This is a genomic window from Streptomyces sp. NPDC001604, from assembly GCF_042893475.1.
GTDB lineage: Bacteria > Actinomycetota > Actinomycetes > Streptomycetales > Streptomycetaceae > Streptomyces.
On record NZ_JBIAUY010000026.1, the window covers coordinates 102,042 to 145,314 of the forward strand.

A 43,273-nucleotide genomic window follows, 5' to 3' on the forward strand; every position below is an offset into this window, starting at 1 on the left:
CGTACGCACCGTACGCACCGTATCGCCCGTTCCGCCGCCCTGGCCGCCGTCACCGGCGCGCTGGCGCTTGGCCTGACCGCCTGCGGTGGCTCCGGCGGCGGCTCGAAGGCGGTGGGCGGTGACCACGCCGCCGGTGCCGCGCAGAACCTGTCCGTGTCCAAGGGGGACGGCAAGGGCGGCGCGGGGCAGGCGGCCGGCAGCACCGGCAGCACCGGCAGCACCAAGAAGGGGGTCCGCGCGGCAACCGGTTCGGGCGGCGCGGGCAAGGGCACGACGGTCGGCGCCCAGCAGTGCCGAGGGGACGAGATGCTGGTCACCGCAGCGCACCGGTTCGCCGGTCAGCAGGGCGACCACCTGCTGATCACCGCAGTGAACGAGGGCGCCAAGCCCTGCTGGGTCACCTCGTACCCGGCCGTGGTGCTCGACTGGAACGGCCACGACGTGGCACTGCCGCACTCCAAGAAGGACAACCTGGGCGGCGGCAAGCACATCACGCTCCAGCCCGGAGGCAAGGCGTACAGCGCGGTGAACCTGTTCGACTACGGCTCGAAGAACCACACGGCGCAGTCGCTCGCCGTCGCGCTGCGGGGCGCGGACGGCCACGACGGCCCCTTCTACTCCGTCGTCATGAAGGGCCAGAAGCCGCAGTTCAGCTGGACCGAGGCGGACGTGCTGAACTGGAGCACCAAGAAGCCGTACGACTTCTGAGGGCCGCCGGCGCCGTCAGGGGAGCTTCTTCATCACCCGCAACCCGATCCAGTACGCCAGGACGGCAACCGCGAAGCTGACGAAAGAAACGGCAGTGTGCGGATAGTCCCGGGTCAGTCGCTCGGCCGGGTCGCGGGCCAGTCCGAAAGTCAGGAAGTAGCCGGTCGTGGCCGCCAGGGCGGCTCCGGCCCGGTCCTTGGTCCACCGCGCCTTCGGCCCGGAGTTGCTTGTCATCGGACGGTTGTACCGGGGACAGGGGCGGTGCACAAGATCCCGCCGTTCGGACGCGTCCCGGTCGTGGCCCGGCGACCGGCTGCCTTGAGCCTGTGACCGGTGGAGGCAGACGCCTCGAAGTGGCGGCCCGGGCTGTTGCCCAGTGGATCCTGACGACGGGTCGTCATCGGCTTGGTGGGCTTGGGCATCGACGAGTTCAGGAGTTGGCCGGCGTCCGCCGCGGTGGCCGCTGCTGCCGTCGCGACCGAGAAGTCGTCGGACCGCCGGCACCGGAGTCGGCGACGGAGGAAGGCGCGCACCTCTTCCGGCTCCGTGGCGACCGGCGAGTGATCGCAGCTTCCGTCACGCCTCCGGGCCCCAGTGTTCCGGCCCCACTCCCCGCCAGTCGATCCACGGCGAGTGCGCCACGTCCGCCGGATCGATCTCCAACCCCGCCCGACGGAGGAACTCCGCGACGTCGGCCACGTTGTACGCCAGCCCGAGGATCTCGCCGTCCACGCGCACGCGTCGGCCTCCCGTGGGCGACGGGGGGTGCACGATCACGCGAATCGGTCCGGCCATGCCTTCAGGATCATCCGGGATGTCCGGGCCTGCACTCCAGCGTGTCATCGGGGAAGCCGCTCACTGGTGGTTCCGTGTGATCGTCCCAGGTCACGCAGTTCCCACCAGGCCGCGGGGCTCGGGCGCCGGTGCTGCCAGTAGGGGTGGAAGTACAGCTGGGCCGACAGCTGGTGCAGGCGCCGGCGCAGCTCGGTGCGGCCGGGGTGCTCCGCGAGCCGGCGGTAGGTGGCGCTCCAGTCCTGCTGCGCCTGGGCGAGGTCGTCGGGGAACGGTCGCATGACCGAATTCAAGCATGTGTTCGATTTTCTGGGCCAGTCCGCTCGCTGTCGGGCGGATGTAGGCGAGTCGTCGGTGGCTGTCGGGTAGATGTAGGCGGCTCGTCGGCGGGGGCTGACACCTTCCAGGGACGGGACCGGCCGGAGCTCGCCGGGTGGCCCGAATCCCTGAGGAGTCACCATGCACACACCTGCCACGATCATCGGCGCCGGACTCGGCGGACTCACGCTCGCCCGCGTTCTGCACGTCCACGGCATCCCGGCCACCGTCTACGAGGCGGAGGCCTCCCCGTCGACCCGCGCACAGGGCGGGATGCTCGACATCCACGACTACAACGGGCAGCTCGCCCTCCAGGCCGCCGGTCTGATGGACGAGTTCCGCGCCATCGTCCTGGAGGGCCGCGAGGCGATGCGGATCCTCGACCCGGACGGGACCGTCCTGCTCGACAAGGACGACGACGGCAACGGCGGACGCCCCGAGGCGATGCGCGGCGAGCTGCGGCAGATGCTGATCGACTCGCTCCCGGCGGGCACCATCCGGTGGGGTCACAAGGTCACCGGCACGCGTGCCCTCGGCGAAGGGCGCCACGAGGTGACCTTCGCGAACGGCACCACGGTCGTCACCAGCCTGCTGGTCGGTGCCGACGGCGCATGGTCACGGGTCCGGCCGTTGCTCTCCGACGCCACACCCACGTACACCGGTACGTCGTTCGTCGAGACCTATCTGTACGGGGCCGACACCCGGCATCCCGCCGCCGCGAAGGCGGTCGGCGGCGGAATGATGATCGCGCCCTCGCCGGGCAGGGAGATCTTCGCCCACCGGGAGAGCGGCGACACCCTGCACATGTACGTGGCGCTGGCCAAGCCGCTGGACTGGTTCGCCGCGATCGACTTCACCGATTCCGCCGCGGCGCTCGCACGGATCGCGGCGGAGTTCGAGGGCTGGGCACCGGAACTCACCGGGCTGATCACCGACAGCGACACCGCGCCGGTCCTGCGTTCCCTGCACGCCCTGCCGACCGGCCACCGCTGGGACCGGGTGCCGGGCGTGACCCTGCTCGGGGACGCCGCCCACCTCGCGACCCCCAACGGCGAGGGCGCCAACCTCGCCATGCTCGACGGCGCCGAACTCGGCAAGGCCATAGCGGCGCACCCGGACGACACCGAGGCCGCGCTCGCCGAGTACGAGCAGGCCATGTTCCCGCGCAGCGCCGAGGCCGCCACCTTCGAAGGCGGCGAGATGCCCGGGATCGACTCCGAGGCCAACACCGCCCGCGGCCTGATCGCCATGTTCACCCAAAAGGGCGAATGAGCCGCGGTTTCTTCCGGGGGCACCTCCTACGGTCACGGCCCCCTGCCCGCGTACTCCGCAGGCAGGGGGCCGTTCGCAGATCACGCACCGAGGTCAGACCGACAGCGGCACCGCATGCACCTCGTCCGCCTTGTGACCCGACCGCTCGTGGATGCGCTGCACCGCCTCCGCCGAGGGGGCCTCCGAGAGGCAGTAGACCGTGCCGGACTCGGGGTCCGCCCAGGCCTTTTCGAAGTGGACGCCCTCCTCTTCCTCTATGGCGAGGTCCGCCTGGTGGGCCTGTTGCAGCTGCTCGGCCGTGATGCCCTTCATCCCGTGGTGTACGTCCATGAACTGCGCCATGGCAGCGCACCTCCTTCCGATCCTGCTTCCATGCTGCGCTCGCAGGCAGTCCGGGGCGACTTACGACGAAGGGCCCCGGCACTCTCACCGGGGCCCTTCACCGTCGTACGAGTCGTGGAAATCAGCCGGAGCGGTCAGCCGCACTGGCAGGGGTTGCCCGACTGGCACCCGCAGCCGCAGCCCGAGCCGCAGCCGCACGCGCCGAAGAGCGGGAGGCTCCTGATCTCGGCGGGCTGGTCCGTCTCGCGCTCCTGCGTCGGGTCGGGCGTGGTGGGGGCTTCGGCCATGGGTCCTCCTGGAGGCCTAGAGGCTGGTGCCTGTGCCCATTGCATGCCCGCCGTGCTGGGCGCATCAACGGCGCACTGTGGCGTCCACACGCCCCGCCGCCGGGGTTCACGCCCCCGGGAACCCTCGGCGCTACGCCCCGTCGCCCCCGGCCACCGGCTGGATCTCCGGCTGGACGTCGGCCTGCAGATCGTCCGCGTGCTCACCCGTCACCAGGAACACCACGCGCTTGGCGACGGCCACCGCGTGGTCGGCGTAGCGCTCGTAGTAGCGGCCGAGGAGGGTGACGTCCACCGCCGTCTCGATGCCGTGCTTCCAGCGGTCGTCCAGCAGGTGCTGGAAGAGGGTGCGGTGCAGCAGGTCCATCTCGTCGTCGTCGGACTCCATCTGGAGCGCCAGGTCGACGTCCTTCGTGACGATCACCTCGGCCGCCTTGGCCATCAGGCGCTGCGCGAGCTGGCCCATCTCCAGGATGGTCGCGTGCAGGTCGTGCGGGATCGCACGCTCCGGGAAGCGGAGGCGGGCGAGCTTCGCGACATGCTGCGCCAGGTCGCCCGAACGCTCCAGGTCGGCCGACATACGGAGCGAGGTGACGACGATACGGAGATCCGTCGCCACCGGCTGCTGACGGGCCAGCAGGGCTATGGCCCGGGCTTCGAGGTCGTGCTGGAGCTCGTCGACCCTCTTGTCGGCCTCGATGACGCTCTCGGCCAGCTTGAGGTCGGAGTCGAGGATGGCGGTCGTGGCGCGCCCGATCGCCGACCCGACCAGCCGGGCCATCTCCACCAGACCGTCGCCGATCGAATCCAGTTCCTCGTGGTACGCGTCCCGCATCAGGGATCCCTCTCTTACGTGTCCTTCGGGGCTGCCGGGGGCAGGTGCTCGTACGTCCTACGGCCGGAAACCGACCGTTCGAAAACGGTGCTTCGCACCCCACGCTCCCACGTTCCGGCCCGCACGCGTCCGTTTCCGTCATCCCAAATGAACCATCACTGGCTCCAAGGTGAACTCTGGGCGACGAGTGTTCGAGCTCGCACCTCGACGGCTGTGGGGATGTCGTACCCCATGCCTAACCTGTTTGCATGGACGTGAACGCGGCGGTCGCCGCAGCGGCAGCGATCGCCGGGGTGCTCACCGGCGTGATCGCCATGCTGGCGTTCCGCTGGAGCGAGCGGGAGCAGAAGCGCCCCACCCGCACCTCCCTGCACACGGACCCGGTGCTTCCGCCGGGCGTGGACACCGTCCTGTCCGTGCTCCGCTCCTCGGCCGTCGTCCTCGACGAGGCCGACGCGGTCGTCAAGGCCAGCTCCGCGGCGTACGCCCTGGGCCTGGTCCGCGGCGGCAGGCTCTCCGTGGAACCGATGCTGCAGATGGCCCGGGACACCCGGCGGGACGGGGAGATACGCCAGGTCGAGCTGGACCTGCCGCGGCGGGGCACCGGGCGGGGCGGCGACGCGCTCGCCGTCTCCGCGCGCGTGGCACCGCTCGGCTCCCGGCTGGTGCTCCTGCTGGTCGAGGACCTCACCGAGGCCCGGCGTATCGAGGCGGTACGACGCGACTTCGTCGCGAACGTGAGCCACGAACTGAAGACCCCGGTCGGCGCTCTCTCCCTTCTCTCCGAGGCCGTCATGGACGCCTCGGACGACCCGGAGGCGGTGGAGCGCTTCGCCGGCCGGATGCAGATCGAGGCCACCCGGCTCACCAGCCTGGTGCAGGAACTCATCGACCTGTCCCGGGTGCAGAACGACGACCCCCTCGAGGACGCCGAACCCGTCCGGGTGGACGAACTGGTCGCCGAGGCCATCGACCGCTGCCGCCACCAGGCCGGCACCAAGCAGATCACCATGGCCGCCGGCGGCACCGCCGACCTGTATGTCTGGGGCAACAGGGGTCAGCTGGCCGCCGCCCTGGGCAACCTTGTGGAGAACGCCGTCAACTACTCACCCGCCCGCACCCGTGTGGGCATAGCCGCCCGCCGGGTGACCGCGCCCGGCGGTGACCACATCGAGGTCGCCGTGACCGATCAGGGCATCGGCATCTCCGACAAGGACAAGGAGCGCATCTTCGAGCGCTTCTACCGCGTGGACCCCGCCCGCTCCCGTGCGACCGGCGGCACGGGCCTGGGACTCGCGATCGTCAAGCACGTGGCCGCCTCGCACGGCGGGGAGGTCACCGTGTGGAGCTCCGAGGGTCAGGGCTCCACGTTCACCCTGAGGCTGCCGGAGGCGGGGGCTGCCCGCGACCGTGCCCAGCCCCACCCCGACCCGGACGATCTCGACGACGAGGCCGACCGAGACACCCCCCAGTCATCCCCGTACGAACCGCTTCCCGCCCCGGAGGTCCTTCCGTGACCCGAGTGCTCGTCGTCGAGGACGAGGAGTCCTTCTCCGACGCCCTGTCGTACATGCTCCGCAAGGAGGGCTTCGAGGTCGCGGTCGCGACCACGGGCCCCGACGGACTCGACGAGTTCGAGCGCAACGGCGCCGACCTCGTCCTCCTCGACCTGATGCTGCCCGGGCTGCCGGGCACCGAGGTGTGCCGTCAGCTGCGCGGCCGCTCCAACGTCCCCGTCATCATGGTGACCGCCAAGGACAGCGAGATCGACAAGGTGGTCGGCCTGGAGATAGGAGCCGACGACTATGTCACCAAGCCGTTCTCCTCGCGTGAGCTGGTCGCCCGCATCCGGGCCGTCCTGCGCCGCCGCGGCGAGCCCGAGGAGGTCACCCCGGCCGCCCTGGAGGCCGGCCCGGTCCGCATGGACGTGGACCGCCATGTGGTCACGGTCTCCGGCTCCAAGGTCGACCTCCCCCTCAAGGAGTTCGACCTCCTGGAAATGCTCCTGCGCAACGCAGGCCGCGTCCTGACCCGCATGCAGCTCATCGACCGCGTCTGGGGCGCCGACTACGTCGGCGACACCAAGACCCTCGACGTCCACGTCAAGCGCCTGCGCGCCAAGATCGAGCCGGACCCGGGCGCGCCGCGGTACCTGGTGACGGTCCGTGGGCTCGGGTACAAGTTCGAGCCGTAGGCCGCCCATCAGGCCGTACGACGAAGGGCGGGACCTCCTGGAGAGGTCCCGCCCTTCGTCGTACCCGTACGCGTGCTCAGTGCCCGGCGGCCGACTTCGACGGCGAGACGCTTGCGGAGGCCGCGTCGGTCGGGGTGGCCGAGGTGGCCGGCTTCGAGGCCGAGGTGGACGGGTTCGGGGACGCCGTCGTGCTCGTGCCCGGCTTGGGGGTGGGGGAGGCGGGGGCCGACGGGATCTCGCTCGGGCCCCACCCCTCGAAGTAGCTCTGGGCCGGGACCACGAAGGCGCGCAGGCTCACGTCGCCGGTCTTGCTGAAGGTGAAGGTGACCTTGCGGACACTGCCGTCCTGGACCGCCTCGCGTCCGTTGGGCAGCACGGCGCTGGCGTTGCCCTTGCCGCCGATCACCAAGGAGCCGTGCGCCGGCACGACGAGCTTGCCGTTGCCCTTGGCCGGCTTGATCTGGGCGGTCGCGTTGACGTTCGGGAGGGTGATCGAGTCCACCGTCTGCGCGGTGTCCCCGTTGTTGAAGAGGGTCGCCGAGATCACGGCCGGACCGGGCGCCCGGACGTCGGGCTGGGTGATGATCAGGGCGTTCTGCACCTTGAGGTCGCCGACCTTGGTCGCCGCGTTGTCCGGCTTGATTTCCAGCGTCTGAGCGTCGCCGCCCGCGCCGCACGCGGCGAGCGAGGCGATCGAGAACGCGATGGCGGCGGCGGCGAGGGCGCCGCGTCGAAGGCTGCTGCTCACGGCGGCGGCAACTCCTTGACTCGAGCGTGGCGACCCGTAAAGCCGCCCTAAGTGTCTGTCAGCGGCCTTAGGTTACCGAGCCACCCCCGAGTCGCCGCACCCGACCCTCCCTCTGGCCCCGGCATGGCTCACCAGGGAGTAGTCCACAGGGGGTGGCCCACGCCCGTCCGGCATTCACATAAGTCGCCCGGCATACCCCGTCCGGCGGGGCGCAAAATTTCCGTGAAGGAATGCGCGGCCACCCCCGGAATTGATCACACACGGAACAAGCCACAGAACAACACGCCACGTAGATGGGTGCCCGTGATCAATTCCGGAATCGACGCGGAAGCGACTCCCGCCACCGAACGGAGTAGCGGAAGTCGCACACTTGGAAGCGGACATATGCGGACGTTCGTCCCCTCGGAGGGGCCTCCGGATGCGTGTAACGTACGCGTTTCACTTCCCCCGGAGAGCCGCTCCGACCTGCGAATACCTTCTTCCGTCGGGCCCGCGCAGCACGTTCCTGTTGCTGTTGTCAAGCCCCGAGATATGCCCTGACCTGCGAAAACGCCATTCAGAACCCGCGGTTTCCGTGTTACCCTGGATAGCCACGGAAGGGGTACCTGTCACATGACGTTCAAGGTTGGCGACACCGTGGTCTATCCCCATCACGGGGCCGCGCTGATCGAGGCCATCGAAACTCGCCAGATCAAAGGCGTGGACAAGACCTACTTGGTGCTGAAGGTCGCCCAGGGTGACCTGACGGTGCGTGTGCCAGCGGACAATGCGGAGTTCGTCGGCGTACGTGATGTGGTCGGTCAGGACGGGCTGGACCGGGTCTTCGAGGTGCTGCGCGCGCCGTATGCCGAGGAGCCCACGAACTGGTCTCGTCGTTACAAGGCAAACCTGGAGAAGCTCGCCTCCGGCGATGTCATCAAGGTCGCGGAAGTAGTGCGTGACCTGTGGCGTCGTGAGCGCGAGCGCGGACTGTCCGCGGGTGAGAAGCGGATGCTCGCCAAGGCACGCCAGATCCTGGTGAGCGAGCTCGCCCTCGCGGAGAACACGAACGAGGACAAGGCCGAGGCCCTGCTCGACGAGGTTCTCGCGTCCTGAACCTGACAGCAGGCGCAAGCCCGCTTCAGCACTCAGTACATTGAAATGCCGCGGTGCCCGATGACGTATTTCCTGTCGCCGGGCGCTGCGGCATGTTCATAGCCAGGCGCCTTGCGTACATCGTCACTGCCGGGGAGGTTCCCCCGCGATACTTGGCGTGCCGGGCCCGGGCAGCTGGCTCGACCGGTGTCACGGAAGGGTCCGGTCAAGGCGTCGCGCCCGGCACTTCCCAGGCCATACCCACGCAAGGCCAGCACACAAACCTGACAGGAACCGATGTCTGACGATTCGCGCCCCTCGCCCGCCGGAACCCGTACGGCTGCGGTGATTCCGGCCGCCGGACGGGGCGTACGCCTTGGTCCGGGCGCCCCCAAGGCGCTCCGCGCGCTGGGCGGCACCCCCATGCTGATCCATGCCGTGCGGGCCATGGCCGCATCCCGCGCGGTCTCCCTGGTCGTCGTTGTGGCGCCGCCCGACGGCGCGCCCGAGGTCAAGTCGCTTCTCGACGCCCATGCGCTGCCCGAGCGGACCGACTTCCTCGTCGTCCCGGGCGGCGACTCGCGCCAGGAGTCCGTGAAACTCGGCCTCGACGCCCTGCCGCCCGGCTACGACATCGTGCTGGTGCACGACGCGGCAAGGCCGCTGGTCCCGGTGGACACGGTGGACGCCGTGATCGAGGCCGTACGGGAAGGTGCGCCGGCCGTCGTGCCCGCGCTGCCCCTCGCCGACACCGTCAAAGAGGTCGAACCGGCGGCGGCACCCGGCGAGCCGGAGCCGGTGGTGGCCACCCCGGAGCGCTCCCGCCTGCGCGCCGTGCAGACCCCCCAGGGCTTCGAACGGGCCGCGCTCGTCCGCGCCCACGAGACCGTGACCGACGACGTCACCGACGACGCCGGCATGATCGAGCAGCTGGGCCTGCAGGTCGTGGCCGTACCCGGCCACGAGGAGGCCTTCAAGGTCACGCGCCCGCTGGACCTGGTCCTGGCGGAGGCGGTCCTGGCCCGCCGGAGGCTGAACGATGGCTTCTGACTCCTTCGACGGGCCGCTGCCCCAGGTCGGCATCGGCACCGACATCCACGCCTTCGAGGAGGGCCGCGAGCTGTGGTGCGCGGGCCTGAAGTGGGAGGGCGAGGGCCCCGGACTGGCCGGCCACTCCGACGCGGACGTCGTGGCACACGCCGCGTGCAACGCGCTCTTCTCCGCCGCCGGCCTCGGTGACCTGGGACAGCACTTCGGCACCGGCCGCCCCGAGTGGTCGGGTGCCTCCGGCGTCACCCTCCTCACGGAGGCCGCGCGCATCGTCCGCGAGGCGGGCTTCCGCATCGGCAACATCGCCGTACAGGTGGTCGGCCCCCGCCCGAAGATCGGCAAGCGGCGCGACGAGGCGCAGAAGCTGCTGTCGGAGGCGGCCGGTGCGCCGGTGTCGGTATCGGGCGCCACGACGGACGGGCTCGGTTTCCCGGGCCGCGAAGAGGGCCTGATGGCGATCGCGACGGCACTGGTGGTGCGGGCCGTCCGGGGGTGAACGTCACGAAACCGTCCCCCTTGAGCGGAAGGGGCGCAAGGCACTGCCCCGCGCCCACTACCCTGGAGTGGTGACCATTCGCCTGTACGACACCAACGCCCGGCAGATCCGTGACTTCGCCCCGCTCACACCGGGTTGTGTCTCGATCTACCTCTGTGGTGCCACCGTGCAGGCGGCCCCGCACATCGGGCACATCCGGTCGGGCCTCAACTTCGACATCATGCGCCGCTGGTTCGAGTACCGCGGCTATGACGTGACGTTCATCAGGAACGTCACGGACATCGACGACAAGATCATCGCGAAGGCGGCCGAGCAGAACCGCCCCTGGTGGTCGATCGGTTACGAGAACGAGCGCGCGTTCAACGACGGCTACACCGCGCTCGGCTGCCTCCCGCCGACGTACGAACCGCGCGCGACCGGCCATGTCACCGAGATGGTCGAGATGATGCAGGGCCTCATCGAGCGCGGACACGCCTACGAGGCCGACGGCAACGTCTACTTCGACGTGCGCTCCTTCCCGGGCTACCTGGAGCTGTCCCGGCAGGAACTCGACAACCTCCAGCAGCCCTCGGGCACCGGCGAGACCGGCAAGCGCGACCCGCGCGACTTCGCCATGTGGAAGTCCGCCAAGCCGGGCGAGCCGACCTGGGCGACGCCGTGGGGCCGCGGCCGTCCCGGCTGGCACCTGGAGTGCTCGGCGATGGCGCACAAGTACCTGGGCAGCGCCTTCGACATCCACGGCGGCGGCCTCGACCTGATCTTCCCGCACCACGAGAACGAGATCGCCCAGGCCAAGGCCTTCGGCGACGACTTCGCGCAGTACTGGGTGCACAACGCCTGGGTGACCATGGCGGGCGACAAGATGTCGAAGTCGCTGGGCAACAGCGTCCTCGTCTCCGAGATGGTCAAGACCTGGCGCCCGATCGTGCTGCGCTACTACCTGGGCACCCCGCACTACCGCTCGATGATCGAGTACAGCGAGGAGTCGCTGCGCGAGGCCGAGTCGGCGTTCGCGCGCATCGAGGGCTTCGTGCAGCGCGTGGTGGAGAAGGCCGGCTCCGTCGAGCCGTCCGCCGAGGTGCCGCCCGCCTTCGCCGAGGCGATGGACGACGACCTGGGCGTCCCCCAGGCCCTCGCCATCGTGCACACCACGGTCCGGCAGGGGAACTCCGCCCTCGCCGCCGACGACAAGGAAGCCGCCGTGGCCCGCCTCGCCGAGGTGCGCGCCATGCTCGGCGTCCTCGGACTCGACCCGCTCGACCCGCACTGGGCCGGCGAGGCCGACCGCGGCGAGGACCTGCACGGCGTGGTCGACAGCCTCGTACGCCTGGTCCTCGACCAGCGCGAGGCGGCCCGTGGCCGCAAGGACTGGGCCACCGCGGACGCCATCCGCGACCAGCTCAACCAGTCGGGTCTCGCCATCGAGGACGGCCCGCAGGGTCCGCGCTGGAGCCTCGGCCCGCGCTGACCCAGCAGCTGATCAGAAGATCGATTGTGCCGCCCGGCCGTCCGGGCGGCACACTTCATAGACGTACGAACGCAGGCTTCACCCATTTGAGAGCAGACAGGTAGGTCATGGCAGCCAACAACCGCCGCATGTCCGGCAAGAAGGGCGCGCAGGTCGGCAGTGGCGGCCAGCGGCGCAAGGGCCTGGAGGGCAAGGGCCCGACCCCGCCCGCCGAGATGCGCAAGGGGCACAAGAAGAACCGCATCGCGACCGCGAAGGCCAAGCAGGCGCAGCGCCGTCCGGTGGCGCGCGGCCGCGGCGGCAAGTCGTCGTCCGAACTGGTCGTGGGCCGCAACCCGGTGGTCGAGGCGCTGCGCGAGGGCGTGCCCGCCTCCACGCTCTACGTCCAGCAGTTCATCGACAACGACGAGCGTGTCCGCGAGGCCCTCCAACTGGCCGCCGAGCGCGGCGGGATCAACCTCATGGAGGCCCCCCGCCCCGAGCTCGACCGCATGACCAACGGCCTCAACCACCAGGGGCTCGTCCTCCAGGTCCCGCCGTACGAGTACGCCCACCCGGAGGACCTGGCGAGCGCCGCCTACGACGAGGGCGAGGACCCTCTGATCGTCGCCCTCGACGGCGTGACCGACCCGCGTAACCTCGGCGCCGTCGTCCGTTCCGTCTCCGCCTTCGGCGGCCACGGCGTGGTCGTCCCCGAGCGGCGCGCGGCCGGCATGACCGCCGGCGCCTGGAAGACGTCGGCCGGTACGGCGGCCCGTACGCCCGTCGCCCGGGCCACCAACCTGACGCGTGCCCTGGAGGCGTACAAGAAGCAGGGCATCGCGGTCGTCGGCCTCGCCGCCGACGGTGAGCACGAGATCGGCGAACTGGAGGCCCTGCAGGGCCCCGTCGTGATCGTGGTCGGCAGCGAGGGCAAGGGCCTGTCCCGGCTCGTCGGCGAGACCTGCGACTTCCGGGTGCGGATTCCGATGCCGGGTGGGGCCGAGTCGCTGAACGCCGGTGTGGCGGCGGGGATCGTTCTGTACGAGGCGGCTCGGCGGCGGGGCTGACGGGAGTCGGCAGCTGAGAGGGGCCGGGGCGGGCCGTCGGCGCGGCTGAACATGCGTTCGTGCCATCACTCGTACGGGTCAATCTGGGCGTCACGGACAACGTTGACGCGATCCGGACACATCCGGCGGGTCAAAGCAGTGTCCTAACGACACGTCACTCGGTTAGATGAGTGTGGACACCAGAACACCCCGCACGCCCCCGGGGGACGGCCCGTCGGGATTCGATGACGCTCCCGCGCTGAGCATGGTGAAGGTGCCGAGCGATCCGGCGCAGGTCATCGTCAATCATGCGAGCTTCCGTGTGCAGCTCGGCGCCTCGGCCCGCACCCGATCGCCGCGGATCGCACGGCACTTGACCGCCACCCAGGACGCCGCCCGCACGGCCGCCGCCGGTTCCGCCGCGGGCCGGGCGGGCTCGGTCGCCCGCCGCCGTCCGGTCGTCTGGAGCGGCAGGTCGGCCCCCGACGACACCGGCGCGCACCGCCTGCTCCAGGCCGTGCGCGGCGGCAGCGTCCGGCACGGCGACGACCAGTCCGTCGACGCGGGAGCCACCCAGGTCATCCCGCGCGTGGAGGTCGGCGGCTACGGCGAGGCCTACGACGAGCTGGAACGGACCGTGGAGACCCCGATCGTCGGCGCCCAGCGCGGCCGCCCCTCGGACGACATCGTCGGCACCCGCCTCCTTCCCGGCATGCGCACCGGCGGCAGCGGATACGACGAGGAACAGGCCTACGGCGGCCAGGAGTTCGAGGACTTCGACGAGACGGACGAGTTCGACGACCCCGAGGGGTTCGACGACTCCGACGAGTTCGGCGAATTCGACGAGGAGGACGCCGACCGGCCCGCCAGGCGGCAGGGCGTCGACCCGGCACGGCACGCCTACTACCCGGGCCGCCGGATGAACCTCGGCGTCGTCCTGCTGCCCCTGCGCATCTTCCTCGGCTTCATCTCCATCTACGCCGGCATGGGCAAGCTGTGCGACCCCGTCTACTTCGACGGCGGCAAGCGCGGCTCCATGGTCAAGTGGCTGAACACCCTGCACCCGTGGGAAGTCGCCGAGCCGCTGCGGCAGTTCGCCCTGCAGCACCCCGTCGGCTCCGGCCTGGTCATCGCCTTCGCACAGGTCGTCGTGGGCGTGCTCACGGTGCTCGGCTGCTGGCAGCGGGTCGCCGCCGTCTTCGGCGCACTGCTGTCGGCCGCGCTGATCGTCACCGTCAGCTGGAAGACCGTTCCCGCCTATGACGCCCCCGACATCATCTACCTCGCCGCCTGGTCCCCGCTGATCATCGCCGGCGCCCCCGTCTACTCCGTCGACGGCCGCCTCGCCGGCAGCGCCTGGCGGCGTCTGGGACCCTCCTCCGACATCTGGGACCTGCGCGCCTACGTCCTGCGCCGCGGCGCCCTCATCACGGCGGTCGTGACCGGCCTGACCCTGCTCGTCGGCTCGCTGCTCGGCGGTGCGGTCCGCGACGCCGACCGCGTCATCGTCCCCGGTCCCGGCGAGGCCCCGCGCAACGAACTGCCGGGATCCCCGCTCCCGCAGGAGCCGCACAAGCGGCACAGCCAGTCGCCCTCGGCCTCGCACACGCCGACCCACGGCGCCACCGCCGGTTCCAAGCCCTCCGGCGCGGCGACCACACCGGGCGCCACCGCGACCGGCGGCGCCCCCAGCCAGACCCAGGGCACCGCGGGCCACACCCCGCGCCAGCACTCCTCACCGTCCGGCGGCGCCCCCAGCACCAGCTCCGGCCCCACCTCCGGCGGCGCAGACGGCGGCACAGGCTCCACCGGCGGCTCCTCCTCGGGCGACCCGGGCCTGGTGGGCGGCCTACTGGGGTAGCCAGAGCCGCTCAGCATCGGGTCCATACGAAAGGGTCCCGCACAAAACCGTGCGGGACCTTTTCAACATGCGGTGCTGCAGCGCCCGGAAGGGGCGCGGGGAACTGCGCGACAAGCCCCCACTGGCCGGCAGCCAAAAAACAACCTCACCGCCCCAGAGCGGCCAGCTCCTTCGCTGCCTCGGTCAGATCCTTCGCCGTATCGATGGCGCGCCAGTACGCCCCCTGCGGGATCGCGAACCCGGCCAGCCGCCGCTCACGGGCCAGATGAGGGAAGGTCGTCCGCTCGTGATCCCCCCGCTCCGGAAGCAGATCAGCGAACTCGGGGGAGAAGACGTACACACCCGCGTTGATCTCGAACGTCGACGGCGGCGCCTCGATGAAGTCCGTGATGCGCCCGAAGCCGTCCGTCTCCACCGCGCCCCACGGGATGCGCGGCCGGGCCAGGGCGAGCGTCGCGACCGCGTCGCGCTCCGTGTGGAAGTCGGCCATGTCCCGCAGCGAGAAACGGGTCCAGATGTCGCCGTTGGTGGCGTACCAGGGGCGGTCCGGGTGCGGGAGATGGGCGGCGGCGTACTTCAGCCCGCCGCCGCGCCCGAGCGGCTCCGTCTCGACGACCGTCGTCACCTTCACCGGCAGGTCGGCGGACTTCAGCCAGTCCTGCAGCACCTCGGCGAGATGGCCGCAGCTGACCACCACGTCCGTCACGCCCTCCTCGGCCAGCCAGGCAAGCTGATGGCCGATGATCGGAGTCCCCGTGCCGGGGATCTCGACCATCGGCTTGGGCCGGTCGTCGGTGTACGGACGCAGTCGTGAGCCCTGGCCACCGGCCAGGACGACGGCTTGAACGGGGCGGGACGCGGCGCTCGGATGGGTCATGACCGAACTGTACGGTGCGTCCCGCCCGCGTCCGGAGCCTGCAACCGTTCCTTAATCAGCCGTTACCCTCCTCCGAACCGTCCGTGGTGTCCACGGCGGAGGAGGGGCGGTTCCGGTCTCAGCTCAGCGCGGCCGCGACGCCCGAGGCGAAGGACGTGTCGCAGACCGGGCGGGCGTAGGACTGGGCACGGGTGGGGCCGTACATGCGCACCGCGGCGCGGCCCAGGGACCGGGCGATGGACACACAGTGCTTTGCGAGCGACGGGCGCTCGTTCACGGCCTGCTGCAGGTGCGTGAGGACCGTGCCCGGGTCCTCCTCCTGGAGCTCGCCCAGGAGCTTGTCGCGCAGCACGTCCTCGGGGGCGCGGTGGGCGGCCTTGGCGGCCGAGGTGATGTCGGACGCGTCCGAGGCGGTGAGCACCGAGTCCGAGGGGTTTCCCGTCCAGTTGACTCGGGTGACCGCGAGGGTCCCGGAAAGCACCAGGACGACGGGCAGGACAAGGGCGAGCGTGCGGCCGATCCGGCGGGCGGGGCCCCGGCCGCGTCGCGTCTGTTGGTTAGTGGAGTGCTTCACGCGAGTGAGAGTAGCGCCAGGTGATGATTTGGCGACATTTAGTAATCAATTCGGGGGACGAAAAGCCGCTTCGAATCGGGCGCGAAGTTGACGCACGGTGCTCGAAATGACCGATGTGCCGGGGTAAACAGCGACAACAAGAGGGGCCCCGCAGGGGTCTGCGGGGCCCATCTTCGTCAACCTGGGTGAATTACCCGGGATGGGTGTTTCGGAAGTTGCCGGTCGGCCGAGTGGCCTCAGTCGGTGAGACGCTCACCCGTGGAGGTCGAGAACACGTGTGTCTCGCCCGGGCGGGGCACCACGTGCAGGGTCGAGCCCTTCTCCGGCACCCGGCGGCCCTCGACACGGACGACCAGGTCCTTGGTCTCGCCGCCGACCTCGGCGGTGCCGTAGACGTAGCCGTCGGCGCCGAGCTCCTCGACGACGTTCACGGAGACCGCGAGACCGGCCGGCTTGTCCTCGGTGTCCTTCGACAGCGCGGCGGCGACGCCGCCGCCCTCCTCGACGATGTCGAAGTGCTCGGGCCGGACGCCGACGGTGACGGTGCGGTCGCCCTTGTCGGAGGCGGCCTTCAGGGCGTCACGGTTGACCGGGACGACGCTGTTGCCGAACTTCACGCCGCCGTCGGTGATCGGGACCTCGACCAGGTTCATGGCGGGGGAGCCGATGAAGCCGGCGACGAAGAGGTTGGCGGGCTTGTCGTACATGTTGCGCGGCGAGTCGACCTGCTGGAGCAGACCGTCCTTGAGCACGGCCACGCGGTCGCCCATCGTCATGGCCTCGACCTGGTCGTGGGTGACGTAGACGGTGGTGATGCCGAGACGGCGCTGCAGCGACGCGATCTGCGTACGGGTGGACACACGGAGCTTGGCGTCCAGGTTGGACAGCGGCTCGTCCATGAGGAAGACCTGCGGCTCACGCACGATGGCGCGGCCCATCGCGACACGCTGGCGCTGACCACCCGAGAGGGCCTTCGGCTTGCGGTCCAGGTACTCGGTGAGGTCGAGGATCTTCGCGGCCTCTTCGACCTTCTTGCGGATCTCCGCCTTGTTGACGCCGGCGATCTTGAGCGCGAAGCCCATGTTGTCGGCCACGGTCATGTGCGGGTACAGCGCGTAGTTCTGGAACACCATGGCGATGTCCCGGTCCTTCGGCGGCAGGTGCGTGACGTCGCGGTCACCGATGCGGATGGCGCCGGCGTTCACGTCCTCGAGCCCCGCGAGCATGCGGAGCGAGGTGGACTTGCCGCAGCCGGACGGACCGACGAGGACGAGGAACTCGCCGTCCCCGACTTCGATCTCCAGACCGTCGACGGCGGGCTTCTCGGTGCCCGGGTAGATCCGGGTCGCCTTGTCGAACGTAACAGTGGCCATGGTGATGGGCCCCCTTCTACCGGCAGGAACGTGCCGGACGATCCGTTGTAGGAAGGTGGTGTAGTCCACGAGGGTGAACTGGCTCAGGACGCTACCTGGCGTTCGCCTGGTCTGTCAGTACCCCCGGGCCTGTGAACTTCGCGGAAATTTTCGACAGGGGCCGGCCGGGACCTGGGTACACTGCACGGGCACGCACGCGAAGCTTGCGTGCGAGGCCTCCTTAGCTCAGCTGGTCAGAGCGCCGCTCTTGTAAAGCGAAGGTCGTCGGTTCGAATCCGACAGGGGGCTCGGTGAACAGGGGCGGTCCCGTGCGGGACCGCCCCTGTTCGTGCGTTCACCCGGCAAGGTCGTGCGGTGCGAATTCGCTGGCGCGCTGCTCGCCGGCCACGGTGAGGATGACGTCCCGCAGCCTCTCGACGTACAGCCGCATGTTCTTGTACGCGATGTCGGTGTCGGGGTAGCGGCAGGTGAACCACAGTCCCTCGTGCAGCCGGTTCAGCCAGATGCACACCTGGTCGCCGTAGGACACCCGCACCAGTCCGTAGGCCGCCAGCTCGTCCCAGCGCTCGGCCCCGGGGATGCCTCGTGCGTCGACGAACGAGACGATCGAGTACAGGTCGGGCGAGGTCGGCCGGAAGTCCTCGCCGAGCAGCCGCAGTACGCGGGCGAGCGGCATGCGCGCCAGCGACCTGTTGGCCTGCAGTTCGGCACGCACGGCGGTCAGCGCGGTGGGGAAGTCGGGCGCCTCGTCGATGGCGACCTCGATCGGGGCGCCGCCGACGTACCAGCCCACTGAGTTGGACCACTTGGACTTCACCCGGGTGTGGAACGGCACGACGGCGCGGTAGACGGGCTGTCCGCCGATCTCGTGGACGATGAGGCTGGTGGCGGCCAGGGCGCCGACGAGGCTGCCGCCGAAGGGCCGGCAGTACGACTCGAACGCCGCGGCGGCGTCCGCGTCGACGAGCATCTCGCGCATCAGCTTCTGCCTGGGCAGGTCACCGCCGGGCTCGACACCCAGGTCGACGGGGAAGTTGGGCAGCTTGCCGTTGCACCGCCGGATGAAGTCCCGCCAGCGGCCGACGATGGCGTGGGTGCCGTCGATCCGGTCCGCGTCCGCGCGCTCGATCTCGCAGAAGTCGACGTAGCTGCCGACCGGTGACTCCTCGACGGGACGCCCCTCGGCGGCCGCCGTGTAGAGCTCGTTGATCTCGGCGGGCATCCGCTGGATGGAGTAGGAGTCGACATTGCTGTGGTCGAACGCGATGTACAGGCTCGCGCCGTCGTCCCTGACGACCGCCGTGTAGAGGAAGTTGGGCCAGCTCAGCGCGCTCGCGGAGGCGTCGAAGCGGTCCTGGAGGTACTGGACGAGCCGCGCCGGGTCGGGGAAGTCGCCGATGTCCTCCCGGTGCAGGGACACGTCCTCGGTGGCGAGCGTGAAACGGCGCATCTCGTCGCCGTCCCAGCGGAATCCGCTGCGCAGCGTCTCGTGCCGGAGCGTCCAGCTGCGCAGTGCGTCCTGCAGCGCGTCGAGGTCGATCCGGCCCGGGATGTCGAATGCCGTACCGACCCAGGTCGGCACGAACAGGCCGTCCTCGTGCACCGATCGGGCGGTCCTGATGTGCGACTCCTGGACGTACGCCGGCGGCCGGGGGTCCTCCGGGAGGCCCGCCGCCACGGTGACGGTCGCCGGACTGAGCGCCCACTCGACGAGCCGTCCGGGCCGGACTTCGCAGCGCTGGATGTCGGTGATTCGCACGGGCGTCTCCTGTCGCAGTTGGAGCCCGAATCGGGCGGACCCGATCAAGGGAATGCCGCGACCGCGAAAGGAGATACCCGGAACATGGGGTGTTCCCACTTTTGAGTGGATTGAGTGATCGGCGGATGTGCGCCAATCGGTGTGCAGGACACCGCTATTCACTCGTCCGGGCATTTCAACATACGAACAAGTCGCGCTCGAGAAGCCGGAGTTCATCCCGGCCCGGGGGCGAGCGACCCCCATTCTCGTACGGGAAGAATACGCGCTCCTTCGAACGGACTTTGCGTAAGCCGGAGTTGCCGCGCGTCGAGTGGACACGGGATATCCGGCAGTGTGGAATGCCTATCGTTACTGCTAGTGTTCGTCCAGTCACAGTAGGCAATCTGCCTCGACATCCAGGCAATGAAGGACCGAGGGTTTCATGCGCAAGCTTCAACAGGCCATGATCGCAGCAGCAGTGGCGGCTGGCGGTCTCTCCGTCATCGGTGCCGGCGCCGGCACCGCCTACGCCCACGGCCACGGCCACGGTCACGTCCGCGACACCAAGCCGAAGGTGACGGAGCACTACCGGCCGTACCAGGAGTGCAGTCCGCAGACCGTGGCCGACGGCGACCTCCCGATCGGCGTACTCGGTCTCTCCGAGACCTTCGACACCACCTGTGGTCAGTTCAACAACGCCTTCACTTCGTAATCGTGCGCGACGCTTTCCGCGAGCCCCTCGGGGTCACCCCCCGCAGGGGCCCGTTCACGTGTGGCCGCCCGGAGCGCGAGGCCGCGCCGGTGGCCCGCATGCGTTCGTGATGGCACTGGAAGTTCCTTCAGCAGGTCAGCCCTTCACTTCGTAGGCGAAACGGGCCGGTCCGCGGCGCACGGCGCCCGGGTGCCCCTCACAAAGGAAACGGATCACATGCTCAGTAGGAAGAAGATCGCGGCCGTCTCGGGGCTTCTGTACGGCCTCGCCGTGACCTGCGCCGGAGCCACTCAGGCGTATGCGGCAGCCGGCCCGGGAGCCTGCACCGTGAGCGCGTCGGGCGATGTCACGTGTGTCCAGCGGTTCGCGGGCAAGACGTCCGACGGTGAGGACTTCATCGTCCGCCGGGCCAACACCTGCACCCCGCAGAAGCCCATGGAGCTGCCCGTCATCCCCCTGCTGAACAGCGGGAGCACCAAGATCGGCCCCGCAGTGACCTGTTCCCCCAACGACACCGGGGTCGACGACAGGGACACCCCCTCGGAACTGCCTGGTGGCATTCTGGGCTGAGGTCCGCACTTCGAAGCGACGGACGGCCGGACCGGGGCGACCCGGACCGGCCGTCCGCTTTTTCCGTGCCGTTTTTCTCGGCCCGCCGCGGCAGATGGGTGACTGCCGCTTTCCGACCGTGACTTGGGCCGGGGGAATCGTCGTTTTACGGGTGAGCGCCGATTGCGCGACCGAACCGGATCATCAACTGCCCGTCCCGCAACATCCCTTTCCCTCTCCCAGCCCGCGGCCGAGCGGGCGGAAGGCTGCTTTGGCATAAGCCGACACGGTCACAGAAGGGCCCAAGATCCCAAATGACTACGTTTCGTGTGTATATGCTCACATTAAGTAGTCGAGCCAGGGCTTCCCGCCCAGCTAGGAAAGGGTCTAATCATGCGCAAGTTTCAGCGCGCCGCGGCAGTGATTGCAGCGGTCGCGGGGCTCTCCGCCCTCGGGGCCGGCGTCAGCAGCGCCACCGACGGCTGGGGCGGCGGGGCCACCGCGGTGGCTTCCTCGCAGGCCAACGCCGTGGCCTACGGCGGCGGCGGGGGATGGGCTCCGCACGACGCGCCGCAGGCGGCTCCGTACGGTGCCCCGCAGGCCGCTCCGTACTTCGCGCCGATGAACGTCAACTTCGCGCCGCCGGCCGCGCCGCAGGCCGCCCCGATGGCCGCACCCCAGCCCGCCCCCCAGTACTTCGTGCCCCAGTACGTCGCCCCCCAGTACATCGCCGCGCCGCAGTACGCCGCCCCCCAGGCAGCCCCGCAGTACGCGCCGCAGTACGCCGCCCCGTACGGCTCCAGGTAAAGAAGCCCCTGGCGCAACGACCTGAACAAAACCCTCAACGGCAAAGGCAGCCCGGACGCGCAGTAAACCCATCAGGGTGCGCGTCCGGGCTGTACCGATATATCGATCAAAGGAACACAGCGCATGTTCAGTCGGCAGAAAATCGCAACCGTCTCGGGGATCATCGGAAGTCTCGCCGTGATCTGCGTCGGGGCCGTGAACGCGCAGGCGGACGAGAACCCGCACGGCTGCAAGACCAACGCGGCAGGGGAAACCGTCTGCGTGCACAAGAGCGAGAGCGTCCACAAGGACAAGCACGGCACGTTCGTCGTCAAGCAGTCGCAGAGCTGCTCGACGACGGCGCGCCCGCGACTCGTGCTGCCCGAGGACGGCATGCTCAACAACGGGTCGACGCATGTCGGGCCGGTGGTGGACTGCACCAACAAGGCTCCGACGCCCAAGGGGTTCAAGCGGCCCCACATCAGGGCGTTCCATGTCACGGCGCCCCATGTGACGGCGCCCCGTGTCAAGACGCCGCACTTCGACTTCTGAGGTGCGATCGTCGAGTGCCGGACCGGGACAACTCCCGATCCGGCATTTCGGCATTCCGGCCCTGTGAGACGTTCCGGGCCCGTGAAAGCCCGGGTGCCCCGGCCGACCGGCCGGGGCACCGAGGACTGTTCTGACTTTCGGGCTTGTTTTCCGGCTTACTTGCCGACGCTGTTGTTGCAGCCCATGTTCGAGCCCAGGTGGGTGTCCTGGGCGCCCGGGTTGCCCTCGCCGTTCAGCAGGTTGCCCGCGACGCCGTTGAGGATGCCGACCTGGCCGAGGACGTCGACGTTGGCGTCGTGCGAACGGCAGGTGGTGCTCTGCAGAATGTTGAAGCCACCGCCGCGATGGCCGCCTTCGCCCGAGCCGAAGCCGCCCTGATCGGCGTGGGCGGCGCCGGCGCTCAGGAGTCCGACGCTGCTGAGGGCAGCGACCAGGACGGCAGCCTTGCGAAGCTTGTGCATGACATCTCCGGTGGAGTGAAGTGGATGCGATCCGTGACGGATCGACTTCGTGCAGTTACGGAGGCTAATAAGAAATACCCGTAAAAGACTGTGCGGCGCGCCGAATTCGGGATCATCCTCACTGCCCTGGTCGATGCCCGGAAATATCACTGGCGTGACAAAAAAAGGGGGCCCCGGCACCGAGTCTGGAGCTCGGTGCCGGGACCTGCTTCCCGCTCTCGGCCGTCTAAGCGACCGTCATTCGACTAGAAGGCGCTGTTGTTGCAGCCCATGCTCGAGCCGATGTGGGTGTCCTGGCCTCCGGCGTTGCCCTCGCCGTTGAGCGCGTTGCCGAGCAGGCCGTTGAGGATGCCGACCTGGCCGAGGACGTCGACGTTCAGGTCGTGCGACTTGCAGTTGGAGCTCTGCAGCACGTTGAACTTGTCGCCACCCTTGCCGCCCTTGCCCCCGTCGTCGTGAGCCTGAGCGGTGCCGGCACCGAGGAGTCCGACGGTGCTGAGGGCGGCGACCAGGACGGCAGCCTTGCGAAGCTGGTGCATGTCATCTCCGGTGGAGTGAGTGGGTGCGATCCGTAACAGATCGACTTCTTACAGTTACGGAGAATAATAGGAAATAACCGACAATCACCTAGCGACGCGCCGTGTCCTGTGATCTTGTTGCGGCAGCTCCCTGAAGTCGTCCGGCGATCCCGGTGGGCCTCTGCGGCTCCTAGTGGGCCTTGGCGAGGGCGTTCGCCTGACTGTTGGCCTGCGTGCACGCGACGCCCTTGGTCTCGGCGGCGGCGAGCACCGCGACCGGGAGGTTCGCGTTGAGCACGGACTGCGGGCTGCACTCCTGGGCGGGGCGGAAGAGGTTGAACTGGTCGGCTGCGCCACTGGACTGCGTCGGCGCCGACGGCGAGGAGATGTGCGGGTTGAGCTGCGGGTTGATCTGCGGATTGACCTGCGGGGCAACCTCGGCGGGCTGCGCCGGGGCCATCTGGCGCGGGGCGGACGGGCCGGACGGGCCGGACGCGTGGGCGGTGGCCTGGGTGGCCGTGAAGGCGCCGGCCATGGCGGGGCCCGGGGGCGGGGCACTGTTGCCGTAGGCGACAGGAGAGTCGGCGACACTGGGGCCGACGCCGATGGCGGACAGACCGCCGGCCGCTGCTACGACGAGCGCGACGTGCTGGAACTTGCGCATGGAACCTTCGGCCCTTCATTGACCTGGCATGGACGTACTGAAATAGCAGATGAGCCAGTTGAGTTGTGGCTGTTCTCGCTGCCCTGGGCGGCTGCGGTGGGTGATGGGTCTTCGCTCTGTCCCCGTGGGGAACGAAGCAAGTTCCGGGCCAGTCACGGCAGTCGGGGAGCAGTCACCCGTTCGCCCCCGGCGGACCGGTTATCCGATCAATTCCAAATGGGTGACGGAATTCTCGATCCCGTGACCGGTCAGAAGGAAATGTCGTTGCCAGCAGGGAGAGGGCAGCGACCGTGAACCGGTGAGAGGGGCAAGGGGATCCGCTGTCGGCTCCCGCGTGAACATCAGACTGAGCGCACGCAACACAGCACTGAATACAACGGATTTCCCTGCACAGGTATTGAAGGGCCGAGGGTTCCATGCGAAAGATTCACAAGGCCGCGCTCGTCGTAGCAGCGGCCGGCGGTCTGTCCGCCATCGGCGCCGGCGTCAGCCATGCCGACGCCTACCCCGGGTACCCCGGTGGCGCTCCGGCCGCCCCCTACTACCCGGCCCCGGCGCCCGCGTACTACCCGGCTCCGCAGTACGCGGCCCCGGCGCCCGCCTACTACCCGGCCCCGGCACCGCCCCCGCAGTACTACCCGGCCCCGGCTCCCCAGTACTACCCGGCACCCCCGCAGAGCGCTCCGCCGCGGGCCGTTGCCGCGTCCACCGCGGACAGCACCGCGCAGTCCGGCGGCCCGCAGTCCTACGCCCAGCCGGCCCCGCAGTACGTGCCCCAGGCGCCCGCCCCGCAGGCCGCGCCGCAGCCGAGCCAGGCCACCGCCGTCGCCTCGTCGGTGGGTGGCGCGCAGGCCGGTGCGCCGGCGTCCGCCCCGCAGGCCGCGCCGCAGCAGCAGCCGCTGGTTCAGCCGCAGGTCGCCCCGCAGTCCTCGCCCGAGGTCATGCCGAAGGTCGCCCCGCAGGTCGCCATGCCCCAGGTCTTCAACCCGGAGCCGGCTCCGCATGTCGCCCCCCAGGTGAACCCGCAGTTCAACCCCCAGGTGAACCCGCTCATCGACCCGCTGGTCTCGCCCGCCAGCGCAGCACCGCAGGTGCCCGGGCTCGGCCTCGGACAGGTTGCTGCTCCTCCCGTCGGGAACCTGGGTCTGCCCCGACTCGGCTGATGGCCGCCCGCTGGTTGTCCGTCGTCCCAACTCGATCTGCTGCAGATCACTTCCGCTCGATCAATGGAGAAGAAATGCGCAAGCTTCAGAAGGTCGCCATCGTGGGCGCCGCTGTCCTCGGCAGCATCGGCGCCTTCGGGGTCGGCCCGGCCTTCGCACACGGCGAGCCGGGGCACGACATCGACGTCATGCAGGACATCGAGTGCCGCTCGCACGACATGAACGTCGACGTCATCGGCAACCTCGGCGCCCTCAACGGCCTGCTGGGCGGCGCGCTCAACGGTGAAGGCGACCCGGGTGCCCAGCCCGCCCACCTCGGTTCGGACATGGGCTGCAACAGCAAGGCCCTCTGAGCAGCCGCGCTACCGCTTCTCGCCCAGGTCGGGAGCAATCCGGCCTGGGCTTTTGCACGTTTCGGCGTCAGCTGCTCCGGTCGGCCAGCTTCTTGAGCGCGTCGTCCGTCAGCCGGTACACCGTCCACTCGTCCTGCGGGCGGGCGCCGAGGGACTCGTAGAAGGCGATGGCCGGGGTGTTCCAGTTCAGGACGGACCATTCGAGGCGCTCGTAGCCGCGCTCCGTGCAGATGCGGGCCAGTTCGGTCAGGAGGGCTCTGCCGTGGCCGGCGCCTCTTGCGGTGGGGCGGACGTAGAGGTCCTCCAGGTAGATGCCGTGGACGCCGCGCCAGGTGGAGAAGTTGAGGAACCAGAGGGCGAAGCCGACGGGGGTGCCGGTGGCGTCGTCGGTGGCCATGTGGGCGTAGGCGGCGGGGTGCTCGCCGAAGAGGGCGTCGTGGAGCTGGGCCTCGGTGGCCCTCGCCTCCTGCGGGACCTTCTCGTAGGTGGCCAGTTCGCGGATCAGGGCGTGGATGACGGGGATGTCGGCGGGGGTTGCTTCGCGGATCACTCCGTGAGGTTACGCCCGGCCGGGGGCGCCGGGGCCCCATGTCGACCCAGCCCCGCGCCGCTCAAGGGGCGCTGGTCAGACGCCGGGCGATTTCCAGGTGGGCCGGTAGGGGCGGGCGGCCCTCCTCGATCTGCCAGACCGAGTTCTGGAGCACGCGGCCCAGGGTCCACGCGCGTGCCCGGCCCCGGTCCAGTCCGAGGGCGTCCGTCATGGCGTCGAAGCGCCACCGCACCTCGTCCGCGTCGAAGCGGTTCCACAGCGTGGGGAAGAGGTCGAAGCCGGGGTCGCCCGCGAGTGGCTTGGGGTCGATGGCGAGCCATGGGGCGCGGTCGGAGCCGAGCACGTTCTCGAAATGCAGGTCCCAGTGGAGGAGCCGGTCGCCGGGGTCGTCGGCGACCTCGCGCACCGCCGCCGCGCAGTCCTCGAGCAGTCGCCGCACGTCCGCCCGTGGGAGATGGGGCAGTGCCGCCGAGGTCCGTTCCAGCAGTGCGGTCGCGAGGTCGCCGAGGTGCCGCAGCCCGGTCGGGGCGGGAGCCGAGGTCAGCCGGGCCAGCAGACGGGCGACGACCATTGTCGCCTCGCGTGCGTCCGGCAGGTCGGCCAACCGCTGTGCCGGATCGAGCCGTTCGAGCAGCAGGGTGCCCGTCCCCGCGTCGGACTCCAGGAGCCGGACGGCCCCCTCGCCGTCCCAGGCCCGCAGGGCAACCGGCTCTCCGGCGGTCTCGTCGTCGAGGTCCTGGAGCTTGAGCACGGCTGATGACCCGTCGGCCCGCAGCACCGGCAGGACCAGCGCGCACCGGCCGTGCATCGAGGGACCGTCCAGTCGCAGCCGCCAGAGGTCCAGGAACCGCTCGGCCCGTTCCGGAAGCCCCGCGATGAAGGCGCGTCCCGCCTCCCCGCCGTATTCCTCGTGCCGGGCGATCAGCTCAGCCGGAATGTCGATCACCCTTGCGACGATACTTACGTGCGTGAATCGCCTCATGCGAATTGACCGGGGGCTCGGGCAGCGGGTGTGGGCCTACGTCTGCAGCGCGCCGGGCACGTATCTGTGGCTGGCCGTCCTGTTCGTCACCACCGTTGCGTTGCACCACATGTCGCCGCACTTCGAGCAGGAGTTCCTGCGGCAGCGGTCCACGAACATCCATGAGCTGTCGAACAACCCCGGGCGGGTGCTCCTGCAGAGCGCGATGTGGATCGACGGCGGCGACTGGTTTCCGTATGAGTTCCTCTACGTCGCCTTCCAGTACACCGTCTTCCATGCGCAGGCCGAGCGCTGGCTGGGGACGCTGCGGTGGCTGATGGTCTGCGTGGCCGCGCATGTGCTGGCGACGCTGATCAGCGAGGGAGCCCTGCTGAGGGCGGTGCACGACGGGGTGGTGAAGCACTCTGCCGTCAACACCCTTGATATCGGGGTGAGTTACGCCCTCGCGGGGGTGGTGGGGGTGCTGGCCTACCGGATCGTGGCGCCCTGGCGGTATCTGTATCTGGCGGGGGTGTTCTTCGTGTACGGGGAACCGCTCGCGGACTCGCCGACCTTCACCGACCTCGGGCACTTTGTGTCGGTGCTGATCGGGCTCGCCTGTTATCCGCTGGTCCTCGGACGGGGGCCGGCGTGGGATCCGAGGGAGACAGTTTCCGCCCTGAGGGGTTAGCTTTCCGGCCATGAGCAGCTCGGTGAGCAGTGTCGTGAACGGCGGTATCTCCCACTGGTACGCGGACGACGGTTTCCCGGCGGTGCGGGAGCCGCTCGGCGGTGACGCGTCCGCCGACGTCGTGATCGTCGGGGGCGGGTACACGGGACTGTGGACCGCGTACTACCTGAAGAAGGCGGCGCCCTTCCTCCGGATCACCGTCCTGGAGCAGAAGTTCTGCGGGTACGGGGCCTCCGGGCGCAACGGCGGCTGGCTGTACAACGGGATCGCCGGGCGCGACCGGTACGCGAAGCTGCACGGGCGCGAGGCCGCCGTACGGCTGCAGAAGGCCATGAACGAGACCGTGGACGAGGTCGTCCGGGCGGCGCACGAGGAAGGCATCGAGGCCGACATCCACAAGGGCGGGGTGCTCGAAGTCGCGACCACACCCGCCCAGTTGGCGCGGCTCAAGGCCTTTCACGAGCTGGAGCTGTCGTACGGGGAGAAGGACCGTGAGCTGTACGGCGCCGGGGAGACCGCCGAGCGGATCCGGGTCGCGGACGCGGTCGGGTCGAGCTGGACCCCGCACGGGGCGCGGCTGCACCCGGTGAAGCTGGTGAAGGGGCTGGCGGCCGCCGTGGAGGCGCTCGGGGTGACGATTCACGAGCTGACGCCGGTGGCGGAGATCCGGCCGAAGCATGCGGTGACGCCGTACGGGACGGTCCGGGCGCCGTACATCCTGCGCTGCACGGAGGGGTTCACCGCGAGCCTGAAGGGGCAGCGGCGCACCTGGCTGCCCATGAACTCCTCGATGATCGCGACCGAGCCGCTCACCGACCGGCAGTGGGAGTCGGTGGGGTGGGACGGGCTGGAGACGCTCGGGGACATGGCGCACGCGTACATGTACGCGCAGCGGACCGCCGACGGGCGGATCGCGCTCGGCGGGCGCGGAGTGCCGTACCGCTTCGGGTCGAGGACCGACAACGACGGGCGGACGCAGGCGGAGACGGTCGAGGCGCTGCGGGAGATCCTGGTGCGGTTCTTTCCCTCGCTGGCGGGGGTGGGGATCGAGCACGCCTGGTCGGGGGTGCTCGGGGTGCCGCGGGACTGGTGCGCGACGGTGACCCTGGACCGGTCGACGGGGCTCGGCTGGGCGGGCGGCTATGTCGGGTCGGGCGTGGCGACGACGAATCTCGCGGCGCGGACGCTCAGGGATCTGGTGCAGTTCGACTCCGGGCAGGGCGGCCGGACGGAGCTGACCGATCTGCCGTGGGTCGGGCACAAGGTGCGCAAGTGGGAGCCGGAGCCCTTGCGGTGGCTCGGGGTGCAGGGGATGTACGCCACCTACCGGGCCGCCGACCGGCGGGAACGCACCACGTACAGCGCGGAGTCCTCGAAGCTGGCGCAGTTCGCCGATCGGGTGGCCGGGCGGCACTGACGAGAAGGGGAGGGGCCCGCGGTCCGTGCGGCCCCTCCCCGTTCCTGTGCCCCCCGTGCCCCCTAGGCGACCGGCTCCGGCACCGGCCTCTCGGCCGCTGCCCCGTGCTTGGGGGCCTTCGCCGTCACCATCAGGCCCGCGACCAGGCCGGCCAGCAGCATGATCCCGGCGGCCCACCAGATGGCGACCGTGTAGCCGTGGACGACGCCCTCCTTGGCGATCAGGGCCTTCTGCGCGGGATTGTGGAGGTGGGCGGCGATGTACGCCGTACTGCTGGTGGTCGCGATGGTGTTCAGCAGCGCCGTACCGATCGAACCGCCCACCTGCTGCGAGGTGTTGACGGTCGCCGAGGTCACACCGGAGTCGTGCGGGGCGACGCCCGCGGTCGCGGTGGCGAAGACCGGCATGAAGGTCAGGCCCATGCCGAGACCCATCAGGATCAGACCGGGCATGACCTCCGTCGCGTACGACGAGTGCGTGGTCATCCGGGTCAGGAGCATCATGCCGCCGGACGCGAGGACCATGCCGGGGACCATCAGCATCCGGGGCGCCACGTGCTGCAGCAGCCGGGCGGAGATCTGCGTGGAGCCGGTGATGATCGCGGCGGTCAGCGGCAGATAGGCCAGACCGGTCTTCACCGGCGAGTAGTCGAGCACCACCTGCAGGTAATAGGTCATGAACAGGAACAGCCCGAACATGCCGATCACGGCGAGCATCATCGTCAGGAAGCAGCCCGCACGGTTGCGGTCCTTGACGATGTGCAGCGGAAGCAGGGGCATCGGGGCCCGGTTCTGCCACCACACGAAGGCGACGAGGAGTGCGACGCCGACCGCGAACAGCGCCAGTACCAGGGGGTCGGTCCAGCCCCTCGGCTCGGCCTCGCTGAAGCCGTAGACGATGGCGACCAGCCCGCCGCAGCCCAGCACCGCACCCGGCACGTCGAGGCGGGCGTCCTTGCGGCCGGGGCGGTCGTGCAGCAGCGCCAAGGCACCGAAGACGGCGACGATCGCGATGGGCACGTTGACGTACAGGCACCAGCGCCAGTCCAGGTACTCGGTGAGCAGACCGCCGACGATGAAGCCGATCGCCGATCCGCTGCCGGCCAGGGCGCCGTAGATGCCGAAGGCCTTTCCGCGTTCCTTGGGATCGGTGAAGGTCGTGGTGAGCAGGGACAGCGCGGAGGGCGCGAGGACGGCGGCGAAGGCTCCCTGCAGCGCGCGGGCGCCGAAGAGCATGCCGGGACCGGTGGCGGCGCCGCCGAGCGCGGACGCGGCGGCGAAGCCGATCAGCCCGAAGACGAACGTCCGCTTGCGGCCCACCAGGTCCGCGATGCGCCCGCCGAGCAGGAGCAGACCGCCGAAGGCCAGCGTGTAGGCCGTGATCACCCACTGGCGGTTGCCGTCGGACATGCCCAGGTCGCGCTGTGCGGAGGGGAGCGCGATGTTCACGATGGTCGCGTCGAGGACGACCATGAGCTGCGCGAGCGCGATGACCACCAGGCCCCACCAGCGGCGGGGGTCGGCGTCCACGGGAGGGGCGGCTTCGCCTGTACGGGTGACGCTCACCCGGTCAGAAGACCATGAATCGGTATGTATCGCATCTGCGGATGCCTTGTGCCTGGTCATGGCTCCAGTACCACCTTTCCGGTCGTTCCGCGCGTCTCGAGCGCACGGTGCGCGGCTGCCGCCTCGGCGAGCGGGAAGCGCTGCACGGCGGGGGTCAGCCTGCCCGCGGCCGCTTCGGCGAGAGCGCGCAGTTCCAGGGTCTGTACGGGGTTGGGGCCGCTGGCCTCCCGCATCATCACGGGGCCCAGGACCCGTTCGGAGACGCCGTCCAGGAGATAGGGCTCGCCGCCCCGGATGCCCGCGGCCGACCAGCCGAAGACGAGGTGTCTGCCGCCGGGGCCGAGCATCTGTGTGCAGTGGCGGGCGACCTCGCCGCCCACGCCGTCGAGGACGACGGTGGCGGTGCGTCCGCCCAGGTGGGCGCGGACCTTGTCCGGCCATCCCGGTTCCCTGTAGTCGACGGCGAGGTCGGCGCCGTTGGCCGCCACGCGCGCCGTCTTCTCCGGGCCGCCCGCCAGGCCGACGACGGTGGCGCCGGCGTTCTTCGCGTACTGCACGAGCAGGGTGCCGATGCCGCCCGCGGCCGCCGGGATCACGGCCACGGCGTCCGGGCCGAGCTCCGCGAACTGCACGATCCCCATCGCCGTACGCCCTGTTCCGATCATGGCGACGGCCGCGGCGAAGTCCAGGTTCACGGGGATCTCGTGCACGCGGTCGACGTCGGTGACGGCCAGCTCGGCGTAGCCGCCGGGGGCGAACCCGAGGTGGGCGACCACGCGCTTGCCGAGCCAGAGCGCGGCGACGCCCTCGCCCAGCGACTCGACGACTCCGGCGACCTCGCGGCCTGGGACGGTGGGCAGCCGGATCGGCTCGGGCAGCGGCCCCTGCTCGCCCTCCCGGAGGGCGGTGTCGAGCAGGTGCACTCCCGCCGCCGCTACGGCGACACGGACCTGGCCCGGACCCGGCCGGGGGTCCGCCACCTCCTCGTAGCGGAGGTTCTCGGCGGGACCGAAGGCATGGAGCCGGATGGCGTGCATGGTGAAATCCCCCATCGATTGCTTGTCAGGACCCCAGCCGCTTGTCAGGACCCCAGCTGCTTGTCAGGACTTCAGCCTTCAACCTCAAGCTTGCTTGAGGTCAAGGGAGCCGGGTCTGCCTCGTTTCCGGTCCGCCCTTGCGTGCATACGACGGATGAGACCCCCGGAATGTGACATCGCTGGCGTTCTGCCTGGTCAGGCCCGTTGTCAGTGGCGGAGTGCACCATGGGGGCATGGCGCGGAGAGAGGCGGGCGGGATGGGCGGTTCCAGCGGTACGGCGGTGAAGGGGGCCCGGCGGCCGGAGGTGCGGCTGCCTGCGCTGGAGCCGTTCGAGGGCGGGGAGTTGGAGCCGGACGGGGACTACGACGGGCTGGAGTTCCGGGAGGCGGACCTCGCGGGGCAGGACGGCGGGGGCGCCCGCTTCATGGACTGCGCGCTGACGGGGTGCGCGCTGGACGAGACGGGGCTGCAGCACGCCCGGATCCTCGACTCGGTCCTGACGGGGCCGCGCGGGGTCGGCACGAACCTCGCCGAGGCCACCCTGCGCGACGTCGAGGTGGTCGACGCCCGCCTCGGCGGGGTGCAGTTGCACGGGGCGGTCCTGGAGCGGGTGGTGATCCGCGGCGGCAAGATCGACTACCTGAACCTGCGCGCGGCGAGACTCAAGGACGTCGTCTTCGAGAGCTGCGTGCTGGTGGAGCCGGACTTCGGGGGCGCCCGGCTGGAGCGCGTGGAGTTCGTGGACTGCGTCCTGAAGGAGGCGGACCTCACCGCGGCGACCCTGAAGGACGTGGACCTGAGAGCGGCGGCGGAGCTGGGCATCGCGCGGGGGGTGGACCGGCTGGCGGGGGCTGTGATCAACCTGGGGCAACTGATGGATCTGGCACCGGTGTTGGCGGCGGAGATGGGGATTCGGGTGGAGGGGTGAAAGGGGGGCTTCAGGCGGCGGCACATCTCAAGGCCGGTCGGCAACCTTCAGCCCGTCATGGGGGTCTGGGGGCGGCAGCCCCCAGGACGGTCACGTCGACTCACGGCAACCGGGGAAACCGGGCCTGCAGGCTCCAGATCGCCGGGTTCTCCCCAAGGTCCTCATGGAGGTCGACCAGGTCGGCAATCAGATCGTGCAGAAAGTCCCGCGCCTCCCGCCGCAGCTCAGCGTGGGAGAAGCTGAGCGGCGGCTCCTCCGCCGGCATCCAGTCGGCCTCCACGTCCACCCACCCGAAGCGCCGCTCGAAGAGCATCCGGTCGGTCGACTCGGTGAAGTCGAGCTCGGCGCGCTGCGGCCGCGACGCGCGGGAGCCCGCCGGATCCCGGTCGATGCGCTCCACGATGTCGCACAGCGCCCACGCGAAGTCGAGCACCGGCACCCATCCCCAGGCTGTGGACAGTTCCCGGTCCGCCTTGGTGTCGGCGAGGTAGACGTCGCCGCAGAACAGGTCGTGCCGCAGGGCATGGACGTCCGCGCGGCGGTAGTCCGTCTGCGGGGGATCGGGGAAACGGTTGGAGAGGGCATAGCCGATGTCGAGCACGTACGAGATGGTGTCACGCCGCCATAGGATCACCGGCGTGCCCAGACCCGTACCCGTGGCCACCACGGCCCTCCGCGCCCCCGTCGTCCGCCGGGCCCCCGCAGTTCTCTGCGCCCTCGCCGCGCTCCTGGCCCCGGCCGTGACGGCGTGCGACGGCGGTGTCCACGGCACGCCCGGCGGCTCCGGCCTGCATGACCCGTACTTCCCGAAGGCGGGCAACGGCGGATACGACGTCGGCCACTACGACCTGAAACTCGCCTACGACCCCGCCCACGGGCACCGCCTCACCGGCACCGCGACCATCACCGCCCGCGCCACCCAGAACCTCTCCGCCTTCGATCTCGACCTCAAGGGGCTGCACGTCGACGAGGTCACCGTGGAGGGCAGACGCGCTCGCTGGAACCGCACCGGGCAGGAGCTCACCGTCCGCCCGCAGGACGACCTCCGTGCCAAGGAGACCTTCCGCGTCACCGTCCGCTACTCCGGCAGCCCGGTGACCATCACCGACCCCGACGAGTCCGAGGAGGGCTGGCTGCGCACCGCCGACGGCGCGCTCGCGCTCGGCGAGCCCACCGGCTCCATGGCGTGGTTCCCGGGCAACAACCACCCCTCCGACAAGGCGTCGTACGACATCGCCGTCACGGTGCCGAAGGGCCTGCAGGCCGTGTCGAACGGGGAGCTGACGGGCGAGACGAGCAGCGGGGACCGTACGACCTACACCTGGCACACCGCCGAACCGATGGCGACCTACCTCGCCACCCTCGCCATCGGCCACTACGACATCAGCCGGTACACCATCGGCAGCAAGCACCTGCCCGTGTACGTCGCCGTCGACCCGACCGAGGCGGACGCGAGCCGGAAGGTGCTCGCGCAGCTCCCCGAGATCATCGAGTGGGAGGAGACCAACTTCGGGCCGTACCCCTTCTCCTCCACCGGAGCGGTCGTCGACCGCCCGGACGACGCCGGGTACGCCCTGGAGACCCAGAACCGGCCCGTCTTCCCCGGCGCCCCCGACACCGGGACCCTCGTCCATGAACTGGCCCACCAGTGGTACGGCGACTCCGTCACCCCGAAGAGCTGGCGGGACATGTGGCTCAACGAGGGCTTCGCGACGTACGCGGAGTGGCTGTGGGACGAGGACCACGGCGGCGACACCTGCCAGGAGACCTTCGAGTCCCGCTACGACGACGGCGACAAGGACATCTGGGCCTTCCCACCGGCCGAGCCCAGCGATGCGGCGCACATCTCCGACAGCCCCGTCTACGAGCGTGGCGCGATGGTCCTGCACAAGATCCGGCAGACCGTCGGCGACGACACCTTCTACGACATCATCCAGGGCTGGGCCGCCGCCCACCGCCACGGCAACGCGGACACCGGCGACTTCACTGCGTACGTCGAGAAGAAGGCACCGGACAAGGACTTCAAGGAGATCTGGAAGGACTGGCTGTACGGGGAGGGAAAGCCGGACCACCTGTGACGGGTGGTCCGGCAGTTCAAGCCCCGGTGCGCGGACGTCAGTTGACGTTGACGGCCTTCCAGGCCGCGGCCACCGCGCTGTACTCCGCGCTGCCCGCGCCGTACAGGTCGCTCGCCGCCTGGAGGGTGGCGGTGCGGGCGCCCGCGTAGTTGGTCGAGGAGGTGAAGTACGTGGTCAGGGCCCTGTACCAGATCTGGTCGGCCTTGGCGCGGCCGATGCCGGTGACCGTCGAGCCGTCGTACGTGGGGGAGTTGTAGGAGACCCCGTTGATGGTCTTCGCGCCGCTGCCCTCGCTCAGCAGGTAGAAGAAGTGGTTCGCGACGCCCGAGGAGTTGTGCACGTCGAGGCGGCCGACGTTGCGCGACCAGTAGTCGGCCGAGCTGCCGTCCTTGCTGGGCTTGTCCATGTAGCGCAGCGGGCTGCCGTCGCCGTTGATGTCGATCTTCTCGCCGATGAGGTAGTCACCGGGGTCGGAGGAGTTGTTCGCGAAGAACTCCACCGAGGTGCCGAAGATATCGGAGGTGGCCTCGTTGAGCCCGCCGGACTCCCGGCTGTACTTGAGGCCGGCCGTGGCCGCGGTCAGCCCGTGGCTCATCTCGTGGCCGGCCACGTCGAGCGAGGTCAGCGGGTGGGTGTTGCCCGAACCGTCCCCGTACGTCATGCAGAAGCAGCTGTCGTTCCAGAAGGCATTGACGTACGCGTTGCCGTAGTGGACTCGGGAGTAGGCGGCCTTGCCGTCACCCGCGATGCCGTTGCGGTTGAAGGCCGACTTGTAGAAGTCCCAGGTGACGGCGGCGCCGTAGGCGGCGTCGACAGCGGCGGTCTGGCGGTTGGCCGGGGTGCCGTCGCCCCAGGTGTCATCGGCGTCGTGGAAGAGGGTGCCGGTGCCGGACGTACCGCCGTTCAGGTCGTACGTCTTGTGGCCGCCGCGGCCGCCGTCGATCAGGTCGTAGCCGCCGGAGGCGGAGGCCGTGGTGCCGAGGGCGACCGTGCCGCTGTACTCGCTGGTGCCCGTGCCGGTGTCGACGGCCTGGTACTCGTAGATCTTCTTGCCGGTGGTGGCGTCCGTGATGACGTGCAGCTCGCTCGGGGTGCCGTCGTGCTGCAGGCCCTTGACCACGGACTCGTAGGCGAGGACGGGCTTGGCCCCGGCAGCCCAGACGACCTTGCGGGCGGTGGCCGTCGAGGCCTTGATCCCGGCGAGGGCGGACTTCTTCGCGGCGGCGGCCGATATGGAGGCGTCCGTCGACGCCACGGATATCCGCGCCTTGGTCGCCTTCGAGACACCCTTCAGCGCGCCGCTCCTGGCCACGTGGGTGACCAGGTCGCCGCCGAGGACGGGGAGGCCGGCGTAGGTGCGCTGGTAGCGGGTGTGGACGGTGCCGTCGGCGTCCTTGACGACGTCCTGGACGACGAGCTTCTCCTGCGCGCCGAGCCCGAGTTCCCGGGCGGTCGAACCGGCCGCCTCCTGGGCGGACTTGATGGCGGCGGCGCGGGCCGAGGCGCTGAGGGGAAGGGCGGTGGCACCGCTGCCGTGGTCGGGGGCCGCGGTGGCGGCGCCGTTCTGCAGGGCGAGCACGACCATCGCCGCGGAGCCGATGAGGGCGGCGGTGCGGAGTGCGGTCTTGCGGGAGGTGCGGGTGGCGCGGGACTGCTGTCTCACTCGGTCTCCTTCGGGCCGGCCTCATGGTGGAGGCACAGACGTGACATAGACGTGGCACAGGTGGGGCACAGAGTTGCGGCGAGCGAGGAGAGGGTGACACCCGAAACGGCCTGTTTGACAGGCCGCCGTCAAGACTTTACGTGTTTGTATCCGAAAGCCGTTGCTGGGGATCCGCTATGCGGACGGGTGAGGTCGGGTCAACTCCATGTTCTGTCAGCGCAGTTGAGTGGCAGATCGTCACACCCGCCGCTCGAGATCGGCCCGCATCGCAGCCCGCGCCGCCCAGACCGCCTGGCCGTGCTTGAGTCGTTGCTCCTGGAACTCGTGGGAGTCGAGGGCAGGCGTACCCGCGGCGAAGATCTCCTGCAGTTCCCGCAGAGTGCCGTAGACGTCCTCCAGGACGTCCGCCATCTCCTGCGGCGCGCAGATCAGGGCCGATTCGCGGACCTCGTCGCAGCCCGAGGTGCGGAACGCCTCCCGTATGGCTGTGTCGAGGGTGTCCTGTCCCTGGTGTGCGAGTGCGGTTGCGTGCATGGCTTCGTACGCCAGCCGGTACTTCGTCAGGCAGGTCACGTAGATGTCCCTGCGATCCTGACGGCTGCGCTCCGTCGCGTCGCGGCGCCAGCGTGCGCGGTCTGCGAGCAGGGTTGAGCCGACGCCGATGAGCGCGCCGAGTCCGGTGCCGGCCAAGGTCGTCCAGTCCACCTCGGCATAGTGCATGGGCAGGGTGCGGCTCAGGCGGGCGGGGTGTGGAGGTTTTTCCGCAGTACCGCGCAGGGGCGGCCGAGTTGGCGGTCGAGGCGGTGGTCGATCAGCTCGTAGCCGAGGGTGGTCCAGAAGGCGAGGGCCTTGGGGTTGTTGTCGAGTACGGCGAGGCGTACGGCGTCCCGGCCGGCCGTCCGGAAGCCTTCCTCGACGAGCGTGGCGAGTCGGCGCCCGTAACCGCGACCGTGCACGTCCGCGTCCACCATCAGCAGGCCGATCCAGGGGTCGGGGTCGGCCGGGTCGGGGTGATGGGCAAGGGTGATTGCGAGGCCGACCAGGCGTCCTTCGCTGCGGGCGAGCAGCACGTCGACATCCGGGTTCACGAACTCATCGGCCAGTGCGGTCGCTACCTGTTCCGGCCGGATGTCGTCGGGGTCGGGGAAGTCGCCGCTGAGGGCGTGGAACTCGCGGTTGGAGGCGTAGAGGGCCGTGAGCTCCGTGAGCAGCTCGGCGGGGAGGGCGCCGTCTTTCGGGGTGAGCTGTTCGAGGAGCATGGGGCGACAGTATCCGCAGCATGCGCTGACCTTTGGGAAGATTTCCCGGTAGCCACACCACGATTCCGGGGACGGAAGACGATGACGACACCGCCGCAGCCGCCGTACGGCCATCAGCCCCAGTACGGCCGGCAGCCACCGCCCCCGCCACCGCATCCACCTGCCGCGGCACCGGCTCAGGCCGGCTTCGGGCCGCCTCCACCGCAGTACGCCGCCCCGAATCCGCAGCCCCAACCGCCTGCGCAGGGGCCGGAGTTCATGGCCGTCGACGTCCACAACTCGGTCGTGGTCGACGTCGCGGGCGTCGCCTTCGAGGATCACGGTGCGGCCATCGAGTTCTCCTGGCAGGAGATCGGCAGCATCCACTACAAGGCGAGCCCGAACGGCAAGGCGCTGATGGTGGCGGTGGTGCTGCCGAGCGGCCAGTTCTACGAGTGCGTGGTGCAGGCAAAGCCGAGGGCGCAGCTGGGGGAGTGGTTTGCCCAGCTGGCGGCGGTGTTGGGGTACTACCGGCCGATGGGCTGGTAGCGAGGCAGGTCGTCCGTGGAGATCGTCCAGTCGCCGATGGTGACGTCCTCGCCGTAGACGAAGTCCTTGCGGGTGGCGTAACGGGGGCCGTCGGGGGTGGGGTGGATGTCGGTGAGGACGGCGCCGGTGCCGGTGCGGGGGTCGAAGATCGCGTAGATCGGGATGCCGATCAGGGGGTAGTCGCGGAGCTTGGTGACCCAGTCGTTGTCGGGGTTGGAGTGGGAGACGATTTCGATGGCGGCGATCAGCGTACGAGGGTCGAAGGCCCCTTCTCCCTCCATGTCCGCCTCAGCGATCACCATGATGTCGGGGCGGCGCATGATGCCTTCTGGCTCCATCTCCACATCCGGTTCGCCCGTGTGAGCCACGATCTCCTCAGGCATCACCTTCTCCAGGCGTTTCCGGAGACGTAGTGCGGTGAGTTCGTGTGGCCGGACAGGCGACATCATGTCGAGGACGATCCCTTCCTTGGTGATCTCGAACCTGCCGGGGAGGGTCCCGTCCGTGGATTCCACGAAGTCACGCATGGCCCGGTAGAGGTGAGAGGCGCCCTGCTGAGCGTTGTCCGGCGCGATGCTCATGGCGCTCGCTCCTCGTCTGTGCCCGGCGGCAAGGATCGTCACGTCCATGCTAGGCGGCCTCCTGGAGATCGGATCGGCAGTCGCGGCAGTGCCCGGAGGAAGGCGCGCGGAAGGCGCGGTCGCAGCTGTTGCAGTTCTGGAGCGGGTGGCGGTCGGCAGACAGTGGGGCCGGGGCCCGGAACGGTGGCGGGGGCGGCAGCTGGGCGGCCAGCCGGTGGGCCAGGAGGGCGGCCGGGCGGCGTAGGCCCTCGGGTGGGAGGTCGCTGGTCAGGGCGTGGCGTACGGCTGCGGGGCTGACGTCGCGTTCCAGCCAGGCTGCGACGCCTGGGGTGAGGTGGGCCGTGTCCCGGGTCGAGAGGAGCAGGCGGGGGTCGGCGTTGCGCAGGCCGGTGAGGAGGTCGGTGGCTGTCTGGAGGAGCGTGGGGGCGGGGTACGCCGGATGCGGTACGGCGGGGAGGGGGCGGGCGGGGCGCTTCTTGGGGAGCGGGGTGCCGTGTGCGGTTGGGGGCTCGGGTGTAGGGGCCGGGCATGGGCGGGCGGCTGCGGGTGCCTGGGCTGCGTGGTCGGCCCGGTGAGCGCGGCGCGGCTTCGGCTGGTTGCACGAGATCGTGCGTGTGACGATACGGCCGCCGGTGATGCGTTTGCGTTCGCGGCGCAGGTAGCCGTGGGCCTCCAGTTCGCGCAGGGCGGCGGCGATGCGGGTCGGGCCCTCGGGGAAGCGGGCGGCCAGCGTCTTGATGTCGGCGGAAGCGCCCCTCGGTAGCGACTGGATGTGGCAGGCCAGGCCGATGGCGAGGAGGGAGAGTTCCGCGTGCTGGGTGAGGTGGTTGCCGATCACCGTGAAGCGGGTGGTGTGGCGGGTGTGGTCGTGGATCAGACCGCCGCCGGTTTCGGGATCCCGCCGGTTCGGGTGGTTGTTGGCTGCAACGCGGGACTGGGCGTGCGGGCGCACGCTAGGGTTTTCGGTGTCCATCAGGAAGGTCCGATCTTCCTCGGTGGTCAGGCCCCCGCACTGGGATTGCAGTCCCGGCGGGGGCCGTTGCATGTCTGCGGTTGTGTTGCGCTGAGCGTAGGGCAGGCAACCGGGCCGAAATCCAGCTGAGTTGATGATGTTCACCCGCGAGGGTGAGCGTGCGACGTGGGCGGGAGGGGTGGGGTTTGGTGGGGGTCCTTTCTCATCTCCTCGTTCCTTGGAGAAGGTCGCCCGGCCCACCGGAGCACGGCTCCACCGGCGCAGGGTCCGCCGTGCTTCGGTGGACGCGGACCTCCGCCCACACCGTCTTGCGCGGTGGCAGCCCCGGTGCCACGCCCCACTTGTCGGCTAGAGCGTCCACCAGCACGAGTCCGCGGCCCGACTCGGCATCGAGTGCGGGGAGTTGGGTGCGCGGCTCACGCTCACCCCGGGTGTCCGTGACCTCGATGCGCAACGTGTCGCCGACCACGTAGAGCGTGAGGCGGAAGTCGCGTCCCGGTACGCGGCCGTGCGTGGCCGCGTTCGCCGCCAGCTCCGCCACGATGTGTGTCGCCGGGGCCAACGGGAGCCCCCAGGAGCGGAGTTGTTCCGTGGCCAGCAGTCGGGCCAGACGGGCTCCGCGTGGTGTGGGGGAGAGCTGGACGCTGAAGTTCCGGATGGCGGCGGTTTCTTGATTCACGTCACTCAGCGTGGCGACCTGCGCTTACTGTGAACAGTGACTACACCGATGCGTACGGTGACTGTCCGGAGCTTGTCCGGTGGTGTCCGGGCTGTCGGGGCGGGGCTACGGGTACGGGCGCGCGGTAGAGCCAAGTACGACGGAGGGGCACGCGGGATGTCGGTGGACGCGGAGGCGGGGCGGCTCAAGACCGAGGCGGACGAGCCGGGTTGGGAGGTGGATCCGGACGACGAGTGGGGAGTCGCGGTCATCGCGACGGTTGGGCGGCAGCTGAAGCTGCGGCGGGAGGCGGTGGGGATGCGTGCCGCCGAGTTCGGTGAGGCCGTCGGGTACGGCGAGGACCTGGTGTACAAGATCGAGGGCGGGAAGCGGATCCCTCGGCAGGAGTACCTGTACAAGGCCGACGAGGTGTTGAGGGCGGACGGGCTCATCGCGGCGACATGGGAGGACGTGAGGAAGGTCCGGTACCCGAAGAGGGTGCGGGAACTGGGCAAGTTGGAGGCGATGGCGGTCGAGATCGGTGTCTACGAGTGCAACAGCGTCCACGGGCTGCTGCAGATGCCGGCCCATGCGCGGGCCCTCTTCGAGGCAGCGCAGCCACCGTACTCACAAGATGATGTGGAACGCATGGTGGCTGCGCGGGTGGCCCGGCAGTCCGTCTTCGAGCGGGATCCGGCTCCATCCCTCCACTTCGTGCTCGAAGAGGCGGTGGTTCGCCGACCGGTCGGGGGCACAATGGTGTGGCGACAGCAGCTCGAACGTCTGCTGGAGGTGGGGAGGTTGCGCCACGTCACGCTTCAGGTCATGCCGACGAGCAGCGATGCCCACCCGGGCGTCGACGGCAAGATCGAGCTGTTGAAGTTCCCGGACGGTACGGCTGTGGGGCGCTCGGACGGTGCCTTCAACGGCCGACCGATCACCGATCCGAAACACCTGCGCATTCTTGAACTGCGCTATGGCACCATCCGGGCGCAGGCTCTCCCGCCCCGAGAGTCACAGGCCTTCATCGAGCAACTGCTGGGAGAAACATGATCCGCAAGACCGCTGCAGGGGACGTCTCCGAACTGGTGTGGTTCAAGAGCAGCTACAGCAGCGGCACCGATGGCAACTCCTGCGTCGAGATCGCGGTAGCCCCCGGCACAATCCACATCCGCGACTCCAAGAACACCGCCGGCCCCCGGCTGGCCTTCGCCCCCACTACGTGGGCGAACTTCGTGCCGCTGGTGAAGGACTGAACGCCGGAGCCCCCGGCCGCAGCAAACCGCAGCCAGGGGCTCCGCTCAGCGCAGCGTCCCTCAGACGTTCACGCCGAAGTCCTGCGCGATGCCCACCAGACCAGAGGCGTAGCCCTGGCCCACCGCGCGGAACTTCCACTCCGCGCCGTTGCGGTAGAGCTCGCCGAAGACCATGGCCGTCTCCGTGGCCGCGTCCTCCGAGAGGTCGTAGCGGGCGATCTCCGCGCCGCCGGCCTGGTTGATGATGCGGATGTAGGCGTTGCGGACCTGGCCGAAGTTCTGCGAGCGGTTCTCCGCGTCGTAGATGGAGACCGGGAAGACGATCTTGTCGATGTCGGCCGGGAGGCCCGCCAGGTTGACGTTGATCGCCTCGTCGTCGCCCTCGCCCTCGCCGGTGCGGTTGTCACCGGTGTGGACGATGGTGTTGTCCGGGGTCTGCTTGTTGTTGAAGAAGACGAAGTGGGCGTCAGAGAAGACCTTGCCCTGCGCGTTGACCGCGATCGCGGAGGCGTCGAGGTCGAAGTCCGTGCCCGTGGTGGTGCGGACGTCCCAGCCGAGGCCCACGGTGACGGCGGTCAGGCCCGGAGCCTCCTTGGTGAGCGAGACGTTGCCACCCTTGGACAGGCTTACAGCCATGGTTGGGAGTCCTTTCCCTCGTTTACGTACGGCGGTGCGGCCGGTACGGGTCGTACGGGCATGAAGCTACAGCTACCCCTACCAACGCCAAGAGGGGCCTCGAAGGTTCCATGTGTCTTTACTTTCTTTACCGAACACGGAGTGAACGTTATTCGCGTGACGTGTGCCGGTCAGCTGCGGGACCATGGACGGCATGTCCGGTCCCTACCTCATCCGCGGCTCCGTCTCGCTCCCCGAGGCCGAGCTCATGTGGCGTTTCTCGCGGTCGTCGGGGCCCGGCGGACAGCACGTCAACACCAGTGACTCGCAGGTGGAGCTCCGCTTCGACCTGGCGAAGACCGAAGCCCTGCCCGAGGTGTGGAAGGCGCGGGCGCTGGAGCGGCTGGCCGGCCGGCTCGTCGACGGGGTTGTGGTCGTACGTGCCTCCGAGCACCGGTCGCAGTGGCGCAACCGCGAGACCGCCGCCGTACGGCTCGCCTCCCTCCTCGCCGAGGCCACCGCGCCGCCGCCCAAGCCGCGCCGGCCGACCCGTATTCCGCGCGGGATCAATGAGCGCCGGTTGCGGGAGAAGAAGCAGCGTTCCGATACGAAGCGGGGGCGGTCCGGGAGGGACTGGTCGTAAGGCGGCCAGGGGCGCGGAAAGCATTCGTAGAACGTCCTTTGTCACATCCCCCGCGTCCGGTCCGTCAAGTAAGAGACTTGGCGGACCGGAGTGCGGGAGCTGTGACGATGAACGAGAGCGAATTTCCGTCGGACGGCGAATTCCTCGCCCGGCGGTTCGAATCACACCGGAGTCATCTGCGGGCCGTCGCCTACCGAATGCTCGGTTCCGGCGCCGAGGCTGATGACGCGGTACAGGAGGCGTGGTTTCGGCTGAGTCGTACCGATGCCCGGCAGGTGGACAACCTGGGTGGCTGGCTCACGACCGTCGTCGGGCGGGTCTGTCTGGACATGCTGCGCTCTCGCAAATCGCGGGCGGAGGAGCCGTTGGAGAGCGGGACGACCAACGCGCGCGTGGCGGCCGTTTCCGGTGGCGCCGACCCCGAGCAGGACGCGCTGCTCGCCGATTCCGTGGGCGTCGCGCTGCTCGTCGTGCTCGAGACGTTGACGCCTGCCGAGCGGCTGGCGTTCGTGCTGCACGACCTGTTCGCGGTGTCGTACGAGGAAGTTGCGGAGATCGTGGGGCGGAGCCCGGAGGCGGCGCGGCAGTTGGCCAGTCGGGCGCGGCGGCGGGTGCGGGGGGCTGAGGCGCACGATGCCGACCGGGTGCGGCAGCGGGAGGTTGTGAACGCGTTTCTGGCGGCCGCGCGGGAGGGTGACTTCGACGCCCTGGTGGAGTTGCTCGACCCGGACGTCGTCGCGCGCACCGATGTCGGTGTGACCACGGGGGCGGCGGCGGTCGCCAAGGGGGCGTCCAGTTTCCGGCACTTCGGGGCCGTGTCGCGGGCCGCGCTGGTCGACGGTGTCACGGGGCTTGCCGTGTTCATCGATGGGCGGCTGGACCGGACGCTGGCCTTCACGTTCGTGCGGGATCGGATCGCGGTCATCGACATCGTGCTGGACGCTGCGCGCGTGGCGGAGCAGGACGTCACCCTCGTGGACTAGGTGTACCCGGTCATGACTTTGGTGACAGTCGGGTGATCGGTGGCTGGCCGCCGAGCGCAGTGTGTCGGCGGCCAGTGTTGTAGAAGTGCAGCCAGG

The 43,273-nt window shown here is 69.8% G+C and carries 51 protein-coding genes and 1 tRNA gene; 26 read left to right on the forward strand and 26 right to left on the reverse strand.

What is annotated here, in order from left to right:
• Positions 1-708 (forward strand): DUF4232 domain-containing protein (locus tag ACFY1E_RS43880; protein ID WP_389087121.1); only part of this gene is annotated, 708 nt, incomplete at its 5' end.
• A gap of 15 nt (positions 709-723) precedes the next feature.
• On the opposite strand, the gene ACFY1E_RS43885 is transcribed toward ACFY1E_RS43880, so the two are convergent.
• From ACFY1E_RS43885 to ACFY1E_RS43895, 3 genes are all read right to left on the reverse strand, one after another.
• A complete protein-coding gene (locus ACFY1E_RS43885; RefSeq protein ID WP_389087124.1) occupies positions 724-942 on the reverse strand; it encodes a hypothetical protein in 219 nt (72 codons plus the stop codon).
• Between the two features lie 342 nt (positions 943-1,284).
• Positions 1,285-1,503 (reverse strand): hypothetical protein, encoded by a 219-nt coding sequence (locus tag ACFY1E_RS43890; RefSeq protein ID WP_344399543.1) that lies wholly within the window; start codon positions 1,501-1,503, stop codon positions 1,285-1,287.
• A 44-nt stretch (positions 1,504-1,547) separates the two neighbouring features.
• Positions 1,548-1,781, reverse strand: coding sequence for a hypothetical protein (locus ACFY1E_RS43895; protein WP_389087126.1), 234 nt, complete (start codon positions 1,779-1,781; stop codon positions 1,548-1,550).
• Positions 1,782-1,959: 178 nt separating this feature from the next.
• Between ACFY1E_RS43895 and ACFY1E_RS43900 the strand changes: the two genes are divergently transcribed.
• On the forward strand, positions 1,960-3,090 hold the full coding sequence (locus ACFY1E_RS43900) for an FAD-dependent oxidoreductase (protein WP_389087129.1): 1,131 nt from the start codon (positions 1,960-1,962) through the stop codon (positions 3,088-3,090).
• 93 nt (positions 3,091-3,183) lie between these two features.
• On the opposite strand, the gene ACFY1E_RS43905 is transcribed toward ACFY1E_RS43900, so the two are convergent.
• From ACFY1E_RS43905 to phoU, 3 genes are all read right to left on the reverse strand, one after another.
• Positions 3,184-3,432, reverse strand: a complete 249-nt coding sequence (locus tag ACFY1E_RS43905; protein ID WP_389087131.1) for an SCO4226 family nickel-binding protein — start codon at positions 3,430-3,432, stop codon at positions 3,184-3,186.
• Between the two features lie 134 nt (positions 3,433-3,566).
• Positions 3,567-3,719 (reverse strand): hypothetical protein, encoded by a 153-nt coding sequence (locus tag ACFY1E_RS43910; RefSeq protein WP_266682052.1) that lies wholly within the window; start codon positions 3,717-3,719, stop codon positions 3,567-3,569.
• 130 nt (positions 3,720-3,849) lie between these two features.
• Positions 3,850-4,551, reverse strand: coding sequence for a phosphate signaling complex protein PhoU (gene phoU / locus ACFY1E_RS43915; RefSeq protein WP_389087134.1), 702 nt, complete (start codon positions 4,549-4,551; stop codon positions 3,850-3,852).
• A 248-nt stretch (positions 4,552-4,799) separates the two neighbouring features.
• Between phoU and ACFY1E_RS43920 the strand changes: the two genes are divergently transcribed.
• Both ACFY1E_RS43920 and ACFY1E_RS43925 read left to right on the forward strand, forming a co-directional pair.
• The gene (locus ACFY1E_RS43920; protein WP_389087137.1) at positions 4,800-6,068 is read left to right on the forward strand and encodes a sensor histidine kinase; all 1,269 of its coding nucleotides are present in this window, start codon (positions 4,800-4,802) and stop codon (positions 6,066-6,068) included.
• Complete coding sequence (locus tag ACFY1E_RS43925; RefSeq protein WP_015659563.1) at positions 6,065-6,745, forward strand: response regulator transcription factor; 681 nt, start codon at positions 6,065-6,067, stop codon at positions 6,743-6,745. The genes ACFY1E_RS43920 and ACFY1E_RS43925 overlap by 4 nt, the downstream gene beginning before the upstream one ends.
• 76 nt (positions 6,746-6,821) lie before the next feature.
• Here the strand turns inward: ACFY1E_RS43925 and ACFY1E_RS43930 are convergent, their stop codons facing one another.
• Positions 6,822-7,493 carry a DUF461 domain-containing protein gene (locus ACFY1E_RS43930; protein ID WP_389087139.1) on the reverse strand — a complete coding sequence of 224 codons (672 nt, stop codon included), beginning with the start codon at positions 7,491-7,493 and terminating at the stop codon, positions 6,822-6,824.
• 612 nt (positions 7,494-8,105) lie between these two features.
• On the opposite strand from ACFY1E_RS43930, the gene ACFY1E_RS43935 reads away from it, so the two are divergent.
• From ACFY1E_RS43935 to ACFY1E_RS43960, 6 genes are all read left to right on the forward strand, one after another.
• Positions 8,106-8,588 (forward strand): CarD family transcriptional regulator, encoded by a 483-nt coding sequence (locus ACFY1E_RS43935; RefSeq protein WP_003953493.1) that lies wholly within the window; start codon positions 8,106-8,108, stop codon positions 8,586-8,588.
• A gap of 276 nt (positions 8,589-8,864) precedes the next feature.
• Positions 8,865-9,617, forward strand: a complete 753-nt coding sequence (gene ispD, locus ACFY1E_RS43940; RefSeq protein WP_389087142.1) for a 2-C-methyl-D-erythritol 4-phosphate cytidylyltransferase — start codon at positions 8,865-8,867, stop codon at positions 9,615-9,617.
• Positions 9,607-10,113: a 2-C-methyl-D-erythritol 2,4-cyclodiphosphate synthase gene (gene ispF, locus ACFY1E_RS43945; protein ID WP_389087144.1), complete on the forward strand. Its 507-nt coding sequence runs from the start codon at positions 9,607-9,609 to the stop codon at positions 10,111-10,113. Before ispD ends, ispF begins: the two co-directional genes overlap by 11 nt.
• Positions 10,114-10,183: 70 nt before the next feature.
• A complete protein-coding gene (gene cysS, locus ACFY1E_RS43950) occupies positions 10,184-11,581 on the forward strand; it encodes a cysteine--tRNA ligase (protein ID WP_389087146.1) in 1,398 nt (465 codons plus the stop codon).
• 107 nt (positions 11,582-11,688) lie between these two features.
• Positions 11,689-12,630 (forward strand): 23S rRNA (guanosine(2251)-2'-O)-methyltransferase RlmB, encoded by a 942-nt coding sequence (gene rlmB, locus ACFY1E_RS43955; protein WP_389087149.1) that lies wholly within the window; start codon positions 11,689-11,691, stop codon positions 12,628-12,630.
• Between the two features lie 166 nt (positions 12,631-12,796).
• Entirely contained in the window at positions 12,797-14,470 is a 1,674-nt protein-coding gene (locus tag ACFY1E_RS43960) for a DoxX family membrane protein (protein WP_389087151.1), read from the forward strand.
• Positions 14,471-14,615: 145 nt separating this feature from the next.
• Here ACFY1E_RS43960 and ACFY1E_RS43965 read toward each other — a convergent pair whose 3' ends face one another.
• From ACFY1E_RS43965 to ACFY1E_RS43975, 3 genes are all read right to left on the reverse strand, one after another.
• A complete protein-coding gene (locus ACFY1E_RS43965) occupies positions 14,616-15,347 on the reverse strand; it encodes an NDP-sugar synthase (RefSeq protein WP_389087153.1) in 732 nt (243 codons plus the stop codon).
• Positions 15,348-15,465: 118 nt separating this feature from the next.
• Entirely contained in the window at positions 15,466-15,921 is a 456-nt protein-coding gene (locus ACFY1E_RS43970) for a hypothetical protein (RefSeq protein WP_389087155.1), read from the reverse strand.
• Between the two features lie 236 nt (positions 15,922-16,157).
• Entirely contained in the window at positions 16,158-17,294 is a 1,137-nt protein-coding gene (locus ACFY1E_RS43975; RefSeq protein ID WP_344399557.1) for a sn-glycerol-3-phosphate ABC transporter ATP-binding protein UgpC, read from the reverse strand.
• A 214-nt stretch (positions 17,295-17,508) separates the two neighbouring features.
• Between ACFY1E_RS43975 and ACFY1E_RS43980 the strand changes: the two genes are divergently transcribed.
• Positions 17,509-17,582 (forward strand) — tRNA-Thr (locus ACFY1E_RS43980).
• A 46-nt stretch (positions 17,583-17,628) separates the two neighbouring features.
• Here the strand turns inward: ACFY1E_RS43980 and ACFY1E_RS43985 are convergent.
• Entirely contained in the window at positions 17,629-19,053 is a 1,425-nt protein-coding gene (locus tag ACFY1E_RS43985; protein ID WP_389087159.1) for a condensation domain-containing protein, read from the reverse strand.
• A gap of 421 nt (positions 19,054-19,474) precedes the next feature.
• Here ACFY1E_RS43985 and ACFY1E_RS43990 point away from each other — a divergent pair, with 421 nt between their 5' ends.
• The 4 genes from ACFY1E_RS43990 to ACFY1E_RS44005 all read left to right on the forward strand — a co-directional run bounded on the left by ACFY1E_RS43990 (position 19,475) and on the right by ACFY1E_RS44005 (position 21,631).
• On the forward strand, positions 19,475-19,744 hold the full coding sequence (locus tag ACFY1E_RS43990; RefSeq protein WP_389087161.1) for a hypothetical protein: 270 nt from the start codon (positions 19,475-19,477) through the stop codon (positions 19,742-19,744).
• 216 nt (positions 19,745-19,960) lie between these two features.
• On the forward strand, positions 19,961-20,314 hold the full coding sequence (locus ACFY1E_RS43995; RefSeq protein ID WP_389087164.1) for a hypothetical protein: 354 nt from the start codon (positions 19,961-19,963) through the stop codon (positions 20,312-20,314).
• A gap of 372 nt (positions 20,315-20,686) precedes the next feature.
• Positions 20,687-21,100 carry a hypothetical protein gene (locus ACFY1E_RS44000; protein ID WP_389087166.1) on the forward strand — a complete coding sequence of 138 codons (414 nt, stop codon included), beginning with the start codon at positions 20,687-20,689 and terminating at the stop codon, positions 21,098-21,100.
• A 123-nt stretch (positions 21,101-21,223) separates the two neighbouring features.
• Positions 21,224-21,631 carry a hypothetical protein gene (locus tag ACFY1E_RS44005; protein ID WP_389087169.1) on the forward strand — a complete coding sequence of 136 codons (408 nt, stop codon included), beginning with the start codon at positions 21,224-21,226 and terminating at the stop codon, positions 21,629-21,631.
• 155 nt (positions 21,632-21,786) lie between these two features.
• Here the strand turns inward: ACFY1E_RS44005 and ACFY1E_RS44010 are convergent, their stop codons facing one another.
• From ACFY1E_RS44010 to ACFY1E_RS44020, 3 genes are all read right to left on the reverse strand, one after another.
• Positions 21,787-22,092, reverse strand: a complete 306-nt coding sequence (locus ACFY1E_RS44010) for a hypothetical protein (protein WP_389087171.1) — start codon at positions 22,090-22,092, stop codon at positions 21,787-21,789.
• 245 nt (positions 22,093-22,337) lie between these two features.
• Entirely contained in the window at positions 22,338-22,631 is a 294-nt protein-coding gene (locus ACFY1E_RS44015; protein ID WP_030941334.1) for a hypothetical protein, read from the reverse strand.
• A gap of 169 nt (positions 22,632-22,800) precedes the next feature.
• Positions 22,801-23,274 (reverse strand): hypothetical protein, encoded by a 474-nt coding sequence (locus ACFY1E_RS44020; RefSeq protein WP_389087173.1) that lies wholly within the window; start codon positions 23,272-23,274, stop codon positions 22,801-22,803.
• Positions 23,275-23,690: 416 nt separating this feature from the next.
• On the opposite strand from ACFY1E_RS44020, the gene ACFY1E_RS44025 reads away from it, so the two are divergent.
• Entirely contained in the window at positions 23,691-24,437 is a 747-nt protein-coding gene (locus tag ACFY1E_RS44025) for a hypothetical protein (RefSeq protein WP_389087176.1), read from the forward strand.
• 74 nt (positions 24,438-24,511) lie between these two features.
• Positions 24,512-24,790, forward strand: coding sequence for a hypothetical protein (locus tag ACFY1E_RS44030; protein ID WP_351480701.1), 279 nt, complete (start codon positions 24,512-24,514; stop codon positions 24,788-24,790).
• 67 nt (positions 24,791-24,857) lie between these two features.
• Here ACFY1E_RS44030 and ACFY1E_RS44035 read toward each other — a convergent pair whose 3' ends face one another.
• Positions 24,858-25,340, reverse strand: coding sequence for a GNAT family N-acetyltransferase (locus ACFY1E_RS44035; protein WP_389087178.1), 483 nt, complete (start codon positions 25,338-25,340; stop codon positions 24,858-24,860).
• Between the two features lie 61 nt (positions 25,341-25,401).
• Positions 25,402-26,322, reverse strand: a complete 921-nt coding sequence (locus ACFY1E_RS44040) for an aminoglycoside phosphotransferase family protein (RefSeq protein ID WP_389087181.1) — start codon at positions 26,320-26,322, stop codon at positions 25,402-25,404.
• Between ACFY1E_RS44040 and ACFY1E_RS44045 the strand changes: the two genes are divergently transcribed.
• Together ACFY1E_RS44045 and ACFY1E_RS44050 are read left to right on the forward strand one after the other, a co-directional pair.
• Positions 26,321-26,992 (forward strand): rhomboid-like protein, encoded by a 672-nt coding sequence (locus tag ACFY1E_RS44045; RefSeq protein ID WP_389087184.1) that lies wholly within the window; start codon positions 26,321-26,323, stop codon positions 26,990-26,992. The two genes, ACFY1E_RS44040 and ACFY1E_RS44045, sit on opposite strands and share 2 nt — an antisense overlap.
• Before the next feature lie 10 nt (positions 26,993-27,002).
• Complete coding sequence (locus tag ACFY1E_RS44050) at positions 27,003-28,409, forward strand: NAD(P)/FAD-dependent oxidoreductase (protein WP_389087186.1); 1,407 nt, start codon at positions 27,003-27,005, stop codon at positions 28,407-28,409.
• A gap of 62 nt (positions 28,410-28,471) precedes the next feature.
• Here the strand turns inward: ACFY1E_RS44050 and ACFY1E_RS44055 are convergent, their stop codons facing one another.
• Both ACFY1E_RS44055 and ACFY1E_RS44060 read right to left on the reverse strand, forming a co-directional pair.
• Entirely contained in the window at positions 28,472-29,974 is a 1,503-nt protein-coding gene (locus ACFY1E_RS44055; protein WP_389087188.1) for an MFS transporter, read from the reverse strand.
• Positions 29,975-30,030: 56 nt separating this feature from the next.
• On the reverse strand, positions 30,031-31,011 hold the full coding sequence (locus ACFY1E_RS44060) for a zinc-binding dehydrogenase (RefSeq protein ID WP_389087191.1): 981 nt from the start codon (positions 31,009-31,011) through the stop codon (positions 30,031-30,033).
• Between the two features lie 233 nt (positions 31,012-31,244).
• Here ACFY1E_RS44060 and ACFY1E_RS44065 point away from each other — a divergent pair, with 233 nt between their 5' ends.
• Complete coding sequence (locus tag ACFY1E_RS44065) at positions 31,245-31,940, forward strand: pentapeptide repeat-containing protein (protein ID WP_389087193.1); 696 nt, start codon at positions 31,245-31,247, stop codon at positions 31,938-31,940.
• Between the two features lie 100 nt (positions 31,941-32,040).
• Here the strand turns inward: ACFY1E_RS44065 and ACFY1E_RS44070 are convergent, their stop codons facing one another.
• Entirely contained in the window at positions 32,041-32,541 is a 501-nt protein-coding gene (locus tag ACFY1E_RS44070) for a hypothetical protein (protein WP_389087196.1), read from the reverse strand.
• Between the two features lie 7 nt (positions 32,542-32,548).
• On the opposite strand from ACFY1E_RS44070, the gene ACFY1E_RS44075 reads away from it, so the two are divergent.
• Entirely contained in the window at positions 32,549-34,018 is a 1,470-nt protein-coding gene (locus tag ACFY1E_RS44075) for a M1 family metallopeptidase (protein ID WP_389087227.1), read from the forward strand.
• 37 nt (positions 34,019-34,055) lie between these two features.
• On the opposite strand, the gene ACFY1E_RS44080 is transcribed toward ACFY1E_RS44075, so the two are convergent.
• From ACFY1E_RS44080 to ACFY1E_RS44090, 3 genes are all read right to left on the reverse strand, one after another.
• Positions 34,056-35,603: a M4 family metallopeptidase gene (locus ACFY1E_RS44080; RefSeq protein ID WP_389087230.1), complete on the reverse strand. Its 1,548-nt coding sequence runs from the start codon at positions 35,601-35,603 to the stop codon at positions 34,056-34,058.
• A gap of 315 nt (positions 35,604-35,918) precedes the next feature.
• Entirely contained in the window at positions 35,919-36,386 is a 468-nt protein-coding gene (locus ACFY1E_RS44085; RefSeq protein WP_389087198.1) for a hypothetical protein, read from the reverse strand.
• Positions 36,387-36,415: 29 nt separating this feature from the next.
• Complete coding sequence (locus ACFY1E_RS44090) at positions 36,416-36,940, reverse strand: GNAT family N-acetyltransferase (RefSeq protein ID WP_389087201.1); 525 nt, start codon at positions 36,938-36,940, stop codon at positions 36,416-36,418.
• A gap of 81 nt (positions 36,941-37,021) precedes the next feature.
• On the opposite strand from ACFY1E_RS44090, the gene ACFY1E_RS44095 reads away from it, so the two are divergent.
• The gene (locus ACFY1E_RS44095; protein ID WP_389087203.1) at positions 37,022-37,468 is read left to right on the forward strand and encodes a hypothetical protein; all 447 of its coding nucleotides are present in this window, start codon (positions 37,022-37,024) and stop codon (positions 37,466-37,468) included.
• Here ACFY1E_RS44095 and ACFY1E_RS44100 read toward each other — a convergent pair.
• From ACFY1E_RS44100 to ACFY1E_RS44110, 3 genes are all read right to left on the reverse strand, one after another.
• Entirely contained in the window at positions 37,447-38,049 is a 603-nt protein-coding gene (locus tag ACFY1E_RS44100; protein WP_389087206.1) for a Uma2 family endonuclease, read from the reverse strand. The two genes, ACFY1E_RS44095 and ACFY1E_RS44100, sit on opposite strands and share 22 nt — an antisense overlap.
• 49 nt (positions 38,050-38,098) lie before the next feature.
• Positions 38,099-39,022: a helix-turn-helix domain-containing protein gene (locus tag ACFY1E_RS44105; RefSeq protein WP_389087208.1), complete on the reverse strand. Its 924-nt coding sequence runs from the start codon at positions 39,020-39,022 to the stop codon at positions 38,099-38,101.
• Positions 39,023-39,224: 202 nt separating this feature from the next.
• Positions 39,225-39,701: an ATP-binding protein gene (locus tag ACFY1E_RS44110; protein WP_389087210.1), complete on the reverse strand. Its 477-nt coding sequence runs from the start codon at positions 39,699-39,701 to the stop codon at positions 39,225-39,227.
• Between the two features lie 156 nt (positions 39,702-39,857).
• Here ACFY1E_RS44110 and ACFY1E_RS44115 point away from each other — a divergent pair, with 156 nt between their 5' ends.
• Complete coding sequence (locus ACFY1E_RS44115; RefSeq protein WP_389087212.1) at positions 39,858-40,733, forward strand: helix-turn-helix transcriptional regulator; 876 nt, start codon at positions 39,858-39,860, stop codon at positions 40,731-40,733.
• Positions 40,730-40,936, forward strand: a complete 207-nt coding sequence (locus ACFY1E_RS44120) for a DUF397 domain-containing protein (protein WP_389087215.1) — start codon at positions 40,730-40,732, stop codon at positions 40,934-40,936. Before ACFY1E_RS44115 ends, ACFY1E_RS44120 begins: the two co-directional genes overlap by 4 nt.
• 60 nt (positions 40,937-40,996) lie before the next feature.
• Here ACFY1E_RS44120 and ACFY1E_RS44125 read toward each other — a convergent pair whose 3' ends face one another.
• Positions 40,997-41,572 carry a TerD family protein gene (locus ACFY1E_RS44125; protein ID WP_351480735.1) on the reverse strand — a complete coding sequence of 192 codons (576 nt, stop codon included), beginning with the start codon at positions 41,570-41,572 and terminating at the stop codon, positions 40,997-40,999.
• Positions 41,573-41,756: 184 nt separating this feature from the next.
• Here ACFY1E_RS44125 and arfB point away from each other — a divergent pair, with 184 nt between their 5' ends.
• Together arfB and ACFY1E_RS44135 are read left to right on the forward strand one after the other, a co-directional pair.
• Positions 41,757-42,194, forward strand: a complete 438-nt coding sequence (gene arfB, locus ACFY1E_RS44130) for an alternative ribosome rescue aminoacyl-tRNA hydrolase ArfB (protein WP_389087217.1) — start codon at positions 41,757-41,759, stop codon at positions 42,192-42,194.
• Between the two features lie 107 nt (positions 42,195-42,301).
• Positions 42,302-43,177 (forward strand): sigma-70 family RNA polymerase sigma factor, encoded by an 876-nt coding sequence (locus ACFY1E_RS44135; protein ID WP_389087220.1) that lies wholly within the window; start codon positions 42,302-42,304, stop codon positions 43,175-43,177.
• Positions 43,178-43,273 lie beyond the last annotated feature (96 nt).

What these genes read in the sequence shown, in the direction of transcription:
- ACFY1E_RS43885 (WP_389087124.1), bottom strand. Translation starts at nt 942, where the DNA reads ATGACAAGCAACTCCGGGCCGAAGGCGCGGTGGACCAAGGACCGGGCC.
- ACFY1E_RS43890 (WP_344399543.1), bottom strand. Translation starts at nt 1,503, where the DNA reads ATGGCCGGACCGATTCGCGTGATCGTGCACCCCCCGTCGCCCACGGGA.
- ACFY1E_RS43895 (WP_389087126.1), bottom strand. Translation starts at nt 1,781, where the DNA reads ATGCGACCGTTCCCCGACGACCTCGCCCAGGCGCAGCAGGACTGGAGC.
- ACFY1E_RS43900 (WP_389087129.1), top strand. Translation starts at nt 1,960, where the DNA reads ATGCACACACCTGCCACGATCATCGGCGCCGGACTCGGCGGACTCACG.
- ACFY1E_RS43905 (WP_389087131.1), bottom strand. Translation starts at nt 3,432, where the DNA reads ATGGCGCAGTTCATGGACGTACACCACGGGATGAAGGGCATCACGGCC.
- ACFY1E_RS43910 (WP_266682052.1), bottom strand. Translation starts at nt 3,719, where the DNA reads ATGGCCGAAGCCCCCACCACGCCCGACCCGACGCAGGAGCGCGAGACG.
- phoU (WP_389087134.1), bottom strand. Translation starts at nt 4,551, where the DNA reads ATGCGGGACGCGTACCACGAGGAACTGGATTCGATCGGCGACGGTCTG.
- ACFY1E_RS43920 (WP_389087137.1), top strand. Translation starts at nt 4,800, where the DNA reads ATGGACGTGAACGCGGCGGTCGCCGCAGCGGCAGCGATCGCCGGGGTG.
- ACFY1E_RS43935 (WP_003953493.1), top strand. Translation starts at nt 8,106, where the DNA reads ATGACGTTCAAGGTTGGCGACACCGTGGTCTATCCCCATCACGGGGCC.
- ispD (WP_389087142.1), top strand. Translation starts at nt 8,865, where the DNA reads ATGTCTGACGATTCGCGCCCCTCGCCCGCCGGAACCCGTACGGCTGCG.
- ispF (WP_389087144.1), top strand. Translation starts at nt 9,607, where the DNA reads ATGGCTTCTGACTCCTTCGACGGGCCGCTGCCCCAGGTCGGCATCGGC.
- rlmB (WP_389087149.1), top strand. Translation starts at nt 11,689, where the DNA reads ATGGCAGCCAACAACCGCCGCATGTCCGGCAAGAAGGGCGCGCAGGTC.
- ACFY1E_RS43960 (WP_389087151.1), top strand. Translation starts at nt 12,797, where the DNA reads ATGAGTGTGGACACCAGAACACCCCGCACGCCCCCGGGGGACGGCCCG.
- ACFY1E_RS43965 (WP_389087153.1), bottom strand. Translation starts at nt 15,347, where the DNA reads ATGACCCATCCGAGCGCCGCGTCCCGCCCCGTTCAAGCCGTCGTCCTG.
- ACFY1E_RS43975 (WP_344399557.1), bottom strand. Translation starts at nt 17,294, where the DNA reads ATGGCCACTGTTACGTTCGACAAGGCGACCCGGATCTACCCGGGCACC.
- ACFY1E_RS43990 (WP_389087161.1), top strand. Translation starts at nt 19,475, where the DNA reads ATGCGCAAGCTTCAACAGGCCATGATCGCAGCAGCAGTGGCGGCTGGC.
- ACFY1E_RS43995 (WP_389087164.1), top strand. Translation starts at nt 19,961, where the DNA reads ATGCTCAGTAGGAAGAAGATCGCGGCCGTCTCGGGGCTTCTGTACGGC.
- ACFY1E_RS44000 (WP_389087166.1), top strand. Translation starts at nt 20,687, where the DNA reads ATGCGCAAGTTTCAGCGCGCCGCGGCAGTGATTGCAGCGGTCGCGGGG.
- ACFY1E_RS44005 (WP_389087169.1), top strand. Translation starts at nt 21,224, where the DNA reads ATGTTCAGTCGGCAGAAAATCGCAACCGTCTCGGGGATCATCGGAAGT.
- ACFY1E_RS44010 (WP_389087171.1), bottom strand. Translation starts at nt 22,092, where the DNA reads ATGCACAAGCTTCGCAAGGCTGCCGTCCTGGTCGCTGCCCTCAGCAGC.
- ACFY1E_RS44015 (WP_030941334.1), bottom strand. Translation starts at nt 22,631, where the DNA reads ATGCACCAGCTTCGCAAGGCTGCCGTCCTGGTCGCCGCCCTCAGCACC.
- ACFY1E_RS44020 (WP_389087173.1), bottom strand. Translation starts at nt 23,274, where the DNA reads ATGCGCAAGTTCCAGCACGTCGCGCTCGTCGTAGCAGCGGCCGGCGGT.
- ACFY1E_RS44025 (WP_389087176.1), top strand. Translation starts at nt 23,691, where the DNA reads ATGCGAAAGATTCACAAGGCCGCGCTCGTCGTAGCAGCGGCCGGCGGT.
- ACFY1E_RS44030 (WP_351480701.1), top strand. Translation starts at nt 24,512, where the DNA reads ATGCGCAAGCTTCAGAAGGTCGCCATCGTGGGCGCCGCTGTCCTCGGC.
- ACFY1E_RS44045 (WP_389087184.1), top strand. Translation starts at nt 26,321, where the DNA reads ATGCGAATTGACCGGGGGCTCGGGCAGCGGGTGTGGGCCTACGTCTGC.
- ACFY1E_RS44040 (WP_389087181.1), bottom strand. Translation starts at nt 26,322, where the DNA reads ATGAGGCGATTCACGCACGTAAGTATCGTCGCAAGGGTGATCGACATT.
- ACFY1E_RS44050 (WP_389087186.1), top strand. Translation starts at nt 27,003, where the DNA reads ATGAGCAGCTCGGTGAGCAGTGTCGTGAACGGCGGTATCTCCCACTGG.
- ACFY1E_RS44060 (WP_389087191.1), bottom strand. Translation starts at nt 31,011, where the DNA reads ATGCACGCCATCCGGCTCCATGCCTTCGGTCCCGCCGAGAACCTCCGC.
- ACFY1E_RS44065 (WP_389087193.1), top strand. Translation starts at nt 31,245, where the DNA reads ATGGCGCGGAGAGAGGCGGGCGGGATGGGCGGTTCCAGCGGTACGGCG.
- ACFY1E_RS44075 (WP_389087227.1), top strand. Translation starts at nt 32,549, where the DNA reads ATGGTGTCACGCCGCCATAGGATCACCGGCGTGCCCAGACCCGTACCC.
- ACFY1E_RS44080 (WP_389087230.1), bottom strand. Translation starts at nt 35,603, where the DNA reads ATGGTCGTGCTCGCCCTGCAGAACGGCGCCGCCACCGCGGCCCCCGAC.
- ACFY1E_RS44090 (WP_389087201.1), bottom strand. Translation starts at nt 36,940, where the DNA reads ATGCTCCTCGAACAGCTCACCCCGAAAGACGGCGCCCTCCCCGCCGAG.
- ACFY1E_RS44095 (WP_389087203.1), top strand. Translation starts at nt 37,022, where the DNA reads ATGACGACACCGCCGCAGCCGCCGTACGGCCATCAGCCCCAGTACGGC.
- ACFY1E_RS44100 (WP_389087206.1), bottom strand. Translation starts at nt 38,049, where the DNA reads ATGAGCATCGCGCCGGACAACGCTCAGCAGGGCGCCTCTCACCTCTAC.
- ACFY1E_RS44105 (WP_389087208.1), bottom strand. Translation starts at nt 39,022, where the DNA reads ATGGACACCGAAAACCCTAGCGTGCGCCCGCACGCCCAGTCCCGCGTT.
- ACFY1E_RS44115 (WP_389087212.1), top strand. Translation starts at nt 39,858, where the DNA reads ATGTCGGTGGACGCGGAGGCGGGGCGGCTCAAGACCGAGGCGGACGAG.
- ACFY1E_RS44120 (WP_389087215.1), top strand. Translation starts at nt 40,730, where the DNA reads ATGATCCGCAAGACCGCTGCAGGGGACGTCTCCGAACTGGTGTGGTTC.
- ACFY1E_RS44125 (WP_351480735.1), bottom strand. Translation starts at nt 41,572, where the DNA reads ATGGCTGTAAGCCTGTCCAAGGGTGGCAACGTCTCGCTCACCAAGGAG.
- arfB (WP_389087217.1), top strand. Translation starts at nt 41,757, where the DNA reads ATGGACGGCATGTCCGGTCCCTACCTCATCCGCGGCTCCGTCTCGCTC.
- ACFY1E_RS44135 (WP_389087220.1), top strand. Translation starts at nt 42,302, where the DNA reads ATGAACGAGAGCGAATTTCCGTCGGACGGCGAATTCCTCGCCCGGCGG.